Annotated in this window: 36 protein-coding genes and 1 rRNA gene; 13 read left to right on the forward strand and 24 right to left on the reverse strand. The window is 42.4% G+C overall.

Going from position 1 to position 54,600, the window contains the following annotated elements; translation table 11 throughout:
• Together BLU80_RS16735 and BLU80_RS16740 are read right to left on the reverse strand one after the other, a co-directional pair.
• Positions 1–256, reverse strand: a 16S ribosomal RNA gene (locus BLU80_RS16735); the annotation flags it as partial.
• 756 nt (positions 257–1,012) lie between these two features.
• On the reverse strand, positions 1,013–1,954 hold the full coding sequence (locus BLU80_RS16740) for an MBL fold metallo-hydrolase (protein ID WP_091400779.1): 942 nt from the start codon (positions 1,952–1,954) through the stop codon (positions 1,013–1,015).
• A 176-nt stretch (positions 1,955–2,130) separates the two neighbouring features.
• Here BLU80_RS16740 and BLU80_RS16745 point away from each other — a divergent pair, with 176 nt between their 5' ends.
• On the forward strand, positions 2,131–2,775 hold the full coding sequence (locus BLU80_RS16745) for a hypothetical protein (protein ID WP_091400780.1): 645 nt from the start codon (positions 2,131–2,133) through the stop codon (positions 2,773–2,775).
• A 76-nt stretch (positions 2,776–2,851) separates the two neighbouring features.
• Positions 2,852–3,259 (forward strand): GNAT family N-acetyltransferase, encoded by a 408-nt coding sequence (locus tag BLU80_RS16750; RefSeq protein ID WP_091400782.1) that lies wholly within the window; start codon positions 2,852–2,854, stop codon positions 3,257–3,259.
• Between the two features lie 190 nt (positions 3,260–3,449).
• Here BLU80_RS16750 and BLU80_RS16755 read toward each other — a convergent pair whose 3' ends face one another.
• From BLU80_RS16755 to BLU80_RS16765, 3 genes are all read right to left on the reverse strand, one after another.
• Positions 3,450–4,349, reverse strand: coding sequence for an endonuclease/exonuclease/phosphatase family protein (locus BLU80_RS16755; protein WP_244518990.1), 900 nt, complete (start codon positions 4,347–4,349; stop codon positions 3,450–3,452).
• Positions 4,350–4,905: 556 nt separating this feature from the next.
• Positions 4,906–6,678 carry a RagB/SusD family nutrient uptake outer membrane protein gene (locus BLU80_RS16760; protein WP_091400784.1) on the reverse strand — a complete coding sequence of 591 codons (1,773 nt, stop codon included), beginning with the start codon at positions 6,676–6,678 and terminating at the stop codon, positions 4,906–4,908.
• Positions 6,679–6,698: 20 nt separating this feature from the next.
• On the reverse strand, positions 6,699–9,980 hold the full coding sequence (locus BLU80_RS16765; protein WP_211481889.1) for a SusC/RagA family TonB-linked outer membrane protein: 3,282 nt from the start codon (positions 9,978–9,980) through the stop codon (positions 6,699–6,701).
• Positions 9,981–10,842: 862 nt separating this feature from the next.
• On the opposite strand from BLU80_RS16765, the gene BLU80_RS16775 reads away from it, so the two are divergent.
• Positions 10,843–13,155, forward strand: coding sequence for an ABC transporter permease (locus BLU80_RS16775; protein ID WP_262482941.1), 2,313 nt, complete (start codon positions 10,843–10,845; stop codon positions 13,153–13,155).
• A 483-nt stretch (positions 13,156–13,638) separates the two neighbouring features.
• Here BLU80_RS16775 and BLU80_RS16780 read toward each other — a convergent pair whose 3' ends face one another.
• Positions 13,639–16,140 carry a family 20 glycosylhydrolase gene (locus BLU80_RS16780; RefSeq protein ID WP_091400789.1) on the reverse strand — a complete coding sequence of 834 codons (2,502 nt, stop codon included), beginning with the start codon at positions 16,138–16,140 and terminating at the stop codon, positions 13,639–13,641.
• 307 nt (positions 16,141–16,447) lie between these two features.
• On the opposite strand from BLU80_RS16780, the gene BLU80_RS16785 reads away from it, so the two are divergent.
• Positions 16,448–17,437, forward strand: coding sequence for an NAD(P)/FAD-dependent oxidoreductase (locus BLU80_RS16785; protein ID WP_091400791.1), 990 nt, complete (start codon positions 16,448–16,450; stop codon positions 17,435–17,437).
• A 136-nt stretch (positions 17,438–17,573) separates the two neighbouring features.
• Here BLU80_RS16785 and BLU80_RS16790 read toward each other — a convergent pair whose 3' ends face one another.
• A complete protein-coding gene (locus tag BLU80_RS16790) occupies positions 17,574–18,524 on the reverse strand; it encodes an NAD-dependent epimerase/dehydratase family protein (RefSeq protein WP_091400792.1) in 951 nt (316 codons plus the stop codon).
• A gap of 1,139 nt (positions 18,525–19,663) precedes the next feature.
• Between BLU80_RS16790 and BLU80_RS16800 the strand changes: the two genes are divergently transcribed.
• From BLU80_RS16800 to BLU80_RS16810, 3 genes are all read left to right on the forward strand, one after another.
• Positions 19,664–20,527, forward strand: coding sequence for an AraC family transcriptional regulator (locus BLU80_RS16800; RefSeq protein WP_091400796.1), 864 nt, complete (start codon positions 19,664–19,666; stop codon positions 20,525–20,527).
• Between the two features lie 178 nt (positions 20,528–20,705).
• Positions 20,706–21,443 (forward strand): siderophore-interacting protein, encoded by a 738-nt coding sequence (locus tag BLU80_RS16805; protein ID WP_091400798.1) that lies wholly within the window; start codon positions 20,706–20,708, stop codon positions 21,441–21,443.
• A 180-nt stretch (positions 21,444–21,623) separates the two neighbouring features.
• Positions 21,624–23,597 carry a glycoside hydrolase family 9 protein gene (locus BLU80_RS16810; RefSeq protein WP_091400800.1) on the forward strand — a complete coding sequence of 658 codons (1,974 nt, stop codon included), beginning with the start codon at positions 21,624–21,626 and terminating at the stop codon, positions 23,595–23,597.
• A gap of 44 nt (positions 23,598–23,641) precedes the next feature.
• On the opposite strand, the gene BLU80_RS16815 is transcribed toward BLU80_RS16810, so the two are convergent.
• From BLU80_RS16815 to BLU80_RS16845, 7 genes are all read right to left on the reverse strand, one after another.
• Positions 23,642–24,217 (reverse strand): helix-turn-helix domain-containing protein, encoded by a 576-nt coding sequence (locus BLU80_RS16815; RefSeq protein WP_091400802.1) that lies wholly within the window; start codon positions 24,215–24,217, stop codon positions 23,642–23,644.
• Positions 24,218–24,316: 99 nt separating this feature from the next.
• Positions 24,317–24,928, reverse strand: a complete 612-nt coding sequence (locus tag BLU80_RS16820; protein ID WP_170831271.1) for an LOG family protein — start codon at positions 24,926–24,928, stop codon at positions 24,317–24,319.
• An 88-nt stretch (positions 24,929–25,016) separates the two neighbouring features.
• Positions 25,017–26,534, reverse strand: a complete 1,518-nt coding sequence (locus BLU80_RS16825; protein WP_211481890.1) for a pyridoxal phosphate-dependent decarboxylase family protein — start codon at positions 26,532–26,534, stop codon at positions 25,017–25,019.
• A 317-nt stretch (positions 26,535–26,851) separates the two neighbouring features.
• Positions 26,852–27,319, reverse strand: coding sequence for a peptide-methionine (R)-S-oxide reductase MsrB (gene msrB, locus BLU80_RS16830; RefSeq protein ID WP_091400844.1), 468 nt, complete (start codon positions 27,317–27,319; stop codon positions 26,852–26,854).
• A 268-nt stretch (positions 27,320–27,587) separates the two neighbouring features.
• Positions 27,588–28,085, reverse strand: a complete 498-nt coding sequence (locus tag BLU80_RS16835) for a GNAT family N-acetyltransferase (RefSeq protein ID WP_091400803.1) — start codon at positions 28,083–28,085, stop codon at positions 27,588–27,590.
• Positions 28,086–28,336: 251 nt separating this feature from the next.
• Positions 28,337–28,861 (reverse strand): hypothetical protein, encoded by a 525-nt coding sequence (locus BLU80_RS16840; protein WP_091400805.1) that lies wholly within the window; start codon positions 28,859–28,861, stop codon positions 28,337–28,339.
• 288 nt (positions 28,862–29,149) lie between these two features.
• The gene (locus tag BLU80_RS16845; RefSeq protein ID WP_091400807.1) at positions 29,150–30,004 is read right to left on the reverse strand and encodes an isocitrate lyase/PEP mutase family protein; all 855 of its coding nucleotides are present in this window, start codon (positions 30,002–30,004) and stop codon (positions 29,150–29,152) included.
• Positions 30,005–30,173: 169 nt separating this feature from the next.
• Between BLU80_RS16845 and BLU80_RS16850 the strand changes: the two genes are divergently transcribed.
• Together BLU80_RS16850 and BLU80_RS16855 are read left to right on the forward strand one after the other, a co-directional pair.
• Positions 30,174–32,768: a glycoside hydrolase family 20 protein gene (locus tag BLU80_RS16850; RefSeq protein WP_139188188.1), complete on the forward strand. Its 2,595-nt coding sequence runs from the start codon at positions 30,174–30,176 to the stop codon at positions 32,766–32,768.
• A 66-nt stretch (positions 32,769–32,834) separates the two neighbouring features.
• Complete coding sequence (locus BLU80_RS16855) at positions 32,835–33,566, forward strand: DUF1345 domain-containing protein (RefSeq protein WP_091400811.1); 732 nt, start codon at positions 32,835–32,837, stop codon at positions 33,564–33,566.
• Between the two features lie 81 nt (positions 33,567–33,647).
• Here BLU80_RS16855 and BLU80_RS16860 read toward each other — a convergent pair whose 3' ends face one another.
• The 8 genes from BLU80_RS16860 to BLU80_RS16900 all read right to left on the reverse strand — a co-directional run bounded on the left by BLU80_RS16860 (position 33,648) and on the right by BLU80_RS16900 (position 47,248).
• Positions 33,648–34,835 carry a glycoside hydrolase family 88/105 protein gene (locus tag BLU80_RS16860; protein ID WP_091400845.1) on the reverse strand — a complete coding sequence of 396 codons (1,188 nt, stop codon included), beginning with the start codon at positions 34,833–34,835 and terminating at the stop codon, positions 33,648–33,650.
• A 332-nt stretch (positions 34,836–35,167) separates the two neighbouring features.
• Positions 35,168–35,962, reverse strand: coding sequence for a nucleotidyl transferase AbiEii/AbiGii toxin family protein (locus tag BLU80_RS16865; protein ID WP_394331873.1), 795 nt, complete (start codon positions 35,960–35,962; stop codon positions 35,168–35,170).
• Between the two features lie 141 nt (positions 35,963–36,103).
• Entirely contained in the window at positions 36,104–36,295 is a 192-nt protein-coding gene (locus tag BLU80_RS16870) for a hypothetical protein (protein ID WP_091400815.1), read from the reverse strand.
• A gap of 212 nt (positions 36,296–36,507) precedes the next feature.
• Entirely contained in the window at positions 36,508–37,488 is a 981-nt protein-coding gene (locus BLU80_RS16875) for a glycerophosphodiester phosphodiesterase family protein (RefSeq protein ID WP_091400817.1), read from the reverse strand.
• Positions 37,489–37,545: 57 nt separating this feature from the next.
• Positions 37,546–40,119: a phosphocholine-specific phospholipase C gene (locus BLU80_RS16880; RefSeq protein WP_244518992.1), complete on the reverse strand. Its 2,574-nt coding sequence runs from the start codon at positions 40,117–40,119 to the stop codon at positions 37,546–37,548.
• A gap of 389 nt (positions 40,120–40,508) precedes the next feature.
• Positions 40,509–42,080, reverse strand: a complete 1,572-nt coding sequence (locus tag BLU80_RS16890; protein WP_091400820.1) for a RagB/SusD family nutrient uptake outer membrane protein — start codon at positions 42,078–42,080, stop codon at positions 40,509–40,511.
• Between the two features lie 46 nt (positions 42,081–42,126).
• Positions 42,127–45,222, reverse strand: coding sequence for a SusC/RagA family TonB-linked outer membrane protein (locus BLU80_RS16895; RefSeq protein WP_091400822.1), 3,096 nt, complete (start codon positions 45,220–45,222; stop codon positions 42,127–42,129).
• A gap of 454 nt (positions 45,223–45,676) precedes the next feature.
• A complete protein-coding gene (locus tag BLU80_RS16900; protein WP_091400824.1) occupies positions 45,677–47,248 on the reverse strand; it encodes a glycerol-3-phosphate dehydrogenase/oxidase in 1,572 nt (523 codons plus the stop codon).
• 325 nt (positions 47,249–47,573) lie between these two features.
• Here BLU80_RS16900 and BLU80_RS16905 point away from each other — a divergent pair, with 325 nt between their 5' ends.
• The 3 genes from BLU80_RS16905 (at position 47,574) to BLU80_RS16915 (ending at position 51,007) form a co-directional block, all read left to right on the forward strand.
• Complete coding sequence (locus BLU80_RS16905) at positions 47,574–48,338, forward strand: DeoR/GlpR family DNA-binding transcription regulator (protein ID WP_091400825.1); 765 nt, start codon at positions 47,574–47,576, stop codon at positions 48,336–48,338.
• A 379-nt stretch (positions 48,339–48,717) separates the two neighbouring features.
• The gene (gene glpK / locus BLU80_RS16910; protein ID WP_091400827.1) at positions 48,718–50,220 is read left to right on the forward strand and encodes a glycerol kinase GlpK; all 1,503 of its coding nucleotides are present in this window, start codon (positions 48,718–48,720) and stop codon (positions 50,218–50,220) included.
• Between the two features lie 49 nt (positions 50,221–50,269).
• Positions 50,270–51,007 (forward strand): MIP/aquaporin family protein, encoded by a 738-nt coding sequence (locus BLU80_RS16915; protein WP_091400829.1) that lies wholly within the window; start codon positions 50,270–50,272, stop codon positions 51,005–51,007.
• Between the two features lie 408 nt (positions 51,008–51,415).
• On the opposite strand, the gene BLU80_RS16920 is transcribed toward BLU80_RS16915, so the two are convergent.
• Positions 51,416–51,778: a hypothetical protein gene (locus tag BLU80_RS16920; RefSeq protein ID WP_091400831.1), complete on the reverse strand. Its 363-nt coding sequence runs from the start codon at positions 51,776–51,778 to the stop codon at positions 51,416–51,418.
• A 209-nt stretch (positions 51,779–51,987) separates the two neighbouring features.
• The gene (locus BLU80_RS16925) at positions 51,988–52,872 is read right to left on the reverse strand and encodes a LysR family transcriptional regulator (protein WP_091400833.1); all 885 of its coding nucleotides are present in this window, start codon (positions 52,870–52,872) and stop codon (positions 51,988–51,990) included.
• A gap of 85 nt (positions 52,873–52,957) precedes the next feature.
• Between BLU80_RS16925 and BLU80_RS16930 the strand changes: the two genes are divergently transcribed.
• The gene (locus BLU80_RS16930) at positions 52,958–54,388 is read left to right on the forward strand and encodes a pyridoxal phosphate-dependent decarboxylase family protein (protein ID WP_091400835.1); all 1,431 of its coding nucleotides are present in this window, start codon (positions 52,958–52,960) and stop codon (positions 54,386–54,388) included.
• The last annotated feature ends 212 nt before the right edge of the window (positions 54,389–54,600 follow it).

A 54,600-nucleotide genomic window follows, 5' to 3' on the forward strand; every position in this document is an offset into this window, starting at 1 on the left:
AACTACCTAATCATACGCGCGACCATCCTTATCCACCGGAGTTTTAATATTAAAGCGATGCCACTCTAATATATTATGGGGTATTAATCCGAATTTCTTCGGGCTATCCCCCAGATAAGGGAAAGTTTCGCACGTGTTCCGCACCCGTTTGCCGGTCGTCAGCTCAAGTATTGCTACTCAACTGTTACCCCTCGACTTGCATGTATTAAGCCTGCCGCTAGCGTTCATCCTGAGCCAGGATCAAACTCTCCATTGTTAATGTGTTGTTTGAACTGACTAAATTTCTCTCGAAAATTAGGCGTCAAAATTTGTGTATTTTTTTTCAACGCTTCGTAGTGTCTTCCTTACTGTTATTTTTAATTCCTTTCAAAGATCTTTATAAAAGTATCGCTACCCTTATTTTGCTTACCTAAAGCCCTGCGACTTTTTGTAACTTCTTACCCTTATTCAACCCTTATTCACTTCAAAGCGCTTCCCGCTTTTTTGCCACTCCGTTTTCCGTCCGGTCTGTACCGTCTGGCGGAGTGCAAAGGTAGTAAGCTTTCATTTACTAACCAAATTTATTTTGAAGTTTTTTTTATTTTTTCTTTTCAGCCCTGTGTTCGCAACTTATTGTAAACCACTTGCTTGCAGAAGAAATTTATGATAAGAGCTGACCGATTCAGTGTTGTCTTTTCCGTTTCGGGATTGCAAAGGTAAGCGCTTTTTTTACTCTACCAAACTTATTTTAAAAGTTTTAAAAAACTATTTTTAAAACATCAATGTTTATCACCATTACAGAAGAAAAATAATTTTATAATGGACTGCCTGCTTTTAATCCCTTTACCGGACCTGCTGTCCGGTAAAAAGAGGCAGCATTACACGCAAACCCCTACCCCGGCTGCATTGCAGAACGAAAATGACCGGTGACGATTTGAGTGTACTGCTAACCTGCCTACATTTGGGATAAAAGCATTCCGGAAAACAAAGCAGGCTATTAGATGATTCAAACCTATTAAGATAACCTCATCCTTTATACATATAATACATCAATTTTATCTGGTGTCCCTTTTTTTGAAATATCTGTTGCTACTTTTCCATTATTCGGAACCTGCTTTTCTACCACAAGTGGTTCCCATTTATACAGTCTACCATCTAAAATAACCCTGCCTGCTCCAGGAAAGGGCAGATGACAGCTTAAGTATATAGTGCGCTCAGCAGCTCCTTCTGCAATTAATCTGGCCCTGGTCTGTTTACCGAGTTCAAAATCCGTATCAAACTGGGTCCCCCAGGCAGCAAAAGAGACCAAAGCAGGTATATGGAAAGCATCGACAGTGTGTATCAATGACTTACGCCCATCAAAGATTCTAAAAACACAGTGCCCTGGCGTGTGCCCGGGAGCAAGAATGACCTCCAGACACCCAAATAATCTATCTCCATCCTCATAAGTATTTAACCTGCCGCTGATCTCTTTAGTAAAATTTTTGGCGTTGGAGATGGAAACTTCGCTCCCTGTCTTACGCTTACTTTTTGAAAAATCTGGCTCAGGCTGCTGCCAAAATTCCAGCTCCTCTTTGCCTACATAAAAACTTGCCTCAGGAAAATTCAGTTTCCCGGCCTGATTAAAAATACCTCCCGTATGATCCTTATGGATATGAGTTATGACAATATCTGTGATTTGATCAGGACTTACACCAACTGCCTTTAGATTTTGGAGCAGCCTGCCTGCTGACGGCCCAAAATAATCCCCGGCGCCGGCGTCCAGCAGTATTTTCCGGTCTCCTTTTTCCAAATAAAGGACATTTAGATCTAGTTTTACCGAACGACCAAGGCCTCCAGCCAGTTTCAGCCCCTCTTCCACTTCTTTTCTATCTTCCTCGGGTGCAAATATGGGTTGCAGGTCTTCCATATATTTATATCCGTCATATATAATATAGCCGGTGAGCTGCCCTATATTTATTTTGATATGTTCCATAGGATAAAGTTAAGACCTTTACAATTCGGCTAAACAAAACCTTCGTACCAACCTTAGTTAAAAATTACTTCAATTTCAAAAAAGTAAAATGCGATCTTGTTTTTCAATTTATTCAATCCGGTGCATGGCGGCAAAATCTAATTCAAAACACTTATCTTTAATAAAATTGCAAAGCAATGACAAAGGCATCTTTTTACCTCACGTTGTTTTTGATAAGCACAAACCTTATTCAGGCACAAAAAATACAACCCGACATCAGATCAAATGAAAACTTTATTACGGTAAACCGGCAACTCAGTATCAATAAGCAAGAAAATAATCCCATTATTTACCTAAATGCAAAGCAGGGGCCGGGAATTGCCTGGATTAAAGACATTGATTTTTCTTTTGGCACCATTGAATTTGATATAAAAGGCAAAAACATACCGCAGGAATGCTTTATAGGCCTGGCTTACCACGGTTTAAATGACAGCACTTATGATGCCATCTATTTCCGTCCCTTTAATTTTAACGCCAAAGATACCCTTTCTCATAGTCATGCAATTCAATATATATCTATGCCTAAATATGATTGGTATAATCTGCGGAAAACATTTAAAGGAATATTCGAGAACTCGTTAAACCAAAATATTGATCCAGACGCCTGGTTTCATGTAAAAATAAATCTAACAGCAGGGCATACCTCGGTTTATGTAAACAATAACCCTGCCCCATGCCTTACCCTTAGGCCGCTTAATAAAAACAGTCATGGGAAATTGGGCTTTTGGGTGGGTAATGGTTCCGACGGCTATTTTTCCAATGTATACCTGGAAAAAAATTAATCAATACTCAGTGTTTGTCAAAAATATTTGGCCGATAACCTGATTTCCCTCTTTTATTTTAATCAAAGCATATCCTATGAATATCATCCTTTCTGAAACCAGAAAAATCAATAAAGCCGATATTATACAACTATACAAAGCCAATAGTTGGAGTGCAGCACAAAAGCCTGAAGCGCTATATAATGGCTTGATGAATGCACACGCTCTAATTTCCGCATGGGATGACGACCAGTTAATTGGCCTAGGCAACGCGATTTCAGATGGCCATCTGGTTGTTTATTACCCACATCTGTTAGTGCACCCTGCATACCAAAGGCACGGAGTTGGCCAGCAGATAATGATTAAATTACAGGAAAAATATACCGGTTTCCACATGCAGATATTAACAGCTGATAACAAGGCCATTAATTTTTATAAAAAAATGGGATTTACGCGGGCGGGCAGTACAATTCCCATGTGGATTTATAAAGGAAAAGAACATTAATTAAAGATTGACAGTCTAGGGCAAATAATCACCCATTACGTAAATCAACTTACTATTGAATCTTTACAACCTTATGCTAAATCAGCCCGCTAAAATGCGGGCCGATTTGTTTATATTCACTGACTATATGTTCAATTAAAATGCCGGTTATCATTATTGTATAATGATAAATACAATTTTTATCCCTTATCTACTTTAACGTAAGCACCGCCAAAATAGGACAATGATCTGCCGGGAACTTTAATTTACCATACGTATCGCTTAGAACCCCCCATTTGCCTACGGTAAACTCTTTGGAGCAAAATATATGGTCGATAAACTCACCGTCTTCATATTTACCAAACTCGTTAAAGGAGCCTCTGGGAGTGTATGGATCTTTGGCTAGCAGATAGCTATCTTCAAGTTTTTCAGATGCTTCCAGTGTTTTATACCAACTGGTCGTATTGCCGCCATTGATATCCCCAACCATAATAACTGGCTGGGTCCCGGCTATTTCTTTAATCTTTTTCAGCATCAGCAGACTGCTTTGATTACGGGCATAATCCTTTTCATAATCATAATGCGCATTAAAGACATAAAAGCTTTTTTTTGAGGATTTTGCCTCCAGCTTCACCCAACTGCAAATCCTGTTGCAACATGGAGCGTCCCAGCTTTTGGAAGGCACATCCGGAGTGGCTGACAACCAGAAATCACCTTTATCAAGCACCTTAAACTTATCTTTTCTATAGAAAATAGATTCATGCTCACCGGCCAACTTCCCGTCGTCTCTTCCGATACCATAATAAGCATATCCCGGCAATGCCGACTGGAGCGTCTCCAGTTGATGTTCCAGCGCTTCCTGCACACCAAATATGTCAAATTCATGGAATTTGACCAGCGCTGCAACATGGCCTACCCTATCCTTCCAAAGATTACCGGTATCATAAGTATTTTCATTGCGTATATTGTAACTGGCAATCCGCATGGTCTGCGCCTGCAATTTGGGGATTGCCGTCAAAAACAGAGCGCACGTGATTAACCCCGTGGAAATTTTAATTATTTTTACTAACCGACGACTGACGCTTTTGACGCCAAGATTTTTCTGATACATTTATTTAGATTTTATTGATTCAGATCGGAGATAATAGCCTATACTTTAATTCCAGTTTTTTTACCAAACCCGGTGTCTCTGCTACCTGGTTCAAAAAACTTTTTGTTCAATAAACCATTGCAGCAGCTACCCGGCAATTAAAGGTAGTTAAAGAATCTTAAAGACACAGGCCCAACCATGGTATTTAGTTTCTGTTTAGATTTGATAGCCCTGAGCTGCCCGCCTCAGAATAATTTCAAAATATTTCTGATTTTGCGCTCAGGCCATTTAAATGGCGGGGACCAGCTGACAGTGCTGGTCCCCGCTGACGACAACTGATTTTACCATACTTTTTATTGAGAAACATTTGCCGGTTATTTATTAAAAGCTCGCTAACTGCCACTAACAATACCGGTAAATTTTAATCCAAACCTTCAAACAATGCTTAATTTAAAAGTAGAGTAAATCAATCATCTCACTTAAACCAAATACTAAACAATAAACATTAACCCAAACTTACAAACATCTTTATATCTTTAATGCTTACCATTCATTAAGCTGAACCTTTTTGACTTACTTATTCTTCCCAGCCTGGATTTTGAACAAGGTTGGGATTTACCTGCAGATCGGCATAAGGAATAGGATATAAATACTGATAATCATGCCACTTCCTGGAAATATTATCCAACCAGTGCAACTCCCCTTTGCTACCTCCTGAAAGTGTTTGCGGTTGCTTAGAAACATCTATATAAGTCACCCCGCTTACTTTAGAAGATGGCGCAGTTGTATAGAATGCTACATCCAAGATGCCATCTCCGTTTAAATCCAGCGGCGTATTCAGGGCCGGTACATAAAATCCGTTCCATGGAAGTTCCAGAAGTTCCCCATGTTTCCAACGAATCAAATCCTCCATTCTGAATCCTTCCAGGCAGAGTTCGGTACCTCTTTCTCTTCGGATTTCCATAATTGACGGATCAGTAATATCAGAAAAATAGGTCTTTTTCATATAAGGGTCAACAACAGTCGGCTTACTATCGATACCACCAGTAATGCCTGCTCTGGCACGAAGTGCTCCTACCGTTAATTTCCAGTCAGCATCCGTCAATGTACCCAGCTCCGCCTTCGCTTCTGCGTAGTTAAGCAGAATCTCTGCATACCGCATCAGTGAGACGGAATTGGTATTTAAGGATCCTCCATCATAATACATATCGTCCAGCGTCCATTTAATGGGCATATAACCGGTATAAGTATAAGAAAAGACCGGAGGACCGGGAATTTTTGTTCCACCGGAAGTCCTTTGATAATCTCCCATACGAATGGTCTGCTTCAGCCTTAAATCCCGGTTTTTAACTTCAGAGGCAAAAACCATGGTATCATGCCCTGCCACATCTGTAAACGGTGTGCCGTCCTGCATTAAATACGTATTAATAAAGGTCCTTGTAAAGCTAAAACGGCTTCCATAGGTCGCACTGGTAAAATACCAGTTACCATCATTATATTTCGCGAGTGCTACACTGCTCACATCGGCTAACATAATCTCTGAACTGATAGGCGCCTCGCTGATAAACAGGCTACGGTAAGGCTGATCACCTGCCGTATTCAAACTATAAACACCACTCTGAATAACAGAATCTGCAGCTGCAGCCGCCATTTTCAGGTAAGTATCCGCCGTACTCTGTAAATTATAACTAGTCTGGTATTTCCTAAAAGTACCGGCAAACAGACACACCCTGGATTTGAAGCCCCAAACTACAGTCTTTGTAATCTGACTTCTTGTGCCATCCGACATCTCTGTCATATTGGCCGCTGCGTAGTCCAGATCAGCAATAATAGAATCCATAATGACTGTCCGGCTGTCCCGGCCTTTATACAATAAGGCAGTATCACTTACATCCAGTGGCTTGTTATACCATGGCACATCCCCGAATCTTAGCAGTTTCTGGAAATAGAAGTACGCTCTGAAAAACCGGGCCAGCCCCATATAGTTATTACGAATTTCTTCGGACACCGAGGGATCTGTGTTATTTTGAATAAAATAATTCACATTACGCAGGTCCGTCCAGGACCAGCCGCTTCCTTCTCTGGAAGAATAAGCTCCTTCTCTGATATAATCCGGAACACTGCTGGTTGCCCCAAAATCAGATAAAGAACAGTCTGTTCTGAAAACATCGCTAATCCCGGGCAGCATATTGTAAAATGAAAGACTGTAGAGCTTCAGACCATCTTCGCTGCTAAAAACAGCATCTTTTGTTGCGGTACTTACTGCCGTCTGGTCCAGTTGCTTGGTGCAGCTGACACCCAGGACCAACAGACTCAGAAAGGACAGATATATAAATATTTTTGATTTCATCATTAAAAATTTAGGGAGCTTTAAAAATTAACACTCAGACCCAGGGTCAGACTTTTAAGAATCGGATAATTGTTACCATTACCACTGGAACCACTGGTCAGCACCTGATCAGATCCGTGAATACCTTCAATATCGAGAGCTTTGGTATGCTTATACAACGGGGAGGCACTCCAGAGGTTTTCACCAGACAAATAAATCTTGGCACTCTGGATGCGCATCCGCTTCATCCATTCTTTGGGCAGATTATAACCAATCTGCGCATTTTTGAGTCGGATATAACGGACATTTTGCAAGTACTTAGTCTGCGTTGCATGGAGTTCTCCTGAACCGTTTTGGGCAACATAACCTCTGTACCTGGGGAAATAGGCATCCGGATTGCTTTCAGACCAGATATCATCCAGCTGGGATTTGAAAACATAGTTATAAGGCCTGTTATATTGTCCCCAGAACACATCTGCTTCACCGCCTGGCCACCAATCCTGTTTAAGCACACCCTGGAAAAACAAACTCACATAAAACCCTGCATAGTCACCGGAAAGGGTAATCCCAAAATTGTAACGAGGTGTGGTGTTACCGATTACTTTCATATCTCCCGGATTATCTACTGTATTATCTCCGTCATTAATTACCCCATCGCCATTCAGATCTTTAAATTTAATATCTCCCGGCAACCAGGTTCCTGAGTTGGAGGCTTTAAATAATGCCTGAGCAGCCTTGGCCTCCCCTACATTATCAGCCGTCCAGTAACCATCCGTCACATATCCCCATATTTCTCCCACCTTCTCACCGGCATAATAATCAGATAACTTTCTGGTCTCATTATTATACTTATCAATGGTAGCTGTGTAATCACTCATCCACAGACCAATACTATAACCAAAGGGTCTGTCATGTAAATTAAAAGCATCTGCCCAGGTAACGGAAGCTTCCCATCCTTTCGTGGTCATGTCCGCATAGTTACCTTTTGGCACGGTAGCCCCGAAGACGGCCGGCAAAGTCTGCCCCACTGTAAACATATTGGTGGTCTTTCTTGTATAGATATCTCCTGTAATATTCAGGCGATTGCTTAAAAGCGATGCATCCAGACCCAGATCAGCGGTAGTGGCCGTTTCCCAGGTAAGTCCATCAGGTATAACGCCCGGAGCACTGGTATACTGCCCTAACACACCATTTATAACTCTTCCGGACTGACTGATATTAAAGCGCTCCTGATAATTATAGGAGGCAATATTCCCATTACCTAATGAACCATAGGAGGCCCTGATTTTTAAATCGGAAATGGCTTTAGGAGATATATGCCAGAAAGATTCTTTGGACAGACGCCAGCCGGCAGAAGCAGACGGGAAAAACGCAAATTGCTGGTCACTTGGAAACTTACTTGAACCATCATAACGACCGTCCAGTTCTAAAAGATACCGATCCTTATAAGAATAGTTCAACCGGTAAAAGCCCCCTAGAATAGCCCATTTTTCATAGCCTCCTCCAGTTGTTATACTCTGTCCGAGGGCCAGGTTCAAATCCGTTGCATTGGCATAAATCAGGCCGTTTCTGCCGGCTGAAAAAGCATTATAGACGGACTGCTCATAGTTATACCCTACCATCGCTTTTAAATAATGATCCCCCAAATGGGTTTCATAGTCCGCATAGATATTGGTGGCCAGATAATCTGTTTTATACTGATCCTGACTTAAGTCATTATAAGCAGTACCTACATAAGCAGTAACACCCTCTACTGAACTGTAAGGCACCTGTACTCGAATCTGTTTTTGGTCCTCTCTGGTATTTTCAAAGGTTAAATCACCTCTGACATGTAGTTTATCCTGCATAAATGCAGCCACAAAACCTGAGGTATTACGAATCACTGTTTTATTCATATCAATACCATTCTTACCATAAACAAAATCTCCGACCGTATAGGCGGCTGAGAAGGTAAGACTGCCATCAGGGTTAAAAAGCATGGAGGAAGGATGCCCTTCATCTGCCAGGTTACGCCAGATACTGCCCCCTTCCCCTACATTGAGCGGGTTATGGTAATACCTGCTGGAGAACTGAAAATTATCGGTAATCTGTAACCAGGGTAATACCTGAACCGTTCCTTTACCTGTCAGGTTATAAAGGTGATAGTCATCAGAGTTGTACCTGAACAGCCCCCCCTGACCATAATAACGCCCGGTCAGATAAAAACTGGTCTTTTCACTGCTCCCAGAAATGGACAGATTCTGACTGGTAGCACCCAGATGATCTTTATAGAGCAGGTCATACCAGTTGGTATTGCCATAATAGACATAATTGCCATTTTGATCTGTTTCAACCTTGGGCAGGGACGGATCATCATTGCGTTTTTTATATTCCTGCAAATAAGCTTCAGAGAATGGCTGTGTTTTATTGATATTCTGCGCAGTCTGGGCATAGTCATTCCATGCGCTCCAGGCAGAGTCAAACATGGTGGCATACACATAACCGTTATCCACGATATCTGGCACTACCGTCGGTTTTTTAGAAGAATAATCCGAGCTGTAATTGATGCTTACCCGGTCTTTTTTAGGGGTTTTGGTAGTAATCAATACCACTCCGTAAGCAGCCCTTGCACCGTAAATAGCGGAAGAGGCCGCATCCTTTAACACCGTTACAGAGGCAACATCATTAGGGTTTAATAAACTTGGATCACCCTGGACTCCGTCAATTAATACCAGGGCGCTTCCTCCCTGTCCTATGGAAGTATTACCACGGACATTAAAAGTAGGCGATTGAGTAGGCTTCCCATCCTGAGGAACCAGGTTCAGGTTAGGTACCATCCCCTGAAGCCCCTGGCTGATATTGGGCAGCGACCTGTCTTCCAGCACCTTACCACTGACCTGAGCTACCGCCCCGGTCAGATTGGCCTTTTTCTGTTTACCATACCCAACGACCACCACTTCTTCCAAATTGTTATTATCGGCCGACAATACAATATCCAGATGCACCGTACTGTCTGCTGTAAAAGGTATATCAGAGATAACCGAAGGCTTAAATCCTATAAACTGTGTTCTAACCTTATAGGTATCTTTTGGTACATCATAAAAATCAAAGCGCCCGGAAGGATCCGCAACCAGCTGTTTATGAAATGAACTGTCCAGGTTATACAAAATAACGGTGGCACCGCCCACTGTTGCTCCAATATCGCTTTTTACCTGGCCTTCAATGCCTGCCTTACCTCCTGACTGCGCCTGGAGCTTGTCTGGCCGGATTAGCCAAAGACAGCCTCCCAGCAAAGCCCAGGCAGATAGTTTTTTCAGACCTGCCATACCCAAACTGTTTTTCATACTGCTTTTCGTTTAAAGTGTTAGTGTATTATGATTAAGTGTTTTATTAATTCAGGTATTTCCTTGAATACATTGTAATGCACGCAAAAACCTTTTTTCATTTTATGAATAATGAGGGGCAATATTCTGATTCTAATGTAACCCAGGCGTTTCCTCAATATCAACAAAATGTTAAGTCCGACATATTTTTTAAGGATAAAAAGAACGCTTCCTCCATTTGTTGTCTAAAATGGCATTATTTAACAGTTACCTCATCATTTAGCATCGCTCGCCCTTTCGCTAACCGTCGACCTGTACCGGGACACCTGCTTTATCTCTTGCAGAAGCCTTGGCTAATCAAGTGCGCTGATTTCTTAAAAGTTTCATTCGCAATATTTATAGGTCACTTTATCTTACATTAACCCCCATTTTTGTTTTATTTATTTTCGTTATTAGCGATAAAAAGGACAAAATCGCATAATTTCAAAAGAAAAATGAAATAAAATAGTGATTAACCGGACAATTCCGGCTCGTTGATTAAAAACGGATTAGACTGCGCTGCAGGCTTTATGCAGCAGTGGCAAAACGGATAACTGGGAACTGTACGATTTTTACATAAATGTCCGTATTCGGACAGTCTGTATACTTAAATGGATTTAGTTTTTACTGAAAACCAACAATTTATAAAACGGCATAATCGTAGATGGGCAAGAAAACGCCGGTCATTTTTAAAGAAAAGGAGTTGTAAGGCTGGCTTTAAAAAAGAATATACTTTTATTAAAATAATATTGATTTTTATCCAGCAATAAAAACGCATGCTAAAACAATATATAAAGTTAGCTTTCAGATCTATTAGATTGAACCGCACTTTAGTCTGATTAATATTTTAGGATTGGCTGTCGGACTAGCTGCCGGCATTATTTTATTAATATGGGTAAATCAGCAATTAAGCTTCAATCGCTTCCATACAAAAGCGGACCGGATCTATCAATTAAATGCCAGTTTTACTTCAGATGGGCAGCAGACGACTTTTAAAAATGTTCCTGGCGCTGTCGGCTATATGGCCAAAAGCCTGAAAGAGGTGCAGGTCATACAACGTATTTATGAAAAAAACGATCAAACACTCTCTATACCTCAAAATAATAGAATCTTTGATGGAATACAACTGGGTTATATAGACAGTAATTTCTTAAAAATATTTGATTTTAAATTGCTAAAGGGACAAAAAAGCGCCTTATTACCTCAAATCCATACGATTGCCCTTACTGAAGAGGCGGCCCATAAGTTATTTGGGAACCAAGACCCGCTCCAACAAATCGTCGAATTTCAGGGAAAAGCATTTACGGTTTCTGCTGTTTTGCAGAATTTTCCCGATAATTCATCCCTTCATTATGATGCCTTGCTTCCCATGGCTTATTATGAAGAACAGTTTAAAACGGTTCAGGGTAGTAATAACCAGCAAGGTATTGATCAAAATATCAATCTGTATTCTTTTACCACTTTTCTGTTAATAAAGAACCCGGCTGATGCTGCTATGGTTGGGCAAGAACTCACCCAGGCATTTAGCAACGAAGAAACATCTGCCGATGTCCATATAAATTTGCAGAATATCAGGCAGGTTCATCTCATTACAGCTGATGGCAATGACGCGGCTTTACAAATGGTGCATATCATGCTGACTATTGCTTTGACGATTCTTTTAATTGCGGGCATCAATTATATCAATCTGTCAACTGCCAGAGCACTTGGCAAATCCAGACAGGTAGCGGTCAAAAAAATAATGGGTGCCAGACGACACCATCTATTTTTACAATATATCGTAGAAAGTACCGTTATTTTTGTTACGGCCTTTTTGCTGGCGCTACTCATTATAGGGCTGACGCAGTCATTTACCAGATCCGTTACGGGCTTATCTATATTTGCCCAGCTTACTCGTCCAAATACCTGGTGGTTGATTATCCTTGCCGCTATCTGCACTTTATTTGTTGCCAGTATCTATCCGGCTTTATCCGCCTCTAATCCACACCCGGTCCAGGCTCTGAACGGGACAAGTAAAGCAGGCGGCCGAAGCCCGGCCGCTTTACTCAAAAAAGCATTGATTATATTTCAATTTGGAATTTCCTTTGCACTGGTGGCAACGGCTCTTTTGATGCACCGGCAAATGGATTTCATCCGGCAAAAAGACCTGGGTTATAACAAAGATTTTGTATTGGTTACACGGGTGCCACCCTCTGCCCTCGCCCATGTAGCGCAAATAAAGGCAGCATTAAGCCATTTCCCGGCGATTAAAAGCGCTGGCTTTGCGGGCGCGCCTGACCCTTCTGATATCCGCGACAATACGGGCCATATCCAATGGCCCGGTCAGCCTGATAATACGCTGATGATGATCGGTGACTTACAGGTAGACCAAAGTTTTATACCGACCCTTCAATATCAATTATTGGAAGGACATAATTTTCGGGGAGATAGCTCCGATCAGCATCAATATATCCTAAATCAAACGGCTGTAACACAAATGAGACTCAAACCGCCCTATATTGGCCAAAAAATCAGTTTTCATGAAAGGCCCGGAGAAATCATTGGAGTATTGAAAGATTTTAATTTTAAGCCGCTGAACGAAAAAATAGCACCATTTATATTATATACGAATCAAGTTCCCCCCTCTTATCTGTATATACGGGCTAATGGCCAGCAGCTGGATCTAGCCATTAAAGACGTAAAAACAGTCTATGAACGCTACGCCGGTAACAGACCTTTCAAATATGACTTTCTGGACGACAAAGCGGCTTCCCATTACAGCACGCAATATAGAACCAATCAACTCTTTAATCTGTTTTCCGGCATAGCCATTTTTCTATCCTGCATGGGCTTATTTGGCTTAATTTCTTTTTCAGTACAGGCCAGAATTAAGGAAATTGCCATGAGAAAAGTACTGGGTGCCAGTCCCCGGAGTCTTTTAAAACTACTCAGTCAGGACTTTCTTGCACTTGTTATAATAGGTAGTATCTTATTTGCGCCTTTAACCTATTGGTGGATCAACCACTGGCTACAGGATTTTGCCTATAAAATAACCTTTAGCAACTGGATTTTCGTTATTGGATTTGGGGTGATACTTCTTGTCGCTATACTCACAATCGGACTTAAGGTCGTAACTGCCATAAAAGCGAATCCGACACAACATTTAAAAAGCGAATAAAATGATTTTTCAACTTTCCCTGCGTCCGCACCAGATTTTAAACCGACTTGGTGTAATATAATATTTGGTAAAGTTGTGTTCATGCAGACTAGCTAGTTCATCAACTTCAGCATCGATAAAACTTAAAGGGTTGCTTAGAGGTATTTTTGCGGCATATGCATTCATTACAGGCTGGGCAGTAGATAGAGTTAATCCTTCATACCTAATTTGAGAAACCCATTGTCTAAAATCGGCTCAATATTGTATTGTAAAGCAATCAGGCTCACCCCAATACTTGTCTTTGAATCTCATGAACTGATTTTAGGTGACGCATTCTGTCACGATTAATGTGTAAATACATGACAAAATTGGGAAAAAAATCCTGATCTGCTAACTACATCAACCTTTTGATAGAGAAAGGAGACCAGGATTTATCCAAACCTTCTTTTAGTGTTCCAGAATCTTGAACTTAAAATATGCGCGCCTTCATAACAGGAGACCATTTTATTTTAATGCTTCGATTTCACCGGCAGCTAACGCTTTATTGTAAATAGTGAGCCCGGTAATTTTACCGTTAAATCCACCCAGCTGTCTGAGCGGGAATACCAGGGTTTCGATTTTACGCATCTTGGTTTTATCTTTGTCATCATATTGAATAAAATGATTATACAAGCTATCTGTTGCTTTTCCATCCACAAATAAGGCAGTGCCTTTATTGGTACCTGTCACCACAATGTGTACCCATTTATTGGTCGGGACTGTATAATTGAAACTCAAATCATATCCTTCTCTGCTAAAGCCCAGTTGTCCTGTACCTTTTTGGTTTAATACCACGGATGCATGAGCGCTTGAAAATATAGTCTCAGACTGGACTTTACCGGTTTTTTGGGCATCCGCTGAACGGTACAGATAAAAAGAGATGGTATAATCATAGCCAATCTCTTCCTGACTGAGTATTATTTTATCCTTGGGATTTTTAAATACCCAGCTACTTTTAAGTGCAGTACCTGTAAGAACAGAAACTTTTCTATCCTGACTGCTGAGTTTTTCCTTGAAAACCCCTTTAATTCCTTTTGAACTGATGTCTCCCAGCCAGTCTTTTTTAATCGGAACATCCAATCCCTTGCCGTTCTGATAGGTTCCCATTCTGCCGCTTAGATTCAGGCCAGGGCCTTCTGTTATGTAAAGTCGCTGGTTGTCAAAACTTTTAAAGTCCATGGCTTTCTGCTCACCACCCCACATTTTCTGACTCAGAACCTGCAGCGCCGGAAATACTCTGTCCGTAACATCCTGTTCTGTAATGCCATTGCCGACAATATCATTCCACACTGCAAAAGCTCCGCCGATGATACCGGTATCTCCTGGCTCAAAACGGACACTACCTACCTGTGCCGGTGTCCAGTGGTCATATAAATGAGACAGGTTCAGGTAATCATAGTAATAACCGGCTGCAGGTACAATATAAAGCCAGCCGTCGGGTGTACTAATCTGAGGGTAGCCTAATTTTTTCATTTCCCTGGGTTCTGCATAACCGTTATACCAGGTGTTCATGGTTACCCCTTTTACCCGGACCGGCGTGTTTCCCTGAGCCCAGGTTAAGGCTCCCCATAATCTGACCTGCTTGCCATAGTCCTGTACCCAGCCAATTACCCTGTCCGTAAATCCTCTGAAAGCCTCGGCTTCTGCCTTGGCATATTCGTCCGTTCCTATATCCACCACCGGACCGGTAAAAACCGGGTTTTCTCCTTCCAGGTATTCTTTAAAAATATTATGTACCACGGTATCTGTTAGCGGATTATGTAAATCCAGGTGATCCATGCCGTATTTTTTGCTGCCAATATCCGGAACTGCATGAGTGAGTGCCAGGGCATGTGCCGGTACATCAATTTCGGGGACTATTAAAACACCATACTGGCGCCCCAAAGCCTGCAGTTCCCTGAATTCCTGTTTGGAATAGTGACCGTCCTTAGAGGTCAGTCCCGGATAAGTATCATTTTCCAGTCTGAAGGCCGCATAGGTGCTGTCCCAATTTTCCCCAAAATATTTTTTAAAGCCATTATCATTTAAGTGCACCTGTAAATCATTCATCTTATAATAAGACAACATTTTCACGTATTTACGTAAGAAGTCCATAGAGAAAAACTTACGACCGACATCCAATACCAGACCTCTGACTTTATAGGTAGGATAATCCACAGCCAGGCCCTGCGGTATCTCTTTATGTTGTTCCAGTAATTGTAATAAGGTCCTGGTCCCCCAAAAGAGTCCTTTATAGGCAGGTGCCGTTATTTTTAGCACATCCGTTACCTCCAGCTGATACCCTTCCTCACCCAGTCTTGGCTGAGTGCCATTTAATTCCAGATATATATCTGAATTTCCGGGGTTGCCAATTTTAATAGTCGGCCGCAGACCTGTAGTTTGTTCAATTTCTTGTTGCAGCTGGCTGGCCAGTGGGCTTAAAGTTTCCTTTTCACTGATCGGCAATACTATTTTTGACCTTGCAGATAACAGATAAAAACCTTGTCCTCCCTTCCAGGCCTTCAGTGCAGGTATCACGAAAGGAGCTGTTTGATTAAAAGCGATGCCGGATTGTACTTTTTGTGCAATTTCAGCAGCCGGTGGCACAACCACCGTTTTGGAAAGATCTAAAGCAAAACCGGAGTCCTTATCGTCCATCAATTGGTAATACAAGCAAACCGTTGTTTGTGCAATTGGAGCGTAAACCCTTCCCTGCTGGGTAATAACAGGCAAATGATCAGAGCCTTTAAAAACCAGATGATACCCCTCAGGGCTGGTCGGAAGGATTAATGAAGCACCTTTATTTCCCGCAGCTGCAAGTTCCGCCTGGGAAGGCAGTCTCACCTCCCCCACTTCTTTAAGCAACGCAGCGGTATCTCTGTGTAGGTTTTGCGCCTGAAGTCCGGTGCTGCCAATACTCAACATTCCCATACCGGCAAAAAGCAGACAGCTTCTTAAGGCTCTTTTTTTAATTTTATCAAAAGTCATGAATACGAATTAGATTTTAGTTTTATAAGGGTGATCTCAATCCAGGTGAAAAATACAGAAAGAAAACGAATAATCCACACGCAACCGTTTGCAATTTATGTCCGACATAATATTTTATAAATAAACCAGCATATCACTCCCGACATCTCTGACAGTCATTATGAAATGGTTTTGCTGGCATCAACTCATTAAATGAAAGAGTCATTCAAAAAAAAAATCAATTTTTTAAATATTTTATCTTTTGCAACATTGTTGCAATTGTAAAATTCTTGCTATCTTTGCATTTTCTGACTTTTATTATTACATCATGAATCAAGTACCGGATAATTCTCAACGTACCACCTCCAAGGCCTCTAACAGCACTGTCAATAACACGCATGAGGTCATCATCATTGGGGGCAGTTATAGCGGCATGCAGGCGGCTCTGACACTGGGCAGAGCGCTAAGACAGGTTTTAATTATTGATGCAGGTAAACCCTGCAACCGGTTTGCGCCACAGGCGCATAATCTACTAGGTAGTGAAGGCACGCCTCCGGCTGAATTACATCAAAATGCCAGAAAACAAATTGCGGCCTATCCCGGCATACAGCTTTTAGAGGACCAGGTGGTAAATGTTTATAAGCAACAAGATACCTTTATCATTCATACAGCTAGCGGGCAGCGGTATAGCACAGCTTTCCTGGTAATGGCCGCCGGGTTGCAGGATATACTACCTGACATTGACGGGGTGTGGGAATGCTGGGGGAAATCCATCATCCATTGCCCCTACTGCCATGGATACGAATTTAAAGGCGCCAGAACAGCCCTTTTGATATCATCAGACAGGGATTTACATATGGTCAGCATGCTGAAACAATGGACGCCGCAACTCCAGGTCATTGTAACTGATGAGCGTAGTCTAAGCGCCCCCAGCCTTTCTTTTTTAAGGCGAGAAAAAATAAGTCTGATCCAGGGCCGGTTGACCGCAGTAAAACATGAGGACGGACAACTGCAATCCATCTCTTTAAAAGATGCTACAGGAAAGATAAATACGATTTATTTAGAGGTCCTGTATATACTCCCTCAGATAAAACAAAGTCTGGATCTGCAGGCAACCCTGGGCTATCAGCTGACCGATAGCGGCCACATTAAAGTAGATGAAGGCAGACGAACAAACATTCCCGGCTTATACGCAGTCGGAGATAACAGTTCCAGGTTCAGATCCCTGTCCCAGGCCATTGCCTCCGGCATGGCAGCAGGAGCCATGATTAATTTTGACCTGATTCAGAAAACAAGACCCTTACCGGTTGTTCATTAAAAAGCTGCCCTGACAGGATTTACCTACCAGGGCAGCATATATCTATTGTAAAACGAAGCCTCTTATAAACCGGGCGGATGATTCCACCCGGTTTATTATATAATCTGTTACAGTCCCGCCCATTAAGGAGCAAGGGCTATGCTGCCCCATAGTCCAATAAAGTGCCAGGTTCTGAACGGATTATTTCTTTTATGCCATCTTCATAACTGGTCGGCTGAAAGGCAAATCTCTTTTCAAACTTGTCACTGTTAAAGACATAATCTTTATCATATTGATAGAGCATCTCTCTTGACTCCCGCATGACCGGTATAAAGACCCCCAGAATACTGGTCAATGTTTTGCCCACGATGCGTTTTCGGGGTTTCACCCCTAATTCTTCAGCCACCATTTCAATCCACTGTCTGCCGGAAGGAGGATTTTTCGCGGTGGGCAGATGCCAGGTATGTCCGAAAGCCTCCGGGCAATTGCCCAGCAGTGCTGTAGCACTGGCTGCATCCACCGTATAGGTAAAGCTATGACGATAATGGTCACTCACCAGCCAGTTAGCCGACTTGCCATTTTTAAGAGGCCGGATAACCATTTCGTTTAAAATACTGTTTTTAACACCCGGTCCGTAAAAATCAGCACAACGGGCAATCAGCGCATTCAAGCCATCTTTTTTCACCCCGTTCCAGATCATCTCTATGAGCTGTGCCCTGACTTTTCCTTTCCTGCTGGATGGATCTATCCGGTGCGTTTCCATAATTTGGTTCAGGTTGTCCCCTTCATACATATAGATATTATCAAAAAAAACCAGTCGGCTCTTATGTTGGATACAGGCCGCTATTACGTTTTCCATAATAACCGGCCAGTCTCTTTGCCAGATCTTATAAACATAAGGCAGACCGGCGGTCAGATAAACCACGTCTGTCCCCTCGACTGCCCTGATAACAGCATCTCGGTCTGTCAGATCTGCTTTAAAAAGCAGATCATTCGGGCCTACTTTTCTGGGATTTCTGCTGACCAGACGAATCTCTCTGGTATAAATCCTGAGTGCTTTTGCCAGTTCCGTACCAATGGCACCACCAGCTCCTAAAATTGCCTGCATGACTACTAAATTTTAAAACTTATAACCCAATAAATACATTAAGAAATTGTGTTGCCTTTCTACCTACGTTTTCCATTACTAAAATGATGATCCAAATAACCGGCATACACTTAAAACAGTTATCCTGCAAAAAGCGCTACACCATCCCGCACCTCCATTAATAAATTCGGCATTTATTCAACTTTATAAAATCGTAAATTTATAATTGACTTAGGAGAAACGACTCCATGTAATGAACATAAGGATTGGCTTTAAGCCTACATATTTTTCACATTCCTGCATCTGCCTAAATCTCAGACAATCAATTCAACCAAACAAATGCACAATCTATTTCCACTTACGGGATGAAAACCGGTCTTACCGGTTATTCCTATCCGCCTCATTCATTTCTGCCCACAACCTCGCCGTCCAAATAGGGAAAATCGCCCATAACAGGTCACAATACTATTATGTATGATTTAAAAACTTCTTAATTCCGCGATAAGTGTCTGATAACTTTGAATTCAGCACCTTTGTTTAAATCGCAAAACACTACTCCTGTAATAATAAGTCTTGTAGGTTCACAAAACTGTCCTAAGTGGAGCAAAACATTTCTTTTCAATAGTAAGAAAGGCTCCTGGAATTGCATTATCTCCCTCATTTGTGGAGTAAAAGTAATGACAGTTAAATTCATAAAAAACCTTTTATTCTTGTATTCGGTAAACCGTATTCTTGCATAGGTAAATAACGCTAACCGGTAGGAAAATCTCACACAGTCAGCTTTAGAAATCCATTAATCACGCAGGCCATTTATCCTTTCAACAGGCCAGTCATAGATAATACAATTAATAATTACAGGCCTTTGAGCAATCCAATTAACGACCCGGCCTTTCCCAGCCTCTTTACCTTCAGGGATTTAGCAATACGATGTTACCACATTTATTAGGGCTATCTCTGACGCGTCCATTTAGACTGTCTTATATTCATGAAATTATCTTAAATATTTTGATTAATTTTGCCCTCATCTTAATAAACAACAAGTTTAATCCCTCTTAAAAAGCGGTAACGGGGATTGATGATGTCAGCCGGCAATTTGGTTGTACAATTAAACAGACAATATTTTCAAGACCAGCTTTATCAGTAAAAAAAGGATATATCCAGTGCCCGTCAAACAAAAAATAGCCGTCCATCACCATTTACCGGATTTAGTAAAATCCGGTATGATGGTGATGCGCTTTAATAATGATGAACTGACCGGCCAGGATATTATATTTGAAGCACACCGGGATACACATGCCCTATTTAATTTCGCCACATCCGGAAAATGCAGCTTCCTGTTGGATTTTAAAAAACATCAACTGGAAGGTCCTGTATTGCTGATGATTTTTCCGGGCCAGGTCCATCAGATTGAACACTGTACCGAAGTTAGTGGCTATAGTATCGGATTTGACCCGCTGCTGATGAACCCGGAATTGACTAAAACTTTAGAGTGTATATTCAAGGAACCTTTGCCGCTGGAAGCAGGCACTCCATTTTATAAGGAATTATGTCAGTTGCTGGATTTACTCTACACCATGTTTGAAAAAGCCAGTGGCAGTGAGCAGACCGCTGCTTTCCAGAGCCTGCTGATAAGTCTGTTGCAATGGACTGCAGGCCAGTTAAAGCCTTGCTGCTCCTGTCAGTCACAGATTTCAGACCGGGCCCGCAAGATTGAGGCAGACTTCAAATCTCTGTTGCAGGAGCATTATATCAAACATAAAAGACCTAGCTTTTACAGCGAAAAACTCAATATATCCACCACGCATCTGGGGGACACATTAAAATCATTAACCGGAAGATCCATCACCCAGCATATTCAGGAACTCAGCTTCCTGGATGCAAAGCGCTATTTATACAATACCGATTTATCCATTAAGGAAATCTGTTTTCTGGTTGGCTATGATGATCCGGTGCATTTTGGCAAACTTTTTAAAAAGCATTGCCAGCTGACGCCTGTTGAGTTCAGAAAACAAATCCGAGAATAAGACTACTGTTCCAAGGACTAGGCCTATTTTATTTGTTCTGTGTTTTTTTACTTTGCATCAGTCAAAAAAAGTAACAGGCTGTTGTTAACCTGAGAAAGCCAATAAATCCTTTCGACCAGAAAAACAAAGTTACCTGCAACGGCCATACTAATTTAGTAGCAAGTAATAAAATAACACTATGCCAAACGTACCTAAATGGATGGCAGATTTAATGGAAACTGCCCTCAGTTCTAAAATGCCCGTATTTGAGGTTGTCGGTGCTGACTGGATCAGCCCTGAAATTCGCTCGGTGGTATTCAAGGGCGATCTTCAGAAGCTGAAGTTAATGCCGGGCTATGCGGTATCCTTCAGGGTTAGTCCCACTGCCTTCAGAAACTATACACCTGCCTTCATAGATCCACAGGAAAATATATTTCAGATTCTGGCCCATATACATGGGAAAGGCCCTGGTGCCAGATTTTTTGCAGATCTTAGCCTGGGTCAGCAAATTCCAGTCAGTATGGCCCGCGGCAGAAAGATTCAGGAGGCCGCAGCGCAATATTTTTTATTCGGAGATGAAAGTACGGTTGGACTGGCTTGTATCCTGCAGGCCCATTTCCAGCAGCTTGGGAAACATTTTTCAACGCTCTTGCACCTGGGGCAGTCTCAGAACGATCTGCCGGCAGCGCTGGGACTGGGCAGTTATGAATTGGTACAAAGAGAAGCGGAATCCGACAACAAGTCTTCCATGGTCAGTGCTCCTGGATTTACCATTCTGGATGCGGCGGTCATGCCTAAATGGAATGATGCACAGTTTATCCTGGCTGGTAATGGCTTATATATTCAGCGAATCAAAAAAGAATTACTGGGTCTTGGTATAGACCGCAGAAGGATACATGCCGAGCCGTATTGGGTCCCTGGTAAAACGGGCCTATGACCGGACCCGTGATTTTGCCCCTATTTGCCAGGTGGTTTCTTCAATTAAACGATAACAATCGATAGATTTTCTTAAATTGCGGTAGCGGACATACACAAACAAAGTTAAGGGCAGCTGGACGCTGGTACTGCCTTGCCTTCATTTGAGTTCAGCCACTAAAAAATAGAAATCTGTCGGAACATGGAAAATGGAAATCGCAGCAATCATCCGGTAAACCTTACACCTAAATCAGATAAAACAGGCAGGCCTGCTTCCAAAAAGTATTTTTCCCGCTACTCTTTTTTCAAATACCTTAAAACGCATGGTTCAGCACTGGGCTTTCTGCTGTTTTTCAGTTTGCAGGTAATCCCGCAGATAAAAGCGCAGTTTTTGAGTGCGGACGCGCCAACAGGCGGCATCCGACTCAATCAAATCGGCTTTGGTACCGAGGATACAAAAATTGCCATCTTAGACAGCTATTTATTTCCGGGGCAACGCAAACCGCCCTTTTACCTGATTGCGCTGAATCAATTTGCAGACACTGTTTACAGCGGACAACTGGAGCCTACCGGCACAGACATTTACAGTAAGAAAAATAATTTAGTGGCTGACTTTTCAGGTTTTACAAAATCTGGTCATTATTATCTTTCTATTCCGGGACAGGGCACGTCCTACCCTTTTATCATCAGCCACAATCCGTTTACAGACCTCTTAAAAGGTGTCATCAAAGCCTACTATTATAACCGTGCTTCCATGGCCATTACCGCACCTTATGGCGATAAATGGATCAGAAAAGCCGGCCACCCCGACACAGCAGTATATATCCACCCGTCAGCTGCCACTGAAAGCCGACCTGCCGGCACCCTGCTACAGGCACCCGGTGGCTGGTATGACGCCGGAGATTACAATAAGTATATTGTTAATGCCTCCATTACCATGCACACACTAGTGGCCACACTTTATGATTATCCCGGGTTTATATCACAGCTGAAAACTGCTATTCCGACACAGGTTTCAGCTACAGGGGAAAAGCTCCCCGATTACCTGACGGAATTACTCTATAACCTTCGCTGGATGATGCAGATGCAAGACCCCGATGATGGAGGTGTTTATCATAAACTAACTTCTGCGGGTTTTGATCCGATGGAACTTCCTCAAAAAGATAAAGACAAGCGATATGTAGTACAAAAATCAACGGCCGCCACGCTGGATTTTGCTTCTGTAATGGCTATTTCCGCATGGGTATTGCATCAAACAGGCTACGCTGATATGCTACCCGGCTTAACGGACAGCCTCATGAATAAGGCCCGCATGGCCTGGCAATGGGCCGTTAAGCATCCCAATATAATATATGATCAGGATGCACTCAATAAGGCATTCAAACCCAAAATAACCACAGGCAGCTATGGTGATAAAAAAATCACAGACGAGTGGTATCTGGCAGCAGCCTGTATGTTAATTGCCACCAAAGACTCGGCTTACCTACCTTCGGTAAAGCAGTACACTCCCAGCAGTTTAACAGTACCTTCCTGGAGTAATGTTGAAACCATAGGGGCTGTTTGGCTCAGTAAAATTCAATCAACAGATTTTAAAGATTCAAGAGTAAATGCCCCCTGGGAAACAACGCAACTGGAAGACATCTCAAAGCTGCAGCATCAGGCAGCTGCTCAAATCCAGTCACTCGCCAATCAACTCATCAATCAATCCAATCCGGGCTTTAAAACAGTGATGGGTGGTAGAATGAAGGATTTTAACTGGGGTAGCAACAGCAATGCAGCCAATCAAGGCTGGATTCTAATGACTGCCTACAAGCTAAGTCAGCGACGCACCTTCAGAACAGCCGCCCTGGGTAATCTGGATTACCTACTGGGTCGCAACCCTACTGGTTATAGTTTTGTTACCGGTTTCGGCTCACTCTCACCCTTACATCCACATCATAGAATCAGTATCAGCGATGAGGTAGATGCACCAGTCCCGGGCCTTCTGGTAGGTGGGCCAAACCCTGGCAGACAAGACGGCGTTAAAGGCTATCCAGTTGAAGAAAACAGGCCGGACATGAGTTATCTGGACAATGATCAGGCATTTAGCGTCAATGAAATTGCCATTAACTGGAATGCGCCTCTGCTCTATTTAACGGCTGCCATTGAGGCTACCGAAAAAACAGCAAAGTGGTAAAACCTATTTTGACAGCAGCAGGCTTCATCAGTTGCAGCATATATTTAATTTACACAAACTGACCATACGAGAACACCGGGCTCTTTTACTTCCCAGTCGCTGGCTTCCTTAGGGATGTCAGACCAGTTCACAGACTTTTTAGCTGACTTATTACTCTGTATGCCTGATTTATTAAATTCCCTGGCCTTGATTAATAAATCGGCGATCAACTGAAAACGCCTGCCCTCTATTTGGAACTGTTCCGAGGCTTCCTGTAAAAGCTGCAGCATTTTATCAAATAACGAGGCAACGTCCTCAGGCTCATCCTGGTTGCTTTGTTTGATTTGCATGACCTGTAAAAGTGCCAGTCTTCCGGCTTGTTGATCAAATTCCTGAATAAGTGCCACATCAATTCCCAGGGCCTGAGCAACCAGAGCCCGGTTTTTGAGCATAATATTGGCCGCGCTTTCCATTTTGGAAACCCTTTTTTGCGACCAACGCTCACCCATTCTAATCCCCAGCTCTTGCTGGGTCAGTCCAAAGAAGGAGCGAAGCCGCTTAATATTTGCGCCGTGATGTATCTTACTTTTTGGGGCGGACAACTGTCCGGATGGTCTTTTGCCTAGAGATATGGGTGTCATGGTCGGTCAATTTAGAATGAGTAAATACCTGACACAAATATAATAAACTTTTAAACATGATTAGCAAATAAAGATAAATTTTTTAGCTTTTTACACTATTCACATTTTATCTTTAAGGGAATCCTCTTCTGACTGAATCCATTTTCCCACTATAGGAGCCTCATAACGCTGCATTTTATCCAGCAGGCCGTTAATGGAAGTATCCACCAGCAACATATCCTGATTTTGCTTTTTCAAAAAACCTTTATCCACCATTTTCTGACACAAAGCAATCAGTTCATCGTAAAAGCCGGCTGTATTTAAAATACCCACGGGTTTTTTATGCAATCCTAATTGCCCCCAGGTCAGCATTTCAAAAAGTTCTTCCATCGTGCCAAAACCGCCTGGTAGCGCAATAATGCCATCTGAGAGTGCATCCATTTTGGCTTTACGCTGATGCATCGTATCTACTACAATTAATGTTGTCAGATGTTCATGGGCGATTTCAACGGATTTTAAAAATCCGGGAATCACCCCCACGGCCTTGCCTTTGGGATGATACTCAAGAACACCATTAGCGACAGCACCCATCAGGCCCACTTTGGCGCCGCCATATATCAGGCCAATTCCTCGTTTTGCCAGTTCAGTGCCCAACGCGTAGGCCTGTTCCATATAAATATTATCCTGCCCGCTGCTTGAACCGCAAAAAACGGTGATATTCTGTAATTGCATAAAAATTAAAAAATTGATTGTAAAAATAATCTGGTGTTGAATAGATTTGATTGTAAGAACAGCGATGAGCCGGCACCAAGTGCCATCCTTAGGATTTGTATCTTCCCAGGGTTTGCATAATAACAGTTTGGATATGTAGAATATCAGCCGGACTGGTTTGCCAATTGACAAAGGAAGCTCGGATGGCAGTTCTGCCTCTGTATACAGTGGGACTCATAAAGACTTTACCTTCCAGGTTGAGTTGATATAAAAATTTTTCAACGCTCTTATTTTCGTCTTCCAGGTGAATCGAATCTCTTGAATTCGCGCTTAAGGTAAAGCATATATTATTCAGACGCGTCGGGGCTACCAGCTCCAGTTCCGGCTGCTGCTCTATCCAGTCTGATAACGATTTTGCCTGAGCAATACTGTTTTCCACAATGGCCTGGTAGCCCCTTTTCCCATAACTATTTAGGGAAAACCAGGCAGGTAATGCCCGAAACCTTCTGGAATTCTCTGGTAAAAAATTCAAATAATTGAACTTTTCTAAAAGACTATCACCCGATATTTCACCCAGATAAGGTGCATTGGAGTTTCTAAAGGTATTATAGGTGGCCAGATGGTGTGTTTTTTGAATAAAGAATATGCCGCTGTCATAAGGCACATTCAGCCACTTATGTCCATCAATCGTTATAGAGTCCGCCTTTTCCCATCCCTTAACCAGATGTCTATGTTCCGGACTGCAGGCTGCAAAAGCTCCGAAAGCACCATCAATATGCCACCAGAAATTATATTTTTCTTTTAACGCCCCGATTTGTTCAAAATCATCAAAATCAACGGTATTTACCGTACCTGCACTCGAAATCAGAATAAAAGGCTGACCATTTAACTGCTTTATTTTATCTATCAAATCTTCCATATCCATTATTTCCCGGTCCCCCTTACTAACTTTAACCTTTGTAAGGTTTTGGCTGCCCATACCCAGCATGGAAAGACATTTAATACTGGATGAATGCGCGGTGGCGGTCAAAACAGCAATATCCTGTCTGAGCCCATCTAGTGCAATATTAAGTCCTTTTTGCGCTCCCCACCACTGTCTTGCCGTACCCAGACAAGTGAAGTTACTCATGGTAGCCCCCGTCACAAAGCCCCCGATCAATGAATCCGGCAAACCCAGCAGCTCCCTTAAAAGCCCAATGGTAGCAAGTTCCAGTCTTGCGGAAACATCACCCTGCCCCGTTACAGCCTGTGTATTCTGATCCCAGACCGTTGTCAGCCAATCGCCCGCAAGGGCAGCAGGCGTTACCCCCCCTGTCACAAAACCCACATAACGCGGTCCGCTGGATCCAACCAAATGTGGGCTCCAGTTTTTTTTAAAATCTGCCAGCACCTGCTGGAGCCCCAGTCCGTTTTCCGGAAGTCTCTGAAAGGCTGGCAGGGGCAGCGCAGCCCCAACGCTTACCGGATGTTCCCGCATGGCTTCCAGATATTGGCGGGCATCTTCTTTAATTTGATTTAAAAGCCCTTCCCAGTCCGTGGGCGCAAAGCTGAGCGGGTTATTGAAATTTGTTGACAAGAGACTTTCCGTAATCTTGGAATCTTTATTGGGATCTTTTGCGACTGACATGAGCTGTATTTTGTATGGACAAAGATAAAAAAACAGCGGCAAAGGCCATCTTTAAGTAAAAGTCACCAATCGAACTTTAATTAAAAAACGGCCATAACATCCGCCAATTCTTCTGTACGGTCTACCCACGATAAGTCCGGTAAGCTTGGCAAGACCTTTTTATGATTAAGTAATGGCATTTAATGAGACATCCTTTTGTGAGCACAATACCTCAGATTCATTTGTTCAATTGTAAAAAATCACAGCCGGGAAAATGCTCATTTTTACTGAACTTTTCCCGGCTGTACCTCTTTTTGCATTACAAACAATATTAAAAATTAACGGTGCGGCTCAAAATCCAGTGACACAGAATTCATGCAATATCTTTTATACGTAGGGGCCGGACCGTCGTCAAAAATATGTCCAAGATGTGAATGACACCTGGCACACTCTACCTCAATACGGTGCATGCCATGTGAATAATCTTCCTTGTAGATAACCGCATCCTTTCTGTCCGTCTCAAAAAAACTGGGCCATCCGCATGAACTGGCAAATTTAGCATCCGAATCAAAAAGCTTATTCCCGCATACTGCGCAATAATAAGTTCCTCTTTGATCGGCATTCCAGTACCTACCTTTGAACGGAGCCTCCGTTCCCTGCTCCCGGGCAACATTGTATAAATCCGGTGGCAAGATTTTCTTCCACTCTTCATTACTCACATGCAATACCGCTGTATCTGTCCTGGAGTAATAAGGATTATTTGCATGTTCACTTGTCCCTTCTTGCATTGTTTTATTATTTTCCATATTATGATTGTTTTTTCCCTGCCCTGCACAGCCAGACACAGTCAATAGTACAGTGGCAAATAGCAGTGGGACTTTACAAATTTTTACGAATCGGGACATCACCTGAAAATTATTATTCATTGTAGCTTTAAGCTTAATTAGATTCTATCCCACAATGTACGACTATTGCTGCTAGCAAAATCTTAAAAAACTATTTAACCAACGCAGATTCGCCGTATTATCTTTTCACCGTTTACATTTTTAATGAATATATAAAGCCCTTTTTTAGTTACAATAACAGGCTCATGACTTCTCCTGGCAGACCATCTATTTCTCCTACAAACTCAGAAACAAAGCCTGCCCCAACGAGAATTTTCCTGGAAGCTTTATTCTGGGGATCTAAAATAGCTTTGACCCGGGTTAAAGTCTTTTGTGCGCCGGCGGTTTCCAACAACCTTCTGGTAGCTTCAGTGGCGATCCCCTTACCCTGGTATGACTCGGTCAACATAAAGCCTATCTCAACTTCCTTATCATCAGCAGTTTCCAATACCAGTTTAGCCAGACCAATAAATTCCTGATTCTGCTCATTTATGATTTTAAAATTTCCAAAGCCAGGAGCAATGCTGTTTTGTTGCAGGACTTTTTCAAAATGAACTTTACTCTCGGCCTCACTCAACGCGCTGCCTGTAATCATCTCCATCACCCGGTCGCTCTGGGTCAGCAACCTGAAATCTGCATAATCACCCTGCCCAAAGGGAACTAAAATAAATGGAATAGAAGCTGCCATATTGATGTTGTTTTATGGGTAAAGCTTATATTGTTCTGTTGAAGATGACTCATCTTTTGTCATCAGGATACTTCCTGATATCATAGCCGAACCTGGATTAAAAATAAGGTTTATTATAAAACTTTCAAAGAAAACCTAACAGTTGTTTATAAAATTCAGATCAGGCTTTAAAAATTAAATAGGCCCGCCTGAGGCGGGCCTATTGTTATGCATTGTTTTTAAGAAACTTTGAATAAATTACTAAAGGACGCTTAGTCTTTTTTGACAGCATCTTTTACTTTTTCAGCACCTTCAGAAGCAACGTGACCAACCGCCTGAGCACCTTTTTTCACGCCATTTCCTACTGCTTTTGCACCGGTAGCAGCACCTTCACCGACTTTACCGGCTACCTTTTTGGTACCATCCCAGGCTTTCTGTACGCCTGATTTACCGTCTTTACCAGCTTGTTCAGCAGCGGCCTGCGCCTGTTGGGCTTTATCATGTGCATCCTGACCCAGTTCATGCGCTTTTTTATCCGCCTTATCAGCAGCATTGCTTACTGCAGCACCCGTTGCAGCGGCAGCAGCCGTTGTCGCGGCGGCGGCATCGGTAGCAGCCTGATTTACAGCAGCGGCAGCCGTATCTACTGCGTCAGAAACGGTATCCAGCGCACTTGAATCAGCTGATTGTTCCACGTTGGTGGAATCAGCCGTCTGATCTGAAGACTGATTAGAGCCACAGGCAAACATAAAAGTACTGGCGCAAACGGCAACGAGTAATCCATTGATTTTTTTCATGATATTCTTTTTCTTGTTTTTACAATTTAATTTTTTCTTTAATCCTCCTAAAGCGGTTTATTAGCTTTAGGTTGTCGTTCAATAACAAAGTTTATACCAAGAGATCAGCGGTAGCCCTGACCTGGTATATCCCATCTCCAAAACTCGACCAATCTTCCATTTTTCTATCTGAATCCCGTTTCTATTATGACCAATAGCGGTGCAGCTGATTTATACAATAACAAACGCTCAGAAGGCTATAACTATATTGATTATTAATACATTGAAATAAACGCGCCTATTTTGGTTTTATCTGCCTGCCGGTTTGTCATTTACCGCTTTTGCAAACAGTTCGTTATATTCTGCATGCTGCAAAGTCGGCACAAATCCATCCTGTTTATCTCCAGGCAAAAACTGACTGGCAGTTTCCTGCAAATAGCCGTAGGCGACTCTAAATAAACCTGAGCCCAGGCTGATTCTTTTAACTCCGATATCTTCTAATTGTTTCTGACCAAAATTATTTTGTTCTAAAGATAACAGTACATTTACAGGCTTCGGGTTTACGGCCTTTACAAGTGTTTCTATGTCTTCCAGGGTTCTGATACCGGGTGCAAATAATACATCCGCCCCCACCTCTGCATAGGCCACCAACCGGTCAATCGTATCTTTTAGATCCGCTTTACCATGAAGATAGTTTTCTGCTCTGGCGGTCAGCATAAAAGGCTTATTTAAAGCCCGAACTGCTTTAACAGCGGCCTTGACTCTTTCTACTGATAATTTAAAATCATAAATGGGCTGCTCGGCAAGACCGGTCGCATCTTCAATAGAAGCCCCGGATAAACCGGTAGCGGCTGCCAGTTTTATCGTAACCGCGCAATCTTCCGGAAGATTGCCAAAACCATTCATCAGATCTGCGGAAACAGGAATGGAAGTATTGTCTAATATCTGCTGGGCATTTTTAAGCGCATCTTCCCGACTAACCCTGCCTGGGTCATCAGGCTTTCCAATAGAGAAAGCCATACCGGCACTGGTGGTCGCGATTGCGTCAAAACCCATATTTTCTAAGAGACGGGCAGAGGCCCCGTCCCAGGCATTGGCTAATACAAATATCCCGGGACGATAATGTAGTTCTTTAAATCGGGCCGCACGTTGCAAGTGATTCATGCTAATTGCATTTAAAGTGAGCCATATCGTTAGAGGCCGCCGACTATGATAAACGGCAAATCCTTCAATAAAAGTACTACTTTTACTGCAATTGGAAAAAGAATTTCCAATTGCAGACGCTCAAATTGTAATTACAACTAGAAACAGCAATATTCACATTTTCATTAATATGAAATCTTCCATCTTCCGCTCTTTCTCTGGTCTATTAAAAACGCTGACCTGCAAAAGGACCAGACATTTAACTTGCACTACTTCCGCCTTATTAATAATCGTTCAGATTTCTTTGGCTGCACCAGCCTTTAAAAATAACAGGCCAGATGGCTTTTTAGATAAAATAAAAGATTCGACCTTTTCTGATACCCTTCAGCCGCTGAGCTATGATTTGGTTCCAAAGCCGGTTATGATTGAAAAGGATCCGGATGAGGGCTGCTTTCTTCTGAGTCTGACAAAGGCAGCATCCGATTCTGCTAAGATTTATATAGAAGTTCCAAAGCAATGGCGCGGTACCGCTGAACTGCTGGCAGATAACTGGCTGCTGCCCGCCTCCACCGTCACCATCATTTCAGCACTTACTGAAAAAGCCGGCACTTCTAATATAAATAATATAAGCAATAAGACAATCCACAGACAGCAAAACAGGAGCTCCGACAAGACGTATTTATCTAAAACGAGACGTATCATTTTCCAGCAGCTTTCCAGTGCGCAGCTCGGGAAAATGATGGAGACGGCCTTAGCGCATAATAAAAATACGACCTCCCCTCGGGATGTATCTGTCATGCAGAGCCATATTGAGCAGGCGTATGTCCTAAAAGTCACCTCCAGAGAAATTATAATCCAGGCTGCTGCTGACAAAGGAGCCCTGAATGGCATGTTTACCTTACTGCAATTACAAAAGCTTCAATGGGATAGACACCGCGTTCCTGCAGTAACCGTTTATGATTATCCCCGCTATAGCTATAGAGGACTAATGCTGGATGTCAGTCGTAACTTTTTCCCGCCCATGTATATTAAAAAGCTGCTGGATCTGATGGCTCTTTACAAAATGAATGAATTTCACTGGCATTTAACCGACGGCGCCGGCTGGCGTCTGGAGATAAAAAAATACCCTTTACTCACCTCACTGGCCGCATTCAGGCCAGAAGGCCCACAGACTAAATGGAGTCAGAATGGAAGACGTTATGCCAAACAAGGAGATCCTGAGAGCTATGGCGGTTACTACACCCAGCCGGAAGCTAAAGATATTGTAGCCTACGCCGCTCAAAGGGGAATTAATATTATTCCGGAAATTGAATTTCCCGGACATGCGGAAGAACTGTTACATGCCTATCCCTTTTTATCGGCCACTGGTTCTGCTAAAGATGTCCATGAATTGAACGTCTGCAGTGACAGTACTTATACCTTCATGGAAAATGTTCTTACAGAGGTAATGTCCATCTTCCCTTCTACTTATATCCATATAGGTGGTGATGAGGCTTCAAAAAAGTCCTGGCAGGACTGCGCCCAATGCAAGGAGCTGATGCAAAAAAGTCAGATCAAAGATTTAAATGGTCTGCAGAGTTATGGCATTCACCGACTGGAAAAGTTTTTAAACCAACACGGCCGCCAGCTATTGGGTTGGGATGAGATAACCCAGGGTGGACTGGCTCCAGGCGCTGCCGTAATGGTGTGGCGTAATCCCCACACAGCGATCCAGGTGGCAAGAGCAGGCCATAAAGTCATACAGGCAACCAGTAAATACCTTTATCTGGATCATTATCAATCTGATCCCATGACAGAACCTGAGGCCATAGGCGGGTATATTCCATTGTCCAAAGTCTATGCCTTTAATCCATTGCCGGAAGACAGCCTTAGCCTTTTCCAGCAAGCAAACATGTTGGGAGTTCAGGCCAATTTATTCACCGAATGGGTGCCGACTATGGAGCATGCTGATTATATGCTTTTCCCAAGAGCACTGGCACTGGCAGAAATCAGCTGGACACCGCATGGTCTGCAGGATTTTCCCGATTTCTTAAAGAGAATGCAGCAACAATATCTGCTATTACAAAGAGCACATGTCAATTATTGCAGACCCAGGCCTGTGGTTTTGCAAGATCAACAGGTCGACCGGGAAAATCAGCAAATTATTGTCTCCCTCTCCAGCGAACTGTATCAGCCAGAAATTTATTATACAGTGAATGGCGAGGACCCTGTAAAATCAGGTAAGCGCTACACCTCCCCTTTTGCCATCAAAGGCCACGCCCTGGTCAAAGCGGCGATTTTATCGCAAGGAATAAGACCAGAGGAAATTTCCCGGGCGATCACAGACAGTTTCACCGTGGATTACCACCGGGCAATCGGCAAAAGAGTAATATACAATGCACCTTACGCTAAAAGCTACCCGGCTGCAGCAGATGCGACTTTAACGGATGGCATCACCGGTTCATTAACCTATAGCGATGACCGTTGGCAAGGCTTTTTAGGTAAACAAATGGATGTCACAGTGGATATGGGCAGTGAAACACAGCTCCGGAGTCTGGACATTCGGTTTATGCAGCTAACCGGCCCTGGCGTATATATGCCCACTGAGGTAAAGGTCCAGCTTTCCGGCGACAATCAGCATTTTACGGATGTCGGCAGTGTCAAGACCACCACTCCCGCCTCACAGGACCGTCTTCGCTTTGAAAACTACCATTTTAACCTACAAGGTAAAAAAGCACGGTATGTCAGACTGATCGCCCCGCATGACCGGGGGTTCTTATTCACCGATGAGATTAAAATTTATTAAACAGTAATTTATCTGCCCGGCTTTATACTGGGAATATTTTGCCGTAACTTTATTGAAAACGAAGTGATGACAAATCCGGCACATTCCGCTAAGGACAAAAATTTCCCTGTCAAAAAAGAAGGTAGGACAATCAGACTTTCAGGCACAGCCAAACTAGGTATAAGTCTGGGCCTGGCCCTATTATTTTTTCTGTTAGTAAAAGTACCCAAGACCGCACATCTGGTACTTAGCTGGGATGTGTTTTGCCTGAGCCAGATTGTACTGATATGGCTGGCGATGCTTACAGATTCAAAATCCATCAGAAAAGAAGCCCAGCATGAGGATAGCAGCCGTAGCTTTATTTTTATCCTTTCTTTGTTTGCCGCCTTATTTTCTATTTTCTCTGTCGTACAAATGGTCTTATCGGCTGGCACAGGCGAACTCTACAAAGCCCTCAACCTGATCAGCTGCCTCAGTTGCATGGTGCTTTCCTGGATCCTGGTCCATACCATCTTTACGGTCCGGTACGCGCATTTGTATTATGCCAGAGATAATGCCAGAAAAGACAAGCATGCCGGCGGACTGGATTTCCCCACACACCCTGAGGATAAGCAAAACAACGTGAATCAATGGCCGGATTTTTTGGATTTTGCCTATTTTTCCTTTACGCTCGGCACCACTTTTCAGGTGTCCGATGTGGAAATATCCGATAAAAAAATCAGGCGAATCGCCATGGTTCACGGCCTTTTTTCCTTTGCATTCAATGCCGCAATTATTGCACTCAGTGTAAATATCATTTCTGGGCTTATAGAGAAATAAGCAGGGAGAAGCTTTAAAATCCTTACCGCGAGCACTGCAGGCGATAGCTGATTTTCTGTATATAGCCCCTCTATATTAAGGCTATTTCCCTTTTTGCGTCGGGGTCTCTTCTTTAGGATTCAAATCCTTATGCAAGGCCATCATTTCTTTGCCGGCCAGTAAAAAGGCGCCTACGGCATATAATTCAGTATCATCATAATTTACATAACCCGGCGCTGCGCCTATTGGTTGCGCAAATCCAAGCATACCATTGGGGTGCAGACACCCAACCAATGCCTCCCAGGCTCTGTCTACTGTGGCCGTATACTGGCTGGCATCTAAAATACCATGGTTAATCCCCCAAGCCATGGCGTAACAATAAAATCCGGTACCACTGGTCTCTTTGCCTGGATAACTGGCCGGATCCAAAAGGCTTGCGTGCCAGGTTCCATCGGCCTGTTGTAACCCAGCAATCCTGCTGGCCATATCCCTGAACTGGGCCACCCAGTATCTTCGATCCCAATAATCTTCCGGCATATATTCCAGCACTCTTGCAAGGCCTGCCAGCACCCAGGCATTCCCTCTGGACCAGAATACCTTTTCTCCGTTTTTTTCTTTTTGGGTAAAATAACGGCTGTCCCTAAAAAATAGTCTTTCTTTATTATCGTAAAGGTAATCAGATGTTTTCCACCAGAGTTTATCCACCAGATTCATATAGTTGCGGTCACCGGTAACGCTCGCCAGCATGGCAATAGGGGGCGGCCCCATAAAAAGAGCATCGCACCAGGCCCATTCTCTAAGACCAATATTATTTTTCCATTCCAAAGACTCCGTATGCGGTCTGTTTTTTAGCGTATCAGCCAGAGACTTTAAATCCGCAATTCTATTTTGATCCTTTTTTAAAGAATAGAGCTGACAATAGAGTTGCCCAATGCAGTAATTATCCGCATGATACCGGCTTTTACCGTCCTTTAGCTTCCACTGCAAGGAATCTGCCACTCCTGTTAAAAAATTCAGAGTGGCTGTATCCTTGGAAACATCCTGCCAGGCCAGCAGACCTGTATATAGTGCAGCACTTGTCCAATCACCCATCGGGTGACGCCAGCCTTTGTGTTTAATGGAATCCATCTGCCATACAGCAGCACGCTGCATGTTGGCATAAATGCTTTTGGACGAAGGACCGTTAATGACTGCACCGGACGAATATAAGGAGGCGGTTTTGCAGCCTGCCAGTACGACGATTGCCATAATAACCACGGAACTTGTCAGGAATAAAAATCTGCTTTTCATAAAGGTATAGATCGTTAAATTGAACAGATTTGGCGACAGGGTATCAAAATTAGCGTTTAAAGGACTGCTATACAGCCACAATTATCCCCTAATTAGACATATTTTGGTTGGTTTCCCATAAAATACCTGTCCCCTGTGCCCTGCAAAACTAAACAAAGTATACTGGCTTTACAAATTTCTGGTTACAAGCGCCCCAAACTGCCTGTTTTGCTCTCCCGCACAAAGATTCCCTCCGGCCTCAACGATTCCCCCCTTACACGCTACAATAAAAAGACTTTACTGATACCAATCATCCCTTTTTTACGAATGGCAGATACTTAAAGCTAATATTATTATATGGCCGTCTGTACAACGTCCGTCAGATGCTTTGATAATCCATTGCCTGTTAATGGGCGCTCTGATTCAGAATGCTGGCTGCAGTCTTTTAATCTGGGCCACTGAATTCCGTTAAACCACTGATTGATTTGCTGTATTTTTCCGACCAAAACCGGAAAGTCCCACTGCTGGTCGAAGATGACCTCTTTTCTGAGTTTTCTGTAATCATCCATTAAAGGGCCCAATAGATTCAGAGGCGGAATAAAACATAGCTTTTTAAAGGAGCAGCCTCTAAAAGAAGTGGTAGAGATTTTGAGCCATTCATTACGATGGCGTCGCAATCGGTTGAGTAAATTTTGATCCATACGGTCGGTCGTAGTACTCACTAGTTCAAATAACTGGACAATATCATATAAATGCCTGGCAGTACCTATTATTTTATAAGACGCCGGTTCTTCAATCCTGTAAAGTTCATGCAGTAAAAGCATTTTCTCCAGCAGGCATTGCATGGCTGATACACTACGAACCTTAAATCCTGTACCGGCCGCCTGAACAGTTTGTGGTCCTGTATAATAACTGAGTAAATCCTGTTGAATACTACTTACCTGACAAAGCACAATGCCCAGAAAGCTGCACCTGATTTTTATAATACCTTTCGGGTTATGAATTCCTCCATAAAGGCAGGGATATTCCACATAAATATCTCTGATCGGCTGAGCTTTTTGAGTGTCAGCCAGAAAGCCTGCCCTGACCTCCACCTGCACGCCCGTCTTAAGTAAGGCCTTTTGTAGTTTAAATTTTAACTCCTTCACCAGTATTTTCTCTACAAAATCACAGCCTTGCCGTTGGATATTCTGTAAAAATTCTAAGGAAGGATTTTTGGGAGCCCGGCATCCCAAAGCCGCCTGTGCTACAAGAATATCTATATTCCTGCTTAAAGCCGGTGCAGTCCTTCAATGGTTGCGTACACTCCTGGACCCATGTAAGGTTAAATACTCGGCACTGGGTATTTCAAAGAGTGCCTTAAGCACAAATGACTGCCACCAATCATGTTCCAAAAGATGCTGGGGAATTCCGGAACGGGTGGTCGCAATTTTAAGTTGCTGTTGGCGCTCCTCTTTTGAGGCCATTAAAAACTGTTGCATGTTTCTACTTTTAAATTAATAAAAAAAAATACATACACAATTTAATGGCAGATTACTGTTTAAAACCTGACATCCAGTACATTTTATTTTTTAACATATATCCCGCCTTTTTGGCTGAAAACCCTTTCCCCTATTTACTTTCAAGTGTTTTCGGCCAGAAACTCCAACTACTGCCAGGAATGAATAAAACAAAATATGGCCACCGGTCGTTCTTATTTGAGCTGACTATAAAGGTTAGGATAATCCGTGATTAATCCATCCACGCCCATATCCTTTAAACTTTGCAATTCGCTGAGGGTATTGGGTGTCCAGGGGATGACTTTTACACCCTGTTTATGAAATCCGGCTATCAATTCCGGAGTAACGATATGATAATCAGGAGAAAATATGGTTGGAGTAAACCCTAAGGTATTGATATACCCCTGAACAGTATTGGTGTCCTTATCCCCTACCAGATAGGACGTCTGCATATCCGGAAAAGAATCATGGACCATCCTTAGCGCTCTGACGTCAAAGGATTGAATCATGGTTCTTTTGGCAATTCCTTTGTCTATTATAATGTGCAAGGCCTTGGACACATAAGTACCCAGATCAGGATAATGTACGCTGTCCGCCTTGGGGCTGGTCTTTAATTCTATATTATAAAGATTGATATGATTTTTCTGTTTGGCATAGGCCTCAACGGAGTCAATTAAAACGGTAAGTAAGGGGCGAACGGCAGGAATTTTCCTTTGTTTGGTGAAATTAGGATACGGTTTTAAGCCTACGTCATATTTGGCAATAGAATCATAGGTCATATTAAAAAGAAGCCGGCTCAACCCATCCTTTTTATTCATCGTTTCTCCTTCCGGTGTCAGACAGAAATCTGCGTTAAAATAAGCATCATGGCTCACTACGATCTGACTGTCTTTAGACATCTGGAGATCCATTTCCAGGGTACAGTTATAATCTATTGCATTTTTTTCACTGGCGATCGTATTTTCCGGCATAAGCCCTCTGCCACCCCGATGCGCCTGGGCATCAAAACCGCTTAATGGTTTATTAGTCGCTGACGAGGTGCAACCTGACAGCAAGCTGACCGTAAGAGGTAAAATAAGCGCGCAGACCGCATAGGATAAATTATTCTTTATGCGGCTGCCTGCTTTAGGTGTCTTCCCTTTTACAGGAAAGGATAGGTTAGTATTATGACTCATATTTTCTATATTTAAAGCACCAGATACCTTTGCAACTGGTCTCAAAAAATGCTTAATTTAAACGCTCCCCAGCTGAGCATCTGAGACGGACTCTTTGCCCGTCTCCACCCTGCCGGCAAAATGCCTTTCAAAACTATCATTACCGGAGACTTTTATCACAAAATCATACCAGCCACCTGAGTTTTTTACATCCATTACCAATTCTGCATTCCCCTGCTGGGCAATCCTTCTTTTGATGGGAGATTTACCGTATGCCTTGTCTACGATTTCCAGTTCATGAGAGAATGTCCTGTCGGTATTACTAATTTTTATTATCAGATTACCCGTAAGACTTCTTGTCATCATACGTTTAGTCTCATAGCTTAGGCTGATGGTAAGCCCAGGATCTTTGAGGGATCCTTTCAGTCCTCGGTAAAAGCCATTGGGACCATAAAGTCTTAAATCATACTGCTCTTTCTGAAAACCATTTAATGGCCAGCTATGTTGCAGACTATTGCCGGCAGTCAGGGCAAAATGCCAGACCCTTACCGGATCAAAATCCCTGGTATTGTTTTTTTCTGCTTCCCAGCTCAGATATCCGCCATGAGCATAGGCCATAAATGGAGCCCCAGCAGACTGATCAGCGAAGATCTGATTGCCTGCTTTCATGTTTATGGTAACCGATCCGCCCACCTTATCTAACTGCCCTTCCGCATAAAGTTCATAAGGAAGCGCCAATGAAGGTCTTGAGCCCGGTTCCTGGCGTGGCCGCCATTCGGACTGCCCAGGATTAGTTTTAAAAGTCTTAATATCATTGCTATCCAATGCTTTATAACCTTTAGGTGCGTCTTTAAATTTTGCATTGTAAATACGTTGAACAAACTGGTCCCGATCCAGGAATGGCAGTTTTTCTTTACCTGCTTTTTCAAATTTAGTAAAGGCTGCCGTCAAATCGCCACAAATGGCACGCCGCCAATCGGTAATAGTTGCCTGATGCAATTGCTTCCCAAACTTCTTAGCCACAAATTTTTCGATAAATTGTAAAGGCGAAGTATGATCCAGCACCTGAGAACAGACTTTACCACCTCTGCTCCAGGGTGATGCAATAATCATAGGCACTCTGAAGCCCAACCCAATTGGGCCTCCTCGCGCACCTTTTTTATTAATTCCGTCACGGAGTTCATTTTTCAACCTAACCTGTTCAGCTGCAGTTTCTTTAATATCACTGGTCACTTTTCCTGTCATCGGATTCTCTGGGTCGGGAGCCACATAAGGTGGCACATGATCAAAATAACCATCATTTTCATCGTAGGTTAAAATAAAAATGGTCTTTTTCCAGACTTCCGGATTCTTGGTCAGAATATCTAAGATCTCAGAGGTTAGCCAGGTGCCGTACCAAGGAGCACTTGGATGGTCAGAAAAATTTTGAGAAGGGACCAGCCATGAAACAGTTGGCAATTGGCCGCTGTCGACATCTTTTCTGAATTGATAAAGGACATCCCCGGCAGGAACTTCGACTTCCCTTTTAACGCCGCCGTCTTTATAATTCAATTGTACAAGGTCACGGTACTTAGGATCCTGATTATTAATAACAAAAGCATTGTTATATAAACCTTTTTGATAATCAGAAAGTTTTTCAAACCGGTCCCTGGTCCAGCGTCCCACCTGCTGCTGCGCATCTGCCAACACTTCTTTTTTCTTGGCAATGGTAGCTCTGGCAGTGTCCCACTTATCAGAATTCTCTTGTAGGTTACTCAGACCACCTTCCAGCTCCTTTATTTCTGATTGCAGTTTTTCCACGCGTATCTGGACAGTATTCAGATAGCCTGGCTGATAACGCAAATTAAATTGTGACAAAAACTCCAGCGGGTTGCAGCCAAAATTAGAGAGCCACGCACGTTCATTACCTTTGTATCCGCCCACTGATGACAAATCATTTTGATAAACTTTCCAGGAAATACCCAGCTCCTGAAGATTTTCAGGCATGGTTTTCCATCTGGCTTCTCCCCATGGAATATCATTGCGGATATAAGTTTTGGAGTCACTATTTTTTTCTTCTCTAATCGTTCCGCTCCATAAATATAACCTGTTGGGCCAGGTACTGGTCATAGCAGAACAATAATGCTGATCACAAATCGTAAACGCATCTGCCATCGCATAATTAAAAGGAAGGTCTTCTCTTATGTAATGCCCCAGCGTCAATGGCATATCCTTATACTGTGGATTGTCGGATTTCTTAGCCTCCAGCCAACCGTCATATTTACTTAAATTGTCTGCATCAACCTGGCTTGCTCTGGAATGGGGAATAGACCCCATCCAGGTAATCTTACTATCTGCTATACTAAATCGAAAAGGGGCATAAGTTTCGCCCTTCTTATTGGTTTGTAACCAAACCGGATTACTATCCGGTAATGTTATGGCTCTTGGGTCATTAAACCCGCGCACACCTCTCAGTGCACCAAAACAGTGATCAAAAGCCCTGTTTTCCTGCATCAAAATAACAATATGTTCTGCCTGATAAAAATCACTTCCTTCTTCAGGGTCTATAGACAAGGCTTTTTTTATAGAAGCTGGAACAGCGGAAGCCACCCCGACAGCGCCAGACAATAACATAGCTTTTTTTAAAAATTCTCTTCTTGAGTCCATCATCATATTTATTTAAAAAATACCACCTGTAGTATAGCTGTAGCAACCCATAGCTTTTTAATCTTCAATTTGCGAATTGAAAGATAAATATACAATTATTTATACGTTCTTCTCTTAGCTTTAAAATTGTTTTACAATTTAATCATATTTCATTTTTTATACACTGGCGCGTAATAAAAACCTAAGTGCTTTATTATGAAAACCGAACCTTTCTCAGATTAAATTTTTCTTACCTTATCATCAGAATGCCCGGCATTTATAAAACCTGGCAGGACAAAATGGATACCCGCCAGCTGTCAGTTACACCTGCTGTCTTTTTAAGGACAGCTGGCAGATCACTACAGGCAGGCAGGCCTCCCATTTAACTCATCTACCCCTTGGATCTTACCTGTATACTAATAACCAGCAGATTGTTCCAGATTTGGGTTGAGATCCTTTTGTACCTGCGGAATAGGCCACCAGTAATCTCTGGCCGGATCAAAGGTCCGGGTTTCGATGGCACTATGATTATAGGTATAAATCTTCTGATTCAGCTCTGTCTCGGCCGTCTTCCATCGCCTTATATCATTATAATAGAGCGCTTCACCCGCAAATTCTATGCGTCTTTCCAGATGAATAATGTTGCGCATGGAATCCTGTGTATAAGTACCTGTAATTTCCGGCATTCCCGCCCTGTTCCTGATCTGATTCAGGGCAGACAATACTTTATCATCTGGTCCAGAGACTTCATTTCTTGCCTCAGCATACATCATCAGTATATCCGCATATCTGAGTACGATAAAATTAGTATACGACTGCCCTCCCTTTAAATCTGAAACATCAGAAGAAGCCGTTTCTTTATCATACACCGTATATTTTTTCATGCCATATCCGGTGATTGAAAACCGTGTATTAGTTACCGGTACTCCCATAAAAGTATCGCCGGGGAATACGATAGTCGCGTAAAGCCTGGGATCTCTGTTTTTATATGGATCACCGGCATCGTATCCGCTATTAGGGTTGTTGATAGCAAGACCATTATCCATTTCATAAGCCTCCGCCAATCCCAGCAAAGGTGCATTGGTATTATACTGCCGTCCAATCAGATCAAATGAATTACCTAAATCAGGATAAATAAACTGTACATCAAAAATCACTTCTTTGTTATTTTCATTTTCGGGCAAAAACAGGCTTCTGTAATTACCGAATAAACCATACCCTGCCTGAGGAGCAGCATCTATAACAGCCTGTGCGGCATCCTCAGCTGCCTGCCATTTCTCCTTGCTATTATCTGTATTGAGCAGTGGACTGGCTTCATATAATAAAATCCTTGCTTTTAAGCTCATGGCAGCACCTTTGGTAGCACGCCCCTGATCTGCCGAACCATATTTAAACGGTAGCAGACTAGACGCACTATCCAGATCTTTTAATATTTGATTCACTACTTCAACCCGGTCCGTTCTTGGCAGTTCCGCCTGTGTACTCACATCTGGAGGATCCAGAATTAACGGAATACCACCATAATAATTCTCCAGATTAAAATAATAAAGGGCTCTTAAAAAATAGACTTCTCCCCGCATCCGGGCATAATCATCTGCATCGAGCGGCACCTCGCCGGCGTGTGCTAAAAATGAATTACAACGTCCTATTCCTGCGTAACAGTTCTGATAGCGGGTTGGAATTATCCCCTCACTGGAGGCTTCCTGCGTCCCCTCAGCAATCGCATTAAAGCCCATGGAGTTACTATAGTTATATGCATTCGGGGATGCCGTTTCCTCCCAAAGCGCAGTGGCCTCTCCACCATACATACCTGAATAAGTCAGTACTGCATAGCAGCCGGTGAGTGCGGCGTCAACCGCAGCTTCTGATTCCCAGAAATTACCTTCCACGTATTTATTATCGGGAGAAGTATCCAGTAAGCTTTTACTGCAACTACCCAACAGCAATATTGCTGATGAAAGGACCAGTATTATATTTTTGAATTGCATGACTACAAATTTTATTGGTTAATATTTAATCTCAATTACGACTTATCTAAAATGTAATCTTAACGCCTCCACTAAGCGTTTTTAACATCGGATAATGATAAAGGGAAGACACATTTAAAGTTGTCTCCGGATCATAATCCTTGTATTTAGAGAAAGTCAGATAATTTTCTGCATTAACATATATAGTAAACTGAGAAATCTTCACCCTGTTCAGCCATTTAGCCGGCAGTTCATAAGCCAGCTGGATATTTTTCATCCGCAGATAAGAGCCGTCTCTTAACCAAAAATCAGAGGCCTTAAAATTATCATCTCCGTCCGTGCTGGTGGTAACAATAGGCAGCCTGGCACCTGTATTTTCCGGGGTCCAGGCATCCTTGGCCCACCGCCAGGTAGCTCCCGCTCCGTTATTAAACGGAAAAACAAGATTCCCTTCCGGATAAATCTTAAGTCCCCCTACTCCCTGGAAAAAAGCACTCAGGGACAGCCCCTTATAACCAAAGTCCAGATTAAAACCATAGGTATACTTCGGCATTGCTGAAGAGGATTTTATGATAACTCTGTCATCAGCGTTAATTACACCGTCATTATTAACATCCCGGTATTTAATATACCCCGCTTTTGTACTAACTGACTGAAAAGGGCTGTTAGCCACTTCTTCATCACTTTGAAAAATGCCGATGGCATCCAGAATATAATAAGAATCAATAGGCAGACCCTCCTTGGTAATGGTGGCCAGGTTGGTATTATAGCTATATAGAATCTGACCATCAATATCCACCACTTTGTTTTGATTAAAGGAGATATTGCCATTCACACCATAGTTAAAGTCTCCTATGTGATCATGATATCCCAGGGTCAGTTCCACACCTTTATTATCCATCACACCGATGTTTTGCTGTGGTCCTGTCAAACCACCTACCTGATCGGGAATATCTACAGCACGAAGGATATTGGAAGTTCTTTTCTTGTATACATCCGCTGAGAAGTTTAAACGGTGATTCAATAACTCCAGATCCAGCCCTACATTATAATTAGTGGTCGTTTCCCAGGTGATGGTTGGATCCGTATAGGCGGTAGCGGCAGCACCGGAAGCAAGTGTTCCTCCGAAACTATAATTTCTGCCCAGGTTAATGGAGTTCTCATAACTGTACAAGGGTACCGCCTGGTTACCTACCTGTCCATAGGAAGCGCGAACTTTTGCCAGGTTTACCGTATTTTTCCAGGGAAAAAAGTTTTCTTTATCTAAACGCCAGCCAGCGGAGATACCGGGGAAAGAGCCCCAGCGTCTACCATCCGCAAACCGGGAAGAACCATCTGTGCGGAGAATGCCTTCTAAAAGATACTTACCTTTATAATCATAATTCGCTCTGCCAAAATAAGAAATCAGTACATCCGTGGTGGAATTACCTCCCGTTGCATACCGCTCTGTACCGGCATCCAGCGCTGTCAGCGTTGCATCCAGATAACCTGTCATGGAGGCATCAAAATTTTTGGTTTCAAAATGATCATAGCTGGTTCCCACCATTAAGCTCAGATGATGATCGCCAAAACTTTTATTCCAATCCAATGTCTGGTAAAAATGTTGATTCAGATTATTGTAATCAGTATTAGAGGATCTGGGTGCCGTGGAAGGACTGTTCCAATTAATATAGGAAGTCGGTATTTTGGGATTCCAGGTTTTTACCTGGGGTGTAAATTCTTCCAATAAACCATCATATTTATCAATCCCGAATTTAATATTGTAGGTCAGGTTAAAGGGCAATTTATAATTTGCAAAAACACTGGTTACAAAGCGCTGTACCGTTTTATGGCCATAGCCGGTATACGCGATCATTCGTGGATTTTCCCAGTTATTTCTGCCCGGCGTACGCATCCAGGAATTTCCAAATCTGCCATCAGACAGCGTATCTGTTAAAATAGGCAGGGAACGCATCAGATAACTCCAGAAACTGGTATAAAAGGGCTGGGTATAATTTCTATAATAACCATCCAGCGTCATCCCTACTGTCAGCCGTTTGGACACTTTAAAACTGGTATTTAATCCGATAGAATATTTTTTCTCATGATTGCCAGGCCCTATCATAATCCCATTTCTGTCTAAAAATCCTAAAGACAACCGGTAGGAGGCTTTATCGTTACTCCCGGATATACTCACATCATGTTTTTGAATTCTTCCGTTTTTTAAAGCAATATCAAACCAATTACTGGAGGGATAGGTAATTGGATCCGTTTTCATTCCCGCTTCATATTCGGCGATCTCTTCATCAGAGTAATCTACGGCATCCTTACCTTCATTAATCAGGGCCTGATTTTTAAGTTTCATATATTCAATTGGATCCCAGATAACATCGGGCATGTACGTATAATTTTGTACGCCATGGTAAAAATTGTAATTGATTTTAGCCTGTCCGTGACCCGTTTTTGTGGTCACCAGAATCACACCATTTCCCGCTCTGGACCCATAAATGGCCGCCGAGGCATCTTTTAAGATGGTAACAGTGGCAATATCATTGGGATTGAGCTCATTTAAATCATATTCTACCCCATCTACCAATACAAGGGGATCATTGTCATTTAAAGTTCCAATACCTCTGATTCGTATCGTTGCCCGGTCTACTCCCGGTTGGCTGTTGGAAAGATTCACAAATAGGCCGGGGACTCCATGCAAGGCGTTGCTGGCGTTGGTGATAGGTTGTCCCTCTTTTTTGGTCATATCTACTGCTGTCACGGCTCCGGTCAGATTAACTTTTTTCTGTGTCCCGTAACCAACAACCACGACACTAGTCAAATCATTCGCATCTTCCTTTAATGCGATGACGCCTACTGAGCTACTTTGAATAACCAGGCTTTCACTCAGATAACCAATCATGGTTACATTAAGAGAATCTCCCACATTGGCTGCAATGGAAAATCCCCCATCACTACCAGTAAGAGTATTTGTATTACTACCCGTTAAATGCACAGTAGCTCCTGCCAGCGGAGTCTGATCCTTAGCAGACACCACTATGCCTTTAATCTGAGATTGAGCAAAGACCATTACCGAACAAATAGAAAAGCCAATTAACAACCCCAGACGCCATTTAAGCAAAGAACATTGCATTTTGAAGCATCCGGGCCTTTTCCTGAAAATTGTAAATACCATAATTTACGCTTTAGGGTTTAATAGAGAATGTAAAAGCACAAGTGATGTAATAATTTTTTTCTTAAGAATCAAAATTTTAGGTGCATACACGTGAATAGGATTATATATAGTTTGTATTATCAATGAGTAACACGCCGCTGCGGATTCCATAATTCCATCAATACACAAAGGATAATCGGATACATCGTCGTTAGGTGATATTTTACCCACGGCAAATAATATATGATGATAGCTATCCACAACGGACACTGATTAACGACTGTGCAGATGCTTAACAGTCAAATGACGCCCAATGCGCCAACAATAATGTAGGCCTTCAGGTTCCTCTCCCCCACTTACTCCCCGGCAATCGACTTTTTAAAATTCTCTGGCACGCCTCATGTACAATCTTTATTCACTTCAATCCTTCTGGCTCACTTCCAATATATACTTTTTTAATATGATGTTTTATTTATCAGGTTAACAAATACCCTTTTGCAAGACTGGTAAATTCAGCCACTTGTGCGTCTATCCATTTTTGATCCTTGTCTAATTCTGTCGCCATAATCTGCGCCACTGGCCCGGCCAGTTCAATGGCCTTTTTAGCATCGGTAAACAATAGACGGGTTCTTCGGGCCAGTAGATCTTCAATAGTATGAGCCATTTCATATCGGACCGCCCAAATTACCTGAATAGTGAGCAATCTGTCATATCCGGCTACAGGCTTTGCCAACTCCGGCAGACTTTCAATAAAAGCGTTTATTAATTTTTTATCCGAACCATATCCGGATAAGGGATCTCCGCTATCATCTAATGGTGCAGCTCCGTGAATAGGAAGATCAACGGTTTTACAGGAAGCCTCCGGCAATAAGCCTTCCTGAATCATTTTACCTATGGTATCTTCCGCCATTTTTCTATAGGTTGTCCATTTACCACCAACTATTGATACCAGCCCGCTTTCAGCCACTAGCACCTTATGACTTCTGGATATCTCCTTGGTTTTATCGGATTGATCAGAGGTCGCAGCCAAAGGACGGAGTCCTGCATAAACACTCTGGACATCACTTCTGGCAGGGGCAATTTCCAGATATTTACCGGCAGTTTTTAATATGAATTCAATTTCCTCTTCCAGCGCTCTGGGCTCCAGCGAATGTGCATTCAGCGGTGTATCTGTTGTGCCCATCAGCACCTTATCAAACCAAGGTAACACAAACAGTACCCGGCCGTCCTCGGTTTTGGGAATCATGATGCCAGTCTTACTGTTTAAAAATTTCTTATCCAATACTAGGTGTATTCCCTGGCTTGGACGAATCATGGTTTTCGCGCCAGCGTTATCCATATGCAGAATTTCATCTGCAAAAACGCCCGTGGCATTCACCACACTGGAGGCTTTTACAGGGTGAACAATGCCGGTCAGCTGGTCTGTAAGTACAAGTCCGTTAATTTTACCCTCTTTATTTTTACTAAGACTGGTAACCCTCATATAATTAAGGCAGGTGCCACCATATTCAACAGCGGTCTGCGCCAGATTAAGCGCCAGACGTGCATCATCAAAAGTACCATCATGATAGAGCACGCCGCAGGTAAGGCCGTGTTTTTGAACAGTCGGCAATCTTTTTGACAATGTTGTCTTTTTGATCAGCATTGATTTTCCAAAACTCAGTCTACCGGCAAGAGCGTCATAGAGTTTTAGCCCGACTGTATATTTTATCGCGCTCAGAAAACTATAACAAGGGATAATGATTGATTCATTTCTGGTCAGATGTGGTGCATTTTGCAGTAAACGCCCCCTTTCCTTCAGCGCCTCTCTAACAAGGCCGATATCCCCCTGGGCCAGGTACCGTACGCCACCATGCACCAGTTTTGTGCTTCTGCTGGAGGTCCCTTTGGCAAAATCAGCCTGTTCTACCAGTAAAGTCTTATAACCCCTGGTGGCTCCATCCACTGCGATTCCAAGCCCAGTGGCGCCGCCACCGATAACAACTAAGTCCCAGGTTTCATGGCTTTCCAGTGATTTCAGTAATGTATTTCTATCGAACAATTCCATTGATACGATTTAAATTTTAACGGTCGTTGCCTCAGGCTCCAAGATTCGGTGTATGTAGGTTGCAACAGCCTTAAATATCACAATATAGCTTCGTATGATACTAATAAATGTTTCATTTATTTTCTAAACAAATAATAAAACAACAAAACGAAATTAAAGATAAACAATCAGAAATCACAAATAAAATATAAAGAAAATCTAAAATTTTTTATAACCAGTTGATATCAAATGAATTAATTCGACAGTAGCGGCTTTATTAACAAATTTAAATTTTTATAATGCCAAGTGCTTATCATTCAGTACCTTTGTTGTCAAAACTATATCTATGGCCAGTTTAGAGAGACATCAACAAATCATTGACATAGTACATCAAAAGGGTTATGAGAGCGTTTCCAATCTTTGCAAGTCTTTAAAAGTTTCAGCGGTTACCATACGAAAGGACCTTAAGCTTCTGGAAAAAGCAGGAAAACTTTACAGAACCCACGGTGGCGCGTCCAATACCAATCCCTTTACCACTGACCGACCAGTTAATGAAAAGGAGATGATACAGACCTCGGAGAAAAAATCCATCGGTAAAAAAGCGGCTACCTATATCACGGCGGATGATTCAATTATTATTGCCTCCGGTACAACCATGCTTGCGCTGGCCAGGGAAATATTACCTCAGCAAAAATTAATCGTTATTACCTCTGCCCTGCAGGTCGCAAGCGAACTTGTCAAGCACAACAACGTGGATATCATGCAGCTAGGTGGCATTGTCCGCCAGAGTTCTTCCTCAGTAGTAGGTAGTTATGCCGAGGATATTCTGAAAGATTTTTTCTGCACTAAACTCTATTTAGGCGTGGACGGCATCGATTTTGAGTTCGGTCTTACCACCAGCAATTCCATGGAAGCCCAACTGAACAAATCCATGATCAGTGTAGTGCAAAAGGTTGTTGTGCTGGCTGATCATACCAAATTCGGTAAAAGAGGCTTTAGTAAAATCTGCGGACTCCATGATATCGATGAAATCATAACAGATAAAGGGATATCACCTGCAATTGTTGATCAATGTCAAAAGCTGGGCATAAAAATAACGATTGCTGAATAAGCGATTCCCCCTATCTCTGCCGCCCTGGCCGAAAGATTTCACTTCCTGAACATCCACCCCTTACGTACTTTCTATAGCGAAGACAATTAATCGATTAAGCGAGATTTAATTTTAATACTGAATAACGCTTCCCAACTGGCATATTTCCCGCCTTAACATAATTTAGACATCTAACCCACTGATTAGCATTTAATTGTTAAGAAAATTTTATTTATTTTTACTATTTCCTTTTTTTATATTTTCAGATATGTTAATTTGCATTTGATATGTTTCGTTTATTTTCACTTAATCTAAAAATGAAAGCACGTAGCAGACTATTTCCTTATATCCCTTTTGGTAGTCTATGCTGACATGCACCATATTTAAACCAATCTTTCAAATGGAAAAATATATCCTGACCCTTGATCAAGGCACTACAAGTTCCCGAGCGATTTTATTTAATCATCAGGGCGAGATTGTTTCTCTTGCCCAAAAGGAGTTTACCCAGATCTACCCGGAACCAGGCTGGGTAGAACATGACCCTATGGAAATCTGGTCCACCCAGGCAAGTGTAATTACCGAGGCTGTTTTACAAAAGGGAATTGACAGGCAGGCACTTGCCGCCATCGGCATCACCAACCAAAGAGAAACTACAGTTATTTGGGATCGCAACACCGGACAACCCATCTATAATGCCATCGTCTGGCAAGACAGAAGGACATCTGCCATCTGTGACCAATTAAAAAAGGAAGGCAAAGCGGCTGTCATCCAGGAAAAAACTGGTTTAATTATAGACGCTTATTTTTCCGGAACAAAAATCCAGTGGATTCTTGATCATGTGGCAGGAGCCAGACAACGGGCAGAAAACGGAGAGTTGGCCTTTGGCACTGTTGACAGTTGGTTAATCTGGAATCTAACCTCCGGGCAGCTGCATATTACGGATGTAACCAATGCTTCCAGAACGATGCTTTATAACATCCACACATTAAACTGGGATGAAGAGTTATTGGAATTATTACAGATACCGGCTGCTCTTTTACCTGAAGTAAGAAGTTCCAGCGAAGTTTATGGCCGCACTTCCGGCAATCTATTGGGTACCCAGGTACCTATTGCAGGGATAGCAGGAGACCAACAGTCTGCTTTATTCGGGCATATGTGTAATCAGCCGGGAATGGTCAAAAATACCTATGGGACTGGGTGCTTTATGTTGATGAATATAGGCAATAAACCGCGTATTTCTAAAAATAATCTGATTACCACGATTGCCTGGAAGATTGGTGATCAGGTACAGTATGCGCTGGAAGGAAGTATATTTATCGCGGGCGCAGTCGTACAGTGGCTCCGGGACGAATTAAAAATGATTGATACCGCCTCAGAAATTGAAACGCTGGCCACCACTGTTGCGGACAGCGGTGGCGTATATATGGTACCCGCTTTTGCAGGATTAGGAGCGCCTCATTGGAATCAGGATGCCAGAGGCAGTATTTTTGGCATTACCAGAGGAACCAGTAAAAATCATTTTTGCAGAGCCGCACTGGAAAGTATCGCTTATCAGACAATGGACGTTTTAACTGCCATGCAAAATGACGCCGGACTCACCATTAATCAACTTCGGGTGGATGGCGGCGCTACTGCCAACAATTTACTTTTGCAGTTCCAGGCGGATATTTTAAATACTGAAGTCCTCAGACCCCATATCACAGAAATAACGGCTATTGGCGCCGCCTATTTAGCAGGGCTGGCCGTTGGATTTTGGGAAAATATTCAGGCCATTGAAAAACAATGGCAGGTAAATCGCAACTTTACTCCCACAGGCAATGATATGACTCAAAAAATAAAAGGCTGGCAAAGAGCCGTCAAGGCAGTAGAGGCCTGGACAAACTTAGATCAAGCCTCCAATTAATAACAACTACCCTATTCATTAAACCTTTACTTTTTATAAAGCAAATTACATGAATCCATTAGTCGCTGAATTTATCGGAACTATGATACTTATCCTGCTTGGCAACGGAGTTGTAGCCAATGTCCTATTAAAGGACACCAAGGGAAATGATAGTGGCTGGATTGTCATTACCACAGGCTGGGCGCTTGCGGTATTCGCAGGAGTTATCATCGCAGGCCCATACAGCGGTGCACATTTAAATCCGGCAGTATCTATCGGTCTGGCCATCGCCGGTAAATTTGCCTGGTCCCGGGTACCGGGATTTATCCTGGCGCAATTGTTAGGGGCTATGGCGGGTGCGTGGCTGGTTTATTTAATGTACAAGGATCACTTTAATGCGACTAAGGCTCCGGGACTTGAAGCCGCCTGTTTTTATACCAGCCCAGCCATTAAAAATGCCAGACTTAATGTATTAAGTGAAGTACTCGGAACATTCGTCCTGATTCTGGCAGTCTTTTATATTACCGGCGGAGAATTCGGGGAAGCTAAAACGCCCATAGGACTTGGTTCAATTGGCGCCATACCTGTAGCTTTTATCGTCTGGGCCATCGGCCTTTCACTGGGAGGTACTACTGGCTATGCCATCAATCCTATCCGCGACCTTGGGCCAAGAATCACACATGCGCTTCTGCCTCTGAAAGATAAAAATAAATCTGATTGGCAGTATGCCTGGGTGCCCATTATCGGTCCAATCATCGGATGCGCCATTGCGGCTGGGCTTTATTTACTGCTCAGCTCAAATGGCTAAATATTGAGCAAATCCTCAGACATTGAATAGACGAAGAGCTGAATCAGCCCCTTGGTTAATTTACTACGTTAAATCCAGCGGTAGAAATAGATAACATTTAGGTAATTTAACCAAAGGCTCTATTGGAATATTTGTCCTACTTTTGATAATGTCTTGACGTTTAATGCAGCTCAGAAAATGGAAATGCATTCAGAAAATAATATCGATTGAATATCCGCATATCTTTATTGGAACCTACAATAAAAACAATCTTACCTGTTTATAGTCCACTTTTTTCCATTCATTAGACGCCGTCTGTTTTTTACAAACAAAAACCGCAGCGCAATTATTTTGTGATGGTCCACATAATAAAGGCTGCGGTTTAGATAGGATAACCGACCAATAATCTTGGTATAAATCAGGATAAGTCTATTTTTTGTTTTCTTTATAACGCATATCCTTGGTACCATCTTTTTTCAGATGATGACCTGTTGCATCTACTTTTGCAGATGCAGTTTTAGCTTCGCTTTTAGTAGCTTTTTTTGCTTCTTTTGCAGCGGCTTTTTTCTCAGTTTTTGCAGCCTTGGATGCTTTTTTGGCTGTTTTTTCTGAACTTGTTGTGGCGGCGGCCTTTGTTTTGTCTGCTGCTTTTACAGCATGTGTTTTTGTTTTCTTTGCTTTTTTGGCGACCTGACTAGTAGTCTGGGCGGTAGTTGTGCTTTGTGCGTGGCTGGCTGTAAAGCAGAAGCTGCATGCAAAAGCCATGATCAATCCAAAAATCAATTTCTTCATGATACTCGTTTTAATTTGTTATTGGAAAAATTTCCAATCCAAATGTAAGTTGATTTTGAAGTCATGCATTCTTTGAAGACCGTAAACTATTGTTAATATGATATAATTATAAAATACTTAATCACTTGCTTAATAAGTAATTAAAAAGAACTTAAAAAGACCTTAAGAAGAATGGCTCCTCTTCAGACTTTCTTCAGACTTTCTTCAGACTATTTATATTTATAATCTAAAATTTGCTGAATGATACCAGGAAAAGCAGTTTCGGTATTGGGCAGCCATAGCATTACATTTTCCACTTTCTGCGCTATATCTTTCAATTCTAAATACTTGACACCCTTATATCCTGTCAGGCTGGAAAGCGGTTCCACAGTCAGCCCAAAACCTTTTTCGACTAGTCTGATCGCGGTGCTCGCAAAAGGGGTTTCATGCACGACTTTTGGCATAAAACCCGCCTGCACAAAGATGGAAGTCAACGTACTTACATACATCTCTCCTTCTTCCATTGGCGGCAAAATGAATTCCTGGTCTTTCAGTTTATATAAATCAAACGGTTTATTTTTATCCAGAGGAAAATCCAAAGGAGTTACTAGAGCAAAGTTGCTTCTCAGTAACAATTTACTTTTAAAGGAGCTGTCAATATCCGGGTTGGTTGCAAAGCCTATATCTATTTCCCGGTTCTTTAATGCAATATATTGCCTGGAATTATTAAACTCCAATAAGACGATTTTAATATCAGGAAAAATTTGATTGATATGCCTTATCAAATCAGGTAAAAAATCATGCATGGCGGAGTGCGTATACCCAATTCTTATTACCCCGGATTTGCCTTTAAAAAGACTATTGGCCTGCAATGCCACGTAATCAAATTGTTTTAAAATAAGTTCGCATTCTTTTTTAAAATACCTTCCCGCGGCCGTCAATTCCACATTTCTTTTATTACGTTCAAATAATGACACGCCCAGTTTATCCTCCAGTTGTCGAATTTGTCTGCTTAGAGCTGGCTGTGCAATGTGCATCTGCTCCGAACTTCTAGTAAAATGCAGGGTTTCTGCTACCTGCAGAAAATTCCTTAAAACCGAAGTATCCACATCCATTTATTACTTTTTTTAATTAATCAATGCAAATTAAGTATTTAATTTCATTACTTTTTTTTATTCCTTTGCTTTAAATAGATAAAAAATGACTCCCGATAAAGATTTATTAGAAGCAGCGCTAAGTATACAGGAATTTGAATCAGCGGGAAAGGAACTGTTAGGAATATTAAAAAAAGACATGCAGTTATCAGTTGACAGCCTGGACAACAAAACGATTGACTATATCTGTCCTGAAGACCAACTGAATTACTGGCAGGACGATTTTTATTCACAGCAGCCTGTCACCGCCTCTGCACTCTTTAAAACCATTCTGGATAGATCCATAAAGCTATCCAGACGAGGATATGTGGGTCATCAGGTTGCACCGGTATACCCCATCAGTATTCTGAGCAGCGCATTATCGGCTTATTTAAATAATGGCATGGCCGTTTATGAAATGGGAATGGCAGGCAACGCGATGGAAAAGATAATCATTGCAGACCTGGCAAAACGATTCGGACTACCGGATACAGCAACGGGGTTTGTTACTTCAGGTGGAAGCCTGGGCAACCTTACGGCCTTACTTGCAGCAAGAGCTCATTATTTGCAACGGCAACAGCCATCCGTAAATTATCAAAAGTTGGCTATCATGGTATCGGAAGAAGCCCATTACAGCATTCAAAGGGCCATGATAATCATGGGACTTTCTGTAGATAATATCCTAAAAATCCCAATTAACGAAAAAGGCCAGATCAGCATAGAGCAACTAACCGGCCTACTTGAAAAAGCCCAAAAAAACGATTGGCATATTTTTGCCTTAATCGGCTGCAGCTGTACAACTTCTTCAGGCAGTTATGAAGATTTAATAACACTTGGCCATTTTTGCAGGGAACAAAAAATCTGGTTGCATGTGGATGCGGCTCATGGAGGACCGGCCATTTATTCCAATAAATACAAAGCTCTTTTGGCTGGCAGTGAAGCCGCCGATTCCATCATCATGGATTTCCACAAAATGATGCATGTCCCCTCTTTGTCCACGGCTGTTATTTTCAGAACGGCCGCCCACCACAAAGCGACCTTTAGTCAAAATGCAAAATATCTTTGGGAGGACCAAACCAGCGATCAGTGGTATAATTCCGGCAAACAGACCTTTGAATGTACCAAACCCATGAGCATTATACATACTTATATTGCTCTAAGACTTTATGGCGACAAATTTTACGCACAACACATAGAATATTTATATGACCTGACGAAAAACTTTGCTGACCTTATTGACCAGCATCCTTTACTGGAACTCTTGTGTACACCGCAATCCAATATTGTATGTTTTCGGTATACAGGCGACCTTCAACGTATAAATGAAATTAATAAACATATTTTATCGAAAATTATCCATGAAGGAAAATTTTATCTGGTTTCCACGAGCACGGGCGGTAATTTTTATTTAAGGACTACCATCATGAACCCTCGCACCACCATCAGTGATTTGGAAAAATTATTAAATTCTGTCGTAAAATTTGCGACATCTGTATAAAACCGGGGCTTTTAGGCAAAAAAATCCCTGCTCTATAAGGAACAGGGATCTTATTGTAATCGATCAAAATTTAAACCCGGCTATTGGGCTTTACCTTCCAGTATTTCTGCTGCATCTGTTTGTTTATACTTTGCGATCAGTTTTCCCATATCTGCCTTTAATTTCTTAACAAGTGGCGTATTTTTCCGGGCTTCATAAATATTATGAATCTC

Origin of the sequence: Arachidicoccus rhizosphaerae (genome assembly GCF_900107765.1) — a bacterium.
GTDB classification, from domain to species: domain Bacteria; phylum Bacteroidota; class Bacteroidia; order Chitinophagales; family Chitinophagaceae; genus Arachidicoccus; species Arachidicoccus rhizosphaerae.

Excerpts from the sequence above, each read along its gene's own strand:
- BLU80_RS16740 (WP_091400779.1), bottom strand. The coding sequence starts at position 1,954 with ATGGAACATATCAAAATAAATATAGGGCAGCTCACCGGCTATATTATA.
- BLU80_RS16745 (WP_091400780.1), top strand. The coding sequence starts at position 2,131 with ATGACAAAGGCATCTTTTTACCTCACGTTGTTTTTGATAAGCACAAAC.
- BLU80_RS16750 (WP_091400782.1), top strand. The coding sequence starts at position 2,852 with ATGAATATCATCCTTTCTGAAACCAGAAAAATCAATAAAGCCGATATT.
- BLU80_RS16755 (WP_244518990.1), bottom strand. The coding sequence starts at position 4,349 with ATGTATCAGAAAAATCTTGGCGTCAAAAGCGTCAGTCGTCGGTTAGTA.
- BLU80_RS16760 (WP_091400784.1), bottom strand. The coding sequence starts at position 6,678 with ATGAAATCAAAAATATTTATATATCTGTCCTTTCTGAGTCTGTTGGTC.
- BLU80_RS16765 (WP_211481889.1), bottom strand. The coding sequence starts at position 9,980 with ATGAAAAACAGTTTGGGTATGGCAGGTCTGAAAAAACTATCTGCCTGG.
- BLU80_RS16780 (WP_091400789.1), bottom strand. The coding sequence starts at position 16,140 with ATGACTTTTGATAAAATTAAAAAAAGAGCCTTAAGAAGCTGTCTGCTT.
- BLU80_RS16785 (WP_091400791.1), top strand. The coding sequence starts at position 16,448 with ATGAATCAAGTACCGGATAATTCTCAACGTACCACCTCCAAGGCCTCT.
- BLU80_RS16790 (WP_091400792.1), bottom strand. The coding sequence starts at position 18,524 with ATGCAGGCAATTTTAGGAGCTGGTGGTGCCATTGGTACGGAACTGGCA.
- BLU80_RS16805 (WP_091400798.1), top strand. The coding sequence starts at position 20,706 with ATGCCAAACGTACCTAAATGGATGGCAGATTTAATGGAAACTGCCCTC.
- BLU80_RS16810 (WP_091400800.1), top strand. The coding sequence starts at position 21,624 with ATGGAAAATGGAAATCGCAGCAATCATCCGGTAAACCTTACACCTAAA.
- BLU80_RS16815 (WP_091400802.1), bottom strand. The coding sequence starts at position 24,217 with ATGACACCCATATCTCTAGGCAAAAGACCATCCGGACAGTTGTCCGCC.
- BLU80_RS16820 (WP_170831271.1), bottom strand. The coding sequence starts at position 24,928 with ATGCAATTACAGAATATCACCGTTTTTTGCGGTTCAAGCAGCGGGCAG.
- BLU80_RS16825 (WP_211481890.1), bottom strand. The coding sequence starts at position 26,534 with ATGTCAGTCGCAAAAGATCCCAATAAAGATTCCAAGATTACGGAAAGT.
- msrB (WP_091400844.1), bottom strand. The coding sequence starts at position 27,319 with ATGGAAAATAATAAAACAATGCAAGAAGGGACAAGTGAACATGCAAAT.
- BLU80_RS16835 (WP_091400803.1), bottom strand. The coding sequence starts at position 28,085 with ATGGCAGCTTCTATTCCATTTATTTTAGTTCCCTTTGGGCAGGGTGAT.
- BLU80_RS16840 (WP_091400805.1), bottom strand. The coding sequence starts at position 28,861 with ATGAAAAAAATCAATGGATTACTCGTTGCCGTTTGCGCCAGTACTTTT.
- BLU80_RS16845 (WP_091400807.1), bottom strand. The coding sequence starts at position 30,004 with ATGAATCACTTGCAACGTGCGGCCCGATTTAAAGAACTACATTATCGT.
- BLU80_RS16850 (WP_139188188.1), top strand. The coding sequence starts at position 30,174 with ATGAAATCTTCCATCTTCCGCTCTTTCTCTGGTCTATTAAAAACGCTG.
- BLU80_RS16855 (WP_091400811.1), top strand. The coding sequence starts at position 32,835 with ATGACAAATCCGGCACATTCCGCTAAGGACAAAAATTTCCCTGTCAAA.
- BLU80_RS16860 (WP_091400845.1), bottom strand. The coding sequence starts at position 34,835 with ATGAAAAGCAGATTTTTATTCCTGACAAGTTCCGTGGTTATTATGGCA.
- BLU80_RS16870 (WP_091400815.1), bottom strand. The coding sequence starts at position 36,295 with ATGCAACAGTTTTTAATGGCCTCAAAAGAGGAGCGCCAACAGCAACTT.
- BLU80_RS16875 (WP_091400817.1), bottom strand. The coding sequence starts at position 37,488 with ATGAGTCATAATACTAACCTATCCTTTCCTGTAAAAGGGAAGACACCT.
- BLU80_RS16880 (WP_244518992.1), bottom strand. The coding sequence starts at position 40,119 with ATGATGATGGACTCAAGAAGAGAATTTTTAAAAAAAGCTATGTTATTG.
- BLU80_RS16890 (WP_091400820.1), bottom strand. The coding sequence starts at position 42,080 with ATGCAATTCAAAAATATAATACTGGTCCTTTCATCAGCAATATTGCTG.
- BLU80_RS16895 (WP_091400822.1), bottom strand. The coding sequence starts at position 45,222 with ATGGTATTTACAATTTTCAGGAAAAGGCCCGGATGCTTCAAAATGCAA.
- BLU80_RS16900 (WP_091400824.1), bottom strand. The coding sequence starts at position 47,248 with ATGGAATTGTTCGATAGAAATACATTACTGAAATCACTGGAAAGCCAT.
- BLU80_RS16905 (WP_091400825.1), top strand. The coding sequence starts at position 47,574 with ATGGCCAGTTTAGAGAGACATCAACAAATCATTGACATAGTACATCAA.
- glpK (WP_091400827.1), top strand. The coding sequence starts at position 48,718 with ATGGAAAAATATATCCTGACCCTTGATCAAGGCACTACAAGTTCCCGA.
- BLU80_RS16915 (WP_091400829.1), top strand. The coding sequence starts at position 50,270 with ATGAATCCATTAGTCGCTGAATTTATCGGAACTATGATACTTATCCTG.
- BLU80_RS16920 (WP_091400831.1), bottom strand. The coding sequence starts at position 51,778 with ATGAAGAAATTGATTTTTGGATTGATCATGGCTTTTGCATGCAGCTTC.
- BLU80_RS16925 (WP_091400833.1), bottom strand. The coding sequence starts at position 52,872 with ATGGATGTGGATACTTCGGTTTTAAGGAATTTTCTGCAGGTAGCAGAA.
- BLU80_RS16930 (WP_091400835.1), top strand. The coding sequence starts at position 52,958 with ATGACTCCCGATAAAGATTTATTAGAAGCAGCGCTAAGTATACAGGAA.